This window comes from Butyrivibrio sp. YAB3001 (assembly GCF_900112195.1).
In the GTDB taxonomy this organism is placed as follows: domain Bacteria; phylum Bacillota; class Clostridia; order Lachnospirales; family Lachnospiraceae; genus Butyrivibrio.
In genome coordinates, this window is the sequence record NZ_FOKR01000006.1 from 115,344 (window position 1) to 173,014 (window position 57,671).

At 39.1% G+C, this 57,671-nt stretch carries 46 protein-coding genes (2 of these 46 cut by a window edge); 14 read left to right on the top strand and 32 right to left on the bottom strand.

Annotation, left to right across the window (positions count from 1 at the left end):
• The 5 genes from BM086_RS08510 to BM086_RS08530 all read left to right on the top strand — a co-directional run.
• Nucleotides 1-511, top strand: the 3' portion of a protein-coding gene (locus BM086_RS08510) for an SPFH domain-containing protein (protein WP_092325594.1). 677 nt of this gene lie to the left of the window's left edge; only the last 511 of its 1,188 coding nucleotides appear in the window; its start codon lies beyond the left edge, outside the window; it ends in the stop codon at nucleotides 509-511.
• Nucleotides 512-525: 14 nt separating this feature from the next.
• On the top strand, nucleotides 526-1,587 hold the full coding sequence (locus BM086_RS08515; protein WP_092325595.1) for a hypothetical protein: 1,062 nt from the start codon (nucleotides 526-528) through the stop codon (nucleotides 1,585-1,587).
• 64 nt (nucleotides 1,588-1,651) lie between these two features.
• A complete protein-coding gene (locus tag BM086_RS08520) occupies nucleotides 1,652-2,506 on the top strand; it encodes a TPM domain-containing protein (RefSeq protein WP_175560171.1) in 855 nt (284 codons plus the stop codon).
• A 27-nt stretch (nucleotides 2,507-2,533) separates the two neighbouring features.
• Nucleotides 2,534-4,300, top strand: a complete 1,767-nt coding sequence (locus BM086_RS08525; protein ID WP_092325597.1) for a GGDEF domain-containing protein — start codon at nucleotides 2,534-2,536, stop codon at nucleotides 4,298-4,300.
• On the top strand, nucleotides 4,293-5,984 hold the full coding sequence (locus BM086_RS08530) for a GGDEF domain-containing protein (RefSeq protein WP_092325598.1): 1,692 nt from the start codon (nucleotides 4,293-4,295) through the stop codon (nucleotides 5,982-5,984). Before BM086_RS08525 ends, BM086_RS08530 begins: the two co-directional genes overlap by 8 nt.
• A 281-nt stretch (nucleotides 5,985-6,265) precedes the next feature.
• Here the strand turns inward: BM086_RS08530 and BM086_RS08535 are convergent, their stop codons facing one another.
• The 4 genes from BM086_RS08535 to BM086_RS08550 form a co-directional block, all read right to left on the bottom strand.
• Nucleotides 6,266-7,381, bottom strand: coding sequence for an SLC13 family permease (locus BM086_RS08535; RefSeq protein WP_092325599.1), 1,116 nt, complete (start codon nucleotides 7,379-7,381; stop codon nucleotides 6,266-6,268).
• The gene (locus tag BM086_RS08540) at nucleotides 7,378-7,770 is read right to left on the bottom strand and encodes a hypothetical protein (RefSeq protein WP_092325600.1); all 393 of its coding nucleotides are present in this window, start codon (nucleotides 7,768-7,770) and stop codon (nucleotides 7,378-7,380) included. Before BM086_RS08540 ends, BM086_RS08535 begins: the two co-directional genes overlap by 4 nt.
• Nucleotides 7,771-7,831: 61 nt before the next feature.
• Nucleotides 7,832-9,646: a glycoside hydrolase family 27 protein gene (locus tag BM086_RS08545; protein ID WP_092325601.1), complete on the bottom strand. Its 1,815-nt coding sequence runs from the start codon at nucleotides 9,644-9,646 to the stop codon at nucleotides 7,832-7,834.
• Nucleotides 9,647-10,084: 438 nt separating this feature from the next.
• A complete protein-coding gene (locus BM086_RS08550) occupies nucleotides 10,085-12,766 on the bottom strand; it encodes a Tex-like N-terminal domain-containing protein (protein WP_092325602.1) in 2,682 nt (893 codons plus the stop codon).
• A gap of 257 nt (nucleotides 12,767-13,023) precedes the next feature.
• On the opposite strand from BM086_RS08550, the gene BM086_RS08555 reads away from it, so the two are divergent.
• The 4 genes from BM086_RS08555 to BM086_RS08570 are packed head-to-tail and all read left to right on the top strand — an operon-like array spanning nucleotide 13,024 to nucleotide 16,716.
• Nucleotides 13,024-13,434, top strand: a complete 411-nt coding sequence (locus tag BM086_RS08555; protein WP_092325603.1) for a hypothetical protein — start codon at nucleotides 13,024-13,026, stop codon at nucleotides 13,432-13,434.
• 35 nt (nucleotides 13,435-13,469) lie between these two features.
• Nucleotides 13,470-13,982, top strand: coding sequence for a hypothetical protein (locus tag BM086_RS08560; protein WP_092325604.1), 513 nt, complete (start codon nucleotides 13,470-13,472; stop codon nucleotides 13,980-13,982).
• A 34-nt stretch (nucleotides 13,983-14,016) separates the two neighbouring features.
• Nucleotides 14,017-14,745 (top strand): DUF975 family protein, encoded by a 729-nt coding sequence (locus tag BM086_RS08565; protein ID WP_092325605.1) that lies wholly within the window; start codon nucleotides 14,017-14,019, stop codon nucleotides 14,743-14,745.
• 42 nt (nucleotides 14,746-14,787) lie between these two features.
• Nucleotides 14,788-16,716 (top strand): glycoside hydrolase family 2 protein, encoded by a 1,929-nt coding sequence (locus BM086_RS08570; protein WP_092325606.1) that lies wholly within the window; start codon nucleotides 14,788-14,790, stop codon nucleotides 16,714-16,716.
• A 292-nt stretch (nucleotides 16,717-17,008) separates the two neighbouring features.
• Here the strand turns inward: BM086_RS08570 and BM086_RS08575 are convergent, their stop codons facing one another.
• Nucleotides 17,009-18,379 (bottom strand): MATE family efflux transporter, encoded by a 1,371-nt coding sequence (locus BM086_RS08575; protein ID WP_092325607.1) that lies wholly within the window; start codon nucleotides 18,377-18,379, stop codon nucleotides 17,009-17,011.
• A 225-nt stretch (nucleotides 18,380-18,604) separates the two neighbouring features.
• Between BM086_RS08575 and arcC the strand changes: the two genes are divergently transcribed.
• Complete coding sequence (gene arcC / locus BM086_RS08580; protein ID WP_092325608.1) at nucleotides 18,605-19,543, top strand: carbamate kinase; 939 nt, start codon at nucleotides 18,605-18,607, stop codon at nucleotides 19,541-19,543.
• A gap of 58 nt (nucleotides 19,544-19,601) precedes the next feature.
• Here arcC and clpX read toward each other — a convergent pair whose 3' ends face one another.
• The 12 genes from clpX to BM086_RS08640 form a co-directional block, all read right to left on the bottom strand.
• Complete coding sequence (gene clpX / locus BM086_RS08585) at nucleotides 19,602-21,221, bottom strand: ATP-dependent Clp protease ATP-binding subunit ClpX (RefSeq protein ID WP_175560172.1); 1,620 nt, start codon at nucleotides 21,219-21,221, stop codon at nucleotides 19,602-19,604.
• Between the two features lie 145 nt (nucleotides 21,222-21,366).
• Nucleotides 21,367-22,986 carry a S1C family serine protease gene (locus tag BM086_RS08590; RefSeq protein WP_092325609.1) on the bottom strand — a complete coding sequence of 540 codons (1,620 nt, stop codon included), beginning with the start codon at nucleotides 22,984-22,986 and terminating at the stop codon, nucleotides 21,367-21,369.
• Nucleotides 22,987-23,158: 172 nt separating this feature from the next.
• On the bottom strand, nucleotides 23,159-23,428 hold the full coding sequence (locus BM086_RS08595) for a hypothetical protein (RefSeq protein WP_092325610.1): 270 nt from the start codon (nucleotides 23,426-23,428) through the stop codon (nucleotides 23,159-23,161).
• 185 nt (nucleotides 23,429-23,613) lie between these two features.
• Nucleotides 23,614-24,630, bottom strand: coding sequence for a UDP-glucose 4-epimerase GalE (gene galE, locus BM086_RS08600; protein ID WP_092325611.1), 1,017 nt, complete (start codon nucleotides 24,628-24,630; stop codon nucleotides 23,614-23,616).
• A gap of 342 nt (nucleotides 24,631-24,972) precedes the next feature.
• Entirely contained in the window at nucleotides 24,973-26,202 is a 1,230-nt protein-coding gene (locus BM086_RS08605) for a UTP--glucose-1-phosphate uridylyltransferase (protein WP_092325612.1), read from the bottom strand.
• 142 nt (nucleotides 26,203-26,344) lie between these two features.
• The gene (locus BM086_RS08610) at nucleotides 26,345-28,066 is read right to left on the bottom strand and encodes a GH25 family lysozyme (RefSeq protein WP_092325613.1); all 1,722 of its coding nucleotides are present in this window, start codon (nucleotides 28,064-28,066) and stop codon (nucleotides 26,345-26,347) included.
• A 288-nt stretch (nucleotides 28,067-28,354) separates the two neighbouring features.
• Nucleotides 28,355-28,816: a TetR family transcriptional regulator gene (locus BM086_RS08615; RefSeq protein ID WP_092325614.1), complete on the bottom strand. Its 462-nt coding sequence runs from the start codon at nucleotides 28,814-28,816 to the stop codon at nucleotides 28,355-28,357.
• Nucleotides 28,817-28,975: 159 nt separating this feature from the next.
• Nucleotides 28,976-29,653, bottom strand: a complete 678-nt coding sequence (locus tag BM086_RS08620) for a TVP38/TMEM64 family protein (protein WP_175560173.1) — start codon at nucleotides 29,651-29,653, stop codon at nucleotides 28,976-28,978.
• A gap of 67 nt (nucleotides 29,654-29,720) precedes the next feature.
• Nucleotides 29,721-29,927, bottom strand: coding sequence for an AAA family ATPase (locus BM086_RS21890; RefSeq protein WP_092325616.1), 207 nt, complete (start codon nucleotides 29,925-29,927; stop codon nucleotides 29,721-29,723).
• Between the two features lie 82 nt (nucleotides 29,928-30,009).
• A complete protein-coding gene (locus BM086_RS08630; RefSeq protein ID WP_092325617.1) occupies nucleotides 30,010-30,729 on the bottom strand; it encodes a hypothetical protein in 720 nt (239 codons plus the stop codon).
• Nucleotides 30,730-30,762: 33 nt separating this feature from the next.
• Nucleotides 30,763-31,725, bottom strand: coding sequence for a D-2-hydroxyacid dehydrogenase (locus BM086_RS08635; RefSeq protein ID WP_330391565.1), 963 nt, complete (start codon nucleotides 31,723-31,725; stop codon nucleotides 30,763-30,765).
• A 39-nt stretch (nucleotides 31,726-31,764) separates the two neighbouring features.
• On the bottom strand, nucleotides 31,765-33,507 hold the full coding sequence (locus tag BM086_RS08640; protein WP_092325619.1) for a hypothetical protein: 1,743 nt from the start codon (nucleotides 33,505-33,507) through the stop codon (nucleotides 31,765-31,767).
• Between the two features lie 162 nt (nucleotides 33,508-33,669).
• Between BM086_RS08640 and BM086_RS08645 the strand changes: the two genes are divergently transcribed.
• Nucleotides 33,670-34,485, top strand: a complete 816-nt coding sequence (locus BM086_RS08645) for a Uma2 family endonuclease (protein WP_242952155.1) — start codon at nucleotides 33,670-33,672, stop codon at nucleotides 34,483-34,485.
• A gap of 78 nt (nucleotides 34,486-34,563) precedes the next feature.
• On the opposite strand, the gene BM086_RS08650 is transcribed toward BM086_RS08645, so the two are convergent.
• From BM086_RS08650 to BM086_RS08675, 6 genes are all read right to left on the bottom strand, one after another.
• Entirely contained in the window at nucleotides 34,564-36,042 is a 1,479-nt protein-coding gene (locus BM086_RS08650) for an L-fucose/L-arabinose isomerase family protein (RefSeq protein ID WP_092325620.1), read from the bottom strand.
• 295 nt (nucleotides 36,043-36,337) lie between these two features.
• On the bottom strand, nucleotides 36,338-38,458 hold the full coding sequence (locus tag BM086_RS08655) for a glycoside hydrolase family 3 C-terminal domain-containing protein (protein WP_092325621.1): 2,121 nt from the start codon (nucleotides 38,456-38,458) through the stop codon (nucleotides 36,338-36,340).
• Between the two features lie 437 nt (nucleotides 38,459-38,895).
• Nucleotides 38,896-40,629 (bottom strand): extracellular solute-binding protein, encoded by a 1,734-nt coding sequence (locus BM086_RS08660; protein ID WP_092325622.1) that lies wholly within the window; start codon nucleotides 40,627-40,629, stop codon nucleotides 38,896-38,898.
• A gap of 56 nt (nucleotides 40,630-40,685) precedes the next feature.
• A complete protein-coding gene (locus BM086_RS08665) occupies nucleotides 40,686-41,558 on the bottom strand; it encodes a carbohydrate ABC transporter permease (RefSeq protein ID WP_092325623.1) in 873 nt (290 codons plus the stop codon).
• 12 nt (nucleotides 41,559-41,570) lie between these two features.
• Nucleotides 41,571-42,518, bottom strand: coding sequence for an ABC transporter permease (locus tag BM086_RS08670; protein ID WP_092325624.1), 948 nt, complete (start codon nucleotides 42,516-42,518; stop codon nucleotides 41,571-41,573).
• A 114-nt stretch (nucleotides 42,519-42,632) separates the two neighbouring features.
• Nucleotides 42,633-45,497, bottom strand: coding sequence for a glycosyl hydrolase 115 family protein (locus tag BM086_RS08675; RefSeq protein ID WP_207650975.1), 2,865 nt, complete (start codon nucleotides 45,495-45,497; stop codon nucleotides 42,633-42,635).
• Nucleotides 45,498-45,733: 236 nt separating this feature from the next.
• Here BM086_RS08675 and BM086_RS08680 point away from each other — a divergent pair, with 236 nt between their 5' ends.
• Nucleotides 45,734-46,597, top strand: a complete 864-nt coding sequence (locus BM086_RS08680; RefSeq protein ID WP_092325626.1) for an AraC family transcriptional regulator — start codon at nucleotides 45,734-45,736, stop codon at nucleotides 46,595-46,597.
• Nucleotides 46,598-46,599: 2 nt separating this feature from the next.
• Here BM086_RS08680 and BM086_RS08685 read toward each other — a convergent pair whose 3' ends face one another.
• Entirely contained in the window at nucleotides 46,600-48,567 is a 1,968-nt protein-coding gene (locus BM086_RS08685; RefSeq protein WP_092325627.1) for an alpha-glucuronidase, read from the bottom strand.
• A 360-nt stretch (nucleotides 48,568-48,927) separates the two neighbouring features.
• On the opposite strand from BM086_RS08685, the gene BM086_RS08690 reads away from it, so the two are divergent.
• Complete coding sequence (locus BM086_RS08690) at nucleotides 48,928-49,815, top strand: AraC family transcriptional regulator (protein WP_092325628.1); 888 nt, start codon at nucleotides 48,928-48,930, stop codon at nucleotides 49,813-49,815.
• Nucleotides 49,816-50,079: 264 nt separating this feature from the next.
• Entirely contained in the window at nucleotides 50,080-51,027 is a 948-nt protein-coding gene (locus BM086_RS08695) for an ABC transporter ATP-binding protein (protein ID WP_092325629.1), read from the top strand.
• Nucleotides 51,028-51,229: 202 nt separating this feature from the next.
• On the opposite strand, the gene BM086_RS08700 is transcribed toward BM086_RS08695, so the two are convergent.
• The 8 genes from BM086_RS08700 to cooS all read right to left on the bottom strand — a co-directional run.
• Nucleotides 51,230-52,528 carry a GHKL domain-containing protein gene (locus BM086_RS08700; RefSeq protein WP_092325630.1) on the bottom strand — a complete coding sequence of 433 codons (1,299 nt, stop codon included), beginning with the start codon at nucleotides 52,526-52,528 and terminating at the stop codon, nucleotides 51,230-51,232.
• A 3-nt stretch (nucleotides 52,529-52,531) separates the two neighbouring features.
• Complete coding sequence (locus tag BM086_RS08705) at nucleotides 52,532-53,248, bottom strand: LytR/AlgR family response regulator transcription factor (RefSeq protein WP_175560174.1); 717 nt, start codon at nucleotides 53,246-53,248, stop codon at nucleotides 52,532-52,534.
• 170 nt (nucleotides 53,249-53,418) lie between these two features.
• Complete coding sequence (locus tag BM086_RS08710) at nucleotides 53,419-54,279, bottom strand: ABC transporter permease (protein WP_092325632.1); 861 nt, start codon at nucleotides 54,277-54,279, stop codon at nucleotides 53,419-53,421.
• Nucleotides 54,276-55,190: an ABC transporter ATP-binding protein gene (locus BM086_RS08715; protein WP_092325633.1), complete on the bottom strand. Its 915-nt coding sequence runs from the start codon at nucleotides 55,188-55,190 to the stop codon at nucleotides 54,276-54,278. The genes BM086_RS08710 and BM086_RS08715 overlap by 4 nt, the downstream gene beginning before the upstream one ends.
• Entirely contained in the window at nucleotides 55,168-55,353 is a 186-nt protein-coding gene (locus tag BM086_RS08720; protein WP_092325634.1) for a hypothetical protein, read from the bottom strand. Before BM086_RS08720 ends, BM086_RS08715 begins: the two co-directional genes overlap by 23 nt.
• Nucleotides 55,354-55,365: 12 nt before the next feature.
• Nucleotides 55,366-56,034 carry a hypothetical protein gene (locus BM086_RS08725; RefSeq protein ID WP_092325635.1) on the bottom strand — a complete coding sequence of 223 codons (669 nt, stop codon included), beginning with the start codon at nucleotides 56,032-56,034 and terminating at the stop codon, nucleotides 55,366-55,368.
• A 123-nt stretch (nucleotides 56,035-56,157) separates the two neighbouring features.
• Nucleotides 56,158-57,111 carry an alpha/beta hydrolase gene (locus BM086_RS08730; RefSeq protein ID WP_092325636.1) on the bottom strand — a complete coding sequence of 318 codons (954 nt, stop codon included), beginning with the start codon at nucleotides 57,109-57,111 and terminating at the stop codon, nucleotides 56,158-56,160.
• Between the two features lie 205 nt (nucleotides 57,112-57,316).
• On the bottom strand, nucleotides 57,317-57,671 hold the 3' portion of the coding sequence (gene cooS / locus BM086_RS08735; protein ID WP_092325637.1) for an anaerobic carbon-monoxide dehydrogenase catalytic subunit. It continues 1,760 nt past the right edge of the window; the window shows 355 of its 2,115 coding nt (coding positions 1,761-2,115); the start codon falls outside the window, past its right edge; it ends in the stop codon at nucleotides 57,317-57,319.

Below are 57,671 nucleotides of genomic sequence, written 5' to 3' on the forward strand. Positions count from 1 at the left end.
TGAGATTGCTGATGCACTCAACGAAGTTTTATCAAAGAAATGGAATGATTTCTACGGAATCAAGATATCAAGCTTTGGCGTAAGCTCAGTTACAGCATCTGAAGAAGATGAAAAGACAATCAAAGAGCTTCAGAGAGCCGGAGCTTTGAGAAATCCTAATATGGCAGCTGCAACTATCGCAAGCGCTCAGGCTCAGGCTATGCAGGACGCTGCCAAGAATACAGCAACAGGTCCTATGATGGCATTTGCAGGAATGAATATGGCACAGCAGGCCGGTGGAATGAACGCTTCAAATCTCTTCCAGATGGGTGCTCAGCAGCAGGCTCAGGCTACTCCTATGCAGGCTCCTACTGCAGCAGGCTGGACATGCTCATGTGGCACTGCCAACAACGGTAATTTCTGCACTAACTGTGGTCAGCCAAGACCTGCAGCAAACTGGACATGCTCATGCGGAGCTGTTAACAGCGGAAACTTCTGCACTAACTGCGGCTCACCAAGACAAAATGCATAATCTAAGAGGAATTTATGGCTTTACATGAATATGAATGCCCCGCCTGCGGCGGGGCAATGGAATTTAATCCCAAAACGCAAAAGATCAAATGTCCTTATTGTGACTCTGAATTTGACGTCAAGGATTATGTTGCCAATCATAACTCAAACAGTACCGGAACGCCTGCCGGAGAAACTTCATCACAGACCACCACAGAAGATAATCAGCCGCTTTATGTTTACAAGTGCGGCTCCTGCGCAGGAGAAATCCTCGCCACAGAATCTCTTGGTTCGATGAAATGTCCTTTCTGCAGCAACAATGTTGTTGTCAGTGAGAAATTCACCGGTGAGTTCAAGCCTGATTTCATAATTCCCTTTAAACACACTAAGGACGATGCCGAGAAAACCTACAGGAATTTTGTAAAATCCAAAAAACTTGTTCCCAAAGTCTTTCTTGACGAAAACCATATTGATGAGATTAAAGGGGTCTATGTTCCATTTTGGCTTTTTAATGCTACCGAAAGCTTTTCCGGAACTTACGAAGGAACCAAGGTAAGAACCTGGTCAGACAGCAAATACATCTACACTGAGACCAAGTATTATGATGTTCAAAGAGTCGGTACAGAAGATTTTGAAAATGTGCCTGTCGATGGCTCTAAGGAAATGCCGGATGATCTTATGGAATCCCTTGAACCCTTCGACAAGAGCGCAATGGTTCCTTTTAACATGGGATACCTTGCAGGTTTTTTGGCAAATAAATATAACGTTGATGCATCAAATTCAAGACAACGGGCAATTGACCGAATGAAAGCATCTGTAGTCGATGATTTTAAGGATACGATAAAGGGCTACTCCTCACTTAGAAAGATCAGTGAAAATGTCGCAACCCGCTCATCAGCCTACAAATATGCGCTGTATCCGGTCTATGTGCTCAACACAACCTGGAAAGAGAAAAACTATCTTTTTGCCATGAATGGTCAGACAGGTAAATTTGTTGGCAACCTTCCTTGCAGCAAATCCCGGGCAATGGCATATTATTTCCCGATTGCGGGCGTAATATCACTGATCTCGTTTTTGGTATATTTCTTTTTCCTTTGATTAGAATGAATCAATAAATACAATATTACAGGTTAATTAAACATCCATGAATATATTTTTACAGATGAAAAGACAAATATCTGTAGTTTTGCTAAGTATCTGTCTTCTTACCATATTTACTCCGTCACTGGTATCGAACGCTTCTTCCGATGTCTTGTGGGACAGCTATGACATCCCTTCCACGAGGCAAAAAGAAAGATTAGTTGATAATGCCGATCTTTTAACATCATCTGAAGAAGCTGATATCCTCGCTGCTTTAAATAAGGCAAGTGAAGAAAACAGAATGAATATAGCAATTCTTACAGTTGATGAACACACTGGTTCAATTCAGGCTTATGCTGACGATTATTTTGACTATAACGGCTTTCAGGCTGATTTCGACGGCGCCGGTATTCTGTTTATGCTCAGCATGGCAGACAGAGAATATGCAATAAGTACCTGCGGAGACGGAATTGCTGCTTTTACTGATTATGGTCAGGAATATCTTGTGGATCAGATGATGCCTTACCTAAAAGAGGGCGATTACTATGGAGCGTTTGAGGAATATATAGAGGCATGTAACTATCTCTTATCCTGTTATGACGCTGAAGAAGGGACCGCTTATGATATCGGCAACGTGCCCGCCACTCCTCGCAACCTCTTCAAAGGCCTTATTATCTGTGTTGTGATTGGTCTGATTGCAGGTTTGATTCCTATTTTTATCATGGTATCGGATCTTCAGACAGTTCATCCAAATGCAAATGCTTCCGGATATCAGACACATTCCGGTCTGCATATGACAACACACAGAGATACATATTTAAGAACAAACACATCCCGCACCAGAAAGCCTGAAAATGACAGCAGAAGCGGTGGTGGAAGTTCTGTACACATTTCAAGTTCCGGTAGCAGCCATGGAGGAAGCAGCGGACATTTCTAAAAATGTATTACCCAGGGAGGTCTGTAGGTGAATATAAAACACAAGCTCAGAACTCTTTTTCTGTCCCTTGGATCAATATTTTTTATCGGTATTATAATCGCTTTCCTCGGGTCAGATTTATACAAATCTCCATTGCATTATAATTTAGTCCAGCTGGATGACGGCTGGACTATTACTCATGTAGGTTATACCTATACTCCCGCCAGTCTCCCTGAAACAAACATTGGCATAGCAAATAAGGGCGATGTGATAACTCTGTCCCGGACCTTAGATGATTATGACCTTGATCCTGCAACCATTCATTTCAGAAGTATTCTTTCAACCGTAGATATCTATCTTGACGATTCACTCATCTACACTTTCGGTCATGATTATGTGGAAAAAGGATCAATGCTGCCTAAATTTCAACATTTCGTAAATCTTCCATTAGATTATCCAGGAAAAGAAATCCGAATCGTAATAACTGCCACAGAGAATAATGCATTTTCAGGGTTATCTCCTGTAATTGTCGGAAATAAAGAAGATATATCCAGGTCCAAAGCTCAAAATGGACGCCTTTCAATAGTTATAGGTGTTTTCCTTGATATGTTTGGATTTATGCTGCTTGTTCTCTCTCCTTTTCTTTTATTCGCATCTGCCCATGATTCCAGTATTGTTTACAGTGGTCTTATTTCCATTCTCATGGGTACATATATACTTTGTTTCAATGATCTGTTCTTTTTGTTCTCTGATATTCCTTCCTTCTATACTTTCCTTGAGTATTTCTGCCTGTATATGATTCCGGGCGGTATTCTTCTGTTCCTTGCTGCCGCCAAACAGGTATTAGGCAAAAAAGTAACAATAGCAATAGGAGTAATAAACTTCATTTTTGCTTTTGCTACTGCTATCCTTCATGTCACAAACGTAGTACATATCTGTCACTTTGTTACTGCGCTTCACATTATTTCAATTACTGAAGGAATATATGTGGTAGTATCTCTGATTGTTTCTACACTCCACAGACGCAAACATCCGGACGACTTTTATACCAAGAGTATGTCCACAAATGTCCTATTAGTCGGACTTTTACTTTTACTTGTTTTTTCTATCATAGATATTGTTAAATTTAATGTGCTCAAATTTTTTGAGGCAGGCGAAGTTAACACCAATATAAATTTTATGACTATTGGCGCATTTCTTTTTATCATCTGCCTTGTGCTTAACTATTTCTTCCACTGTATCGAGTATATAAGTGCCACTAACACAAAGCACCAGCTTGAAGGTCTTGCATATAACGATTCACTTACAGGTCTATACAACCGTTCTAAATGCGAACTCACTTTAGCTGAACTCACCGGAAATTATACAATAATAAGTATCGACCTTGACTATTTAAAATATACCAATGATAATTATGGCCACTCCGAGGGTGATAAGCTTATCCACGGCTTTGGAATGATACTGAAAAACAGCTTTACTGACGCTTCTCTGATAGGCCGAATGGGCGGAGATGAATTCATCGTTATACTGCCATACATCGATAACGGTCGCACAGAAAAAGACCTGGTAACAATGAGTGACCTTATGACTTACAGAAATACTCTTGAGTCCAGGATCAAGTATTCAGCATCTTACGGCTATGCTTCTTCTGACGACGAATTGTTAAAAGATATCTCATCTGCGCAGAATGTATATCTATTGGCAGATAGCAGAATGTATAAGATGAAAAAGAAACATCATGATCATACTCTCGGTAAGCTGTACAATGATCTGATGAACGGCTCCTCACAGGAAGGAGGAAACACTAATGAATAAAAGGTTTATTCTTCCTGCTCTTACTGCACTTGCAATCTTAGCTGCCATAGTAGTATTTTGTCTTTTGCTGGTCTCACACACTCAAACTGATCCAATGATCACTCTTGATTCAGATTGGAGAACAACCATAAATGGCACACCCTATGAACTGATTGCTCTAAAAAAGCTATACCACACATATACTTCATCACTTGCTCGTGGTGACCATATTGTTTTATCCACCACACTTCCTGATATTGGTGACATTCCAAATCCCACCATTCTTTTCAGAACAAGGTATACCACCCTTGAAGTATATATTGACCAGGAACTTATTTTTGAATATGGTAAGGATTTCTATAATGCCAACAAGTTCTTAGGAAAGATGTACCATGAGATTGCTCTACCATCCAGGTACGCCGGACGGACACTTACTTTTGTTATGGATGTCGGAGAAAACCGCGCCTTTTCAGGGCTTGAGCCCCCCATACTCGGTTCTCAGGCTGATATTTCAGGTACTTTTCTTCATCACAGCATCCTTATCCTGACCACAGGAATAACCACATTTGTCTTTGGCTTTACTTTCCTATGCATCGCCTTGATATTTGTATCCTCTGTTCCTGAAGTGATAAGCCTTTTATTTGGCGCCCTGTCCTGCATGAACCTGGGCGTATGGCTGCTCACATACTACAATTTCTTTTCATTTCTGGTATATACAGACTATGAAACACAGATTGAGTATTTCACTTTGTATCTCATAGTCCCATATTGCTATGTAATACTTTATTATCTTGAAGATCTACAAAATGATAAACTTTTTAAAGCCATAATGTATGTAAGCTGGGGCGTACCGCTAGCGCAATATGCACTACACTATCTTTTCAATATCCATATGTACGTAACCCTTCCACTGTATGAAATTTCTGCGGTATTTGGCTTTGGAATCCTATTATTCTTTGCCTATAGAACCAGTAAGAAAAAAAATGTCAGAACATCATCCATTGTACAGCTTACAGGTCTTTTGGTATTTTCTGTAAGCGTTATGACACACCTTGTTCTGAACCTCTTAGGTCCGATAATGTATTCATATAACACGATCTTCGGCCGAATTGTTATAGCTATAGGAAGCATATATTATGTTCTTTGCCACCTTTCAACTTATCTGATATTCATTACAGAGAGCTATGCCAAGAAGCAGGAAAACATATCTCTCTCGCACCTTGCATACGCAGATGGCCTTACTAATCTAGCCAACAGAGCCAAAGCTGACAGCCTGATGGAAGAATTAAATAACGCCAGTGATGATTACTGTATTTTAAGCATTGACTTAAATGGGCTGAAAACAGTTAATGATAAATTTGGTCATCCCACAGGGGACCGCTACATTAAAGATTTTGCCAAGGTACTTACAAATACTTTTAGTGATGAGTGTTTTTGTGCCAGAATCGGCGGAGATGAATTTCTTGTAGTAATGCGCGATGCCGCAACAAAGGACATCAACGCATTGATAGACAGAATGAACAGCGCATTAAACGTAATGAATGCTCTTTATACCGAGTACCACAGAAGTGTTTCAACCGGCTTTGCCTTCCGCCATGAATGTAAAGACGGCAATTCTCATAAAGTTTACCTTCTTGCAGATCAGCGCATGTATGAGAGAAAACGCCTTATGCATGAAGAACTTGGTATAAAGGCACGATTCTGAAATTAGTATACATTCTTGAATCAGAGATTCAAGAATGCCGCAAATAGGCCATTAAAAGTCGACTTCGTCGAAGGGCCTATTTGCCTCTCGTATCATGTTCTCACGAAATCCGCAGCTAGTGCGGATTTCTGTAATTTCATCTAAGAAGTCATATATTCTTAAATAAAATACAGAAACACACATTTACTGCAGTTTTAGTGCAAACATAATTCAGCAAGCAAACAAGCACTTCGATATAAATCGACATCAACTGGCTTTTTGCGGATATCATGAATTGATCATTACAGGAAATAATGCATCACCACAAAGCATGCAAGGAAAATGATATTTGCAACAGTAAAATATGCTATATATTTTCCCTGATTGTCTTTGTAAGCAGATGAATAAAACTTAAAGGATATAAGACTTGCCATTGATGCGATCAAAGTTCCAAGTCCTCCTGCATTCACACCAATAAGAAGTTCTTTATAATCTGTAGAAAAACCTGAAAGCATAAGCGTAGCCGGAACATTGCTGATAAACTGGCTTGCTATTACTGCGACAGTAAATTCTTTTCCTGCAGTGATATTCTTAAGAAACTCACTAACTGCATCAATTCTTGCCATATTTCCTGTAAAAATAAAGAAACCTATAAAGGTAAGTATAAGTAGATAATCTGCGCGAAGAAGTATCTTAAAGTCCATTCCTCCTACTACAACAAGAACAATAATGGCCATAACACACCATGGAAGAACTCTTAACACTGACAATAACGCAATAACAAACAGCACTGCATAGATTCCAATCTGAATCTTGCTGCCGAAATTCTTTACGACCATGTGATCAGATTCAAGGCCGACTTTCTCATTTTTTCCCGGAATAAGGACAAGGCTTACAAGAAGAAGCAGTGCAGCAGCTATTGTGTATGGAAGCATGCACCCTACAAACTCTCCAAGTTTCATTCCTGTTGTTCCATAAAGGTAAAGATTCTGTGGATTTCCTATAGGTGTGGACATACTTCCAAGATTAGCTGCTATTGTCTGAAGCGCAACCACCGGAATCATCATATCTTCACGCTTACAGCTCTTTAATACAAGCATTCCAAAAGGAACAAATGTAATAAGCGCCACATCATTTGTGATCAGCATGCTTCCAAAAAAGCACATAAAAATAAGAGCAGCCGCAAGTTGCCATGACTTATCAACCTTCTGCATCAGTATCTGCCCGATTTTCTCAAAAACAGAGTTTTCTTTAAGTCCCTGAATAATAACCATAAGTCCCCAAAGAATTCCAAGTGATCTAAAGTCTATATAATCCAAATAGCTCTTGTCCGGTCTCACAAAAAATGCTGAAATAAGCGCCAACGTCCATGCGCTGTATAATACCGGGTCCTGTTTGAACTTCTTCAAATAATTCACTGTAAAAAATCCTCCAACTTATGCAGTATCTCATCTGCCTGCTCTTTTGTTACGATTTCATTTAATCCAAATATATCTTTTGTCAGCGGAGATATTATACCACGTACATAAACCTGCGCAATAGCATTGGAACACACTCTGCATTCATAAATATCCCTAAGTGCTGTTGCAGCTCCCCAATCCATGTCAGAAAGCTTCAGAACATTTTTCAAAAACTCGTGAATCATCCTTGCCGCAACCTTCTTTGTAAGCTTCTGATTCAGCTTTTCATCCGGATATCTGTCAAGAAAGAATTCAAGATAATAACCCAGTTGTTCAGCTGAAATGTCTTTTCCGGTACATAGGATATAATTTTCAATTAGTTTGTCAAAAAAATCTTTTTCTGTCATATTAAATAACCACAATTTAAAAGGGAACACTGTTTGATTCAGCATCCCCTATAATTTACATTTACTTCATGCAAACCTCAATAGTCACATTATCGCAAGCCTTAAGGCCATCAACTTCAAACACGCCTGTCGTATTTTCATAAGTTTCACCTGTCCAAAGGTTTTTAACCAGATAGCTTTCACTGCCCTTTATTCTGTCGCCAAAATACTTTTTGAGGTCAGAAACGTTAATTGAATACTTCTCAGTTTTATCCTGCTCACTTACATTTATAAAACTCAGAGCAAATCTGTTATCAGAAAGAGGTTTGCAAAGGATATCAACTCTGTTAATATCTCTTATGTATTCCTTGTCAGGCTCATTTTTAGCAAGACTTGAATATACTCTTTTAGCCTGAATTCCAAGTGCGTCCTGATTAAGAGAAATGATATCCTTATTTGAAATTATATTGTAAATATCATCACCCTTTTCAACACGTCTAAGGTCAAGACCAAGCATAAGAGGAGAATTCATCATAGACCACATTGTCATATGCGTTCTGCACTGAACCATATTAAGTCCATTCATTCCTATCATCATCATGTCAGGATCATTCCAACCCTTATCAAGACCTGCAAACTCATCCATGATAACAGCCTTGCTGTACTGCGTTGCAACGCTTGTAGTATAATCACCTGTCCACGTTCCGACTCCAGGATCTCCGTCACTTCCAACTCTGAATGTAATATCATTTAGTACTCTCCAGGAATCACATACCTTATATGCCCAGTTCTGAGGATGTGTCTTTCCCCACTCACAGGCAGAATAAATAATATCATTGTCAGGAGCCTGACTATTAAGCTCTTTCAGTAATCTCGCATAAGAATTTAGCGTATTTTCCTGGCGTCTGTGATTCATAAGTCTTAAGCTGTTTAATCCCTTTTTCAGCTTAACTTGAAGTTCACAACTCCAGATAAAACTCTTTTCTTCGTCAGTTTCTTTTACAAAATCATCGTAGAAAACCTCTTCATCAACAGCAACCTGAAGCCAGCTTCCCACATTCTCTCTCTTGCCTGTCGCATATTCCACCTGAAGTGAAACTTCTTTATCTGAATCGCTTTCAATCTCAAAAACAATCTCGCTGCTTCTAAGAGTTCTTGGTGTAGCATCAGGACCTGTCCCATCAAAGGTTCCTATTCCTGATACGTAGTCTTCCTCAACAAAAGCTCTGCTTCCGGCCAGCTTTACATTCTTTACGTAAAAAGAACTTTCCCCTGTTTCAGCTTTATCATATGCTATTCCACAGGATAGTTTCTCACCATCCTCCGGATTCTTTATTATCTTATACTCTTTGCCGTCAATCTTGACTGCTCTGATATTTGGAGCAAATGTATATCTTGCATTCTCAGGATTTGAAAAAGTTGCATTATCCCACAGATAATAACAGTTATCCACTTTAAGAAAATCTACGCCCCATCCAAGATAACTTGCCGCATCCTCAGCCTCATGTCCGCACGTTCCAACCTCTGCACCTGCGCAAAGATTTGTGCCAATATCATTGTACATTCCAAATTTCAGATTCTTTTCATGGATATAATCTCCAAGCGCCTTAAATCCACTGGGAAACTTAACCTCATCATTAGACAGTTTCCCAGTGGCTCTGCTGTCCTTATAGCATCCATCATCAAGAACTATATATTTGTATCCAAGCTTATCAAGTCCCAGCTCAACAAACTTATCTGCCATTACTTTAGTCAACGCCTCTGTATTTCCACTTCCAAAAGCATTCCAGCTGTTCCATCCCATTGCCGGCAAATGATTCTTCTTTTTCCCATAAAGAACTTCCCCATTATCAAAAGAATCAAATCTTCCTTCACTGCTCAACTTATCTGGTGTCATTATCCTCTGCCTCCCATTATTTATTACACTTGTGTATTATCCTTGATTCATATGTAACCAACTATTTGGCAAAATACCACATTCGCAAGCAATACTATTATCAAAACGACTCTTTCACTTACTGATAACACAAATTGCTCCTATACAAGTAACTCATGCAAGCCTAAAACTCTTCATTGATAATATAATATGCAAATCCATTAATCCTACTATAAACTGCCATTTCTTACTCAATTAGAGTTACCGCGTAGTTTCTTTACTCATGCTTAATTAACCAATCCTCACACTGCAACAAACTATTATGTAGACTTCTACATATATTCACACTCACTTCTCAACATACAGTTTTTCGCTTTGTAAGACAGCCCGGCGTCCTACAAGCAAAAAATCCCCCATTAACACAACGCAAAAGCGGCAGGTCTCCCTGCCGCCATATCTTTATTCGTTTGCGTTACCCTTAAATATAACAATTCCCTTTTTCTTAAGCTTCTTAACCGGCTCAGCCTTCTTCTCTTCTGCCGGAGCTTTCTTCACGGCAGCATCACTCTTTGGTGCTTCTGCCTTCTTAGGTGTTTCAGTTTTCTTTGGCGCTGCAGGTTTCTTAGCCACACCTGCTGCCTCTGCAACCTGCGCTACAACTGATGCTCTCTTTGGTGCAGCCTTCTTCTCTTCCTTCTCAGCCTTTGGAGTTGGACGAGTTGCTGCTTTAGCTGCTGCCTCTGCTGCAATCTTAGCAGGATCACCAAGCTTCATTGTAAGTGCTATTCTCTTTTTATCAAGTTCTACATCAAGAACCTGAACATCAACAATATCGCCAACACTTACTGCCTCAAGCGGATGCTTGATGAACTTATCTGTGATATGAGAAATATGTACAAGTCCATCCTGATGCACACCTATATCAACAAAGCATCCAAAGTCGATAACATTTCGAACTGTTCCCTTAAGGATCATTCCCGGCTTTAAATCCTTCATATCAAGGACATCGCTTCTAAGAATAGGCGCCGGCATATTCTCACGAGGATCTCTTGATGGCTTCTCAAGCTCGCTGAGAATATCTGTAAGTGTAATCTCACCAATTCCAAGTTCTTCGGAAAGTTTCTTCTTTTCAGCCTCTGTTACTTTTCTTGACAAGCTGCCTGATACAACGGACGTTTCTGCCTTTTTGTCTGCTTCAGGAGCTGTTTTCTTGGAACTGTCAGCTTTACCATCATCAACAACTGCCAGGTTACTTCCTGCAAGCGCTGCTGCCAAAGCGGCTCCCATAGCTGTGCCTGTATTTCTGATAACAACCTGCTTCTGTTTCTTCTGTGGACGAGGCTTTTCTTCCTTTTTAGCAACAGGCTTTTCCAAAACTGCCTTAGCTGCATTCTTCTGAGCAGCACGTACATCGTCAAAAGTAATCCCCAGCTTATCCATAAGCTTAAGTGTTGCTTCATAGGATTCAGGATGAACGCTTGTTGCATCAAGAGGATTTTCTCCGTCAGCAATTCTAAGGAAACCTGCGCACTGTTCGTATGCTTTCGGTCCAAGCTTTGGAACATTCAAAAGCTCTGCTCTACTCTTAAATCTTCCGTTTTCCTCTCTATAATCCACGATATTCTTGGCAATTGTCTTGCTGATACCTGAAATATACTGAAGAAGAGGAGCTGATGCTGTGTTAAGATCAACACCTACTTTATTAACACAGTCTTCTACAACACCCTCAAGTGTCTCGCCAAGCTTTTTCTGGTTCATGTCATGCTGATACTGGCCTACACCGATTGACTTAGGATCTATCTTAACCAGCTCAGCAAGCGGATCCTGTAATCTTCTTGCAATTGATGCAGCGCTTCTTTGTCCTACGTCAAACTGTGGGAATTCTTCTGTAGCAAGCTTACTTGCTGAATAAACTGATGCTCCCGCCTCGTTTACGATAACGTACTGCACCGGTCTCTCAAGTTCTTTTATCAGCTCAACAATTACCTGCTCAGACTCTCTTGATGCTGTACCGTTACCTACTGAAATAAGGTCAACATTGTATTTATCTATAAGTTTTTTAAGTTCAACTTTAGCTTCTTCTACTTTATTCTGTGGTGCTGTAGGGTAGATTACCTTGGTATCAAGCACCTTTCCTGTAGCATCCACAATGGCAAGCTTACATCCTGTTCTGAAAGCAGGATCCCATCCAAGTACAGTTTTTCCTGCGATAGGAGGCGCCATAAGAAGCTGTGTCAGATTCTTGCCAAATACTGTGATTGCGCCATCTTCAGCTTTTTCTGTAAGTTCATTTCTTATATCACGCTCAATCGCGGGTGCAATAAGTCTCTCATACGCATCCTGATTGATCTCCTGAATAACAGGTGTTGTGATAGGGTTGTCATTTTTCAGCATCTTCTTATTAAGATACTGCAAAATCTGCTCCTCAGGAGCTTCAATCTTAACCACAAGGAATTTCTCAGCTTCACCTCTGTTAAGAGCAAGAATTCTATGTCCAAGAACTTTCTTTACAGGTTCCTCGTAGCCATAATACATTTCATAAACACTCTGAGCTTTCTCATCCTTAGCCTTACTGGTAAGAATTCCCTGCTCCATTGTGGTCTCTCTTATATATGCTCTAAAGTCTGCATTGTCAGATACATCTTCAGCGATGATATCCATAGCTCCCTGAAGCGCCTGTGCTGCATCCTCAACTTCTTTTTCCGGATCAACAAAAGCTGCTGCTTCTTCCGCAAGTGGCTTTGTGGTCTCCTGCGCCAAAAGAATCTGTGCAAGTCCTTCAAGTCCCTTTTCTCTTGCAATGCTGGCTCTTGTCTTTCTCTTAGGTCTGTATGGAAGATAAAGATCCTCGATAGCTACCATGGTCTCTGCTGCAATAATCTTAGCTCGAAGCTCATCTGTCATCTTACCCTGTTCTTCAATAGAATCCAGAACCTGCTGTCTTCTCTCTTCAAGGCTTCTTAAATACTTAAGTCGTTCATCAAGGTTTCTTAGCTGCTCATCATTAAGTGAACCGGTAACTTCTTTTCTGTATCGTGAAATAAATGGAATGGTATTGCCTTCATCAATAAGCTTAACTGCCGCTTCTACCTGCCACTTTTCAACACCGAGTTCTTCTTTGATCTTTAATACTATGTCCATATCTTCCTCACCATAAAACTAAAATACTTAGAAATCCAATGGATAATCAAAAAGAAAATCCACCATATATCTACTGCCATTAATGAAAAAATAATCCTAATTTTCAATTAACTTTTCATAAACAGCACACACTTATACATTATACCAAGCCTTTCACAAAGTTTTCAAGACTTTAGGAAAAGCCGTCAACATTGTAAAAATGGCTCATTTATTGTAAAATCTATAGTAAGAATCTGTATTTGTGAGGAATAGTATTGATGGGTGAAAACGGGGACAATCAATATTTTTATAATAACTACAACTACAACAAAGCTCATAACGAGCTTGACAAACACGTTCATTTAGCCACCATAGCCCTTGTACTGGCTCTTATTTCATTGCCTTTGTGTTTCTTTATGTACACAGGCATTATACTTGGTGGCGTAGCTATTGTTTTTGCAATTTTATCAAAGGGAAACGCGGATAGATTACTGCCTCAGGCGAAGAAGGCTCTGATATATGGTTCACTTGGAATAGTTCTTGGTTACGCTGTTGTTGTCACAAACATTCACGGTGTGATCACCAATCCCGAGTATCGTCAGAGATTAAATAAGATTTCAGAGCAGTACTACGGCGAAAGCTTTGATGACATGTTAAAAGAGATAGGTGCAAGTTTTGGCGAATTATAACTCCTTCTCTTTTACGTGTAGAAGGGAGTATGCCTATGAGTCTCATTGGTGCGATAGGAAGCGCATACAGCGCTTACAATACATATCCTAATTTTGATATACCCGGAGTAACCGCTCCAAGTGAAGCCAAACCTATACTTAATCCTAACGAATCCACTCAGAAAGTTCAGGGAAAGCGTTCATCACCTGCTGAGTGTGAGACCTGCAGGAACAGGAAATATCAGGATGGTTCCGATGAAATGGTTTCGTTTAAAAGTGCTCAGCACATCAGTCCTGAGTCTGCTGCTGCGCGTGTACGCGGACATGAACAGGAACATGTAAGCAATGCCTACAAGGACGCAGCCATGAACAATGGAAAGGTACTTCAGGCATCAGTTTCGATCAAAACAGCCATTTGTCCTGAATGTGGTCGTTCTTATATATGTGGCGGTGAAACTGCTACTATGATCAAATATAGCGAAGAAGGAAAAGACAATCCATATCAGAAAGAGCGCAAAGCCCTTGATAGACAGGCAGTTTTAGGGGCCAATATGGATGAGGATTTTTAAGAAATATTAGTATTGTTGGGGAGTATTTTTTTATATGTCTAATTCAGTTTCAGCAGCTCAGTTAAAAGCTACAGCCAGAGAAAGGTCTCTGGATAAGTATGGCACTTTGATACTTGCAAATATCATGATCTTTGTGATTCAGGTTTTTATTTCCGGGATTACTACAGTTGCCACTTCAGGCAGTCTTATAATTCTTATCATAAATCAGCTCATCACTTTAATAGTTAATATACTTTTGGGTGTGCTTGTTTCAGGTAAAGCTTACCTCTATCTTAATCTGGTTTATTCGCAGACTATATCTGCTTCTGATATTTTCTTTGGTTTAAAACAGCATCCGGAAAAAGCCGTGATAATTCAGTCAGTATTTGTTCTTGTTGATTTTTTAGTCAGCCTTCCGGCTTCTCTTTTACTGTTTTTCCTTCATCAGAATACATCGCTTAATCTTATCCTAGGATTGACAGTTGCTCTGATCATTGGACTTATTATTGATCTATACATAATACTCACTTATTCACAAGCGTTTTTCCTGCTACATGATTTTCCAGACCGCTCTGCCAGGAACCTTTTAGCCACCAGCAGAAATCTCATGAAAGGAAATCGCATCAGACTTCTTTGTCTGTACCTGAGTTTTATTCCCATGTACCTCTTAGGCATCGTAACGCTTTTCATTCCACTATTGTGGATAAGCGTATACAGATACGCCACTGTAACATCTTTTTATCAGGATCTCATATCAAAAGCAGGAAATAATGCATCTAACTGACAATTATTTAATAAAAAATCATTGTATTAAGGAAGGATGATTATGGACTTAATTGATGCAATACGTGCAATCGATAAGCCACACGAAGATGATATTTTAAACAGACTATATACCGTTTGGGGCGAACACCTTGATAAAAACAAGGTGTTAAAAGAGTACCCAAGACCACAATTTCAGAGAGACAGCTATTATAACTTAAACGGCGAATGGGAGTACTGCATCGTTTCATCTGAAGGAAACGATCTCATTCCCGATAAAATGGATGGGACCATTCTTGTCCCTTTTTCACCCGAATCAATTCTCTCAGGTGTTGAAAGACGACTTGAGCCCTACCAGTATCTTTGGTATAAAAAATCCCTTCCAAGTTTGACAAGACAGTCTTCTGATTCGAGATTTCTACTGCATTTCGGCGCAGTTGACCAATTTGCAGAGATTTACATAAACTCCGAGTATATTTGTTCACATAGTGGCGGGTATCTTCCATTTACTATTGATATTACAGACCACCTTGTTTATTATGCTCGCAGTTCAACTACCGCTCACAACACTCTTCATGTTAGAGTAAAAGACACTACGGATTCATCCTTCCACAGCAGAGGCAAGCAAACGCTTAAGCGCGGTGGAATGTATTATACTGCTCAAAGCGGCATATGGCAGACCGTCTGGATTGAAGAAGTTCCGGCAACTTACATCAGAGAAATCAAGATTACTCCTGAATCAGACCTCAAAACTGTTTCAATTGAAGTCTCAACCAATCAGCCTACTAAGGTTACTGTAAAAATACCGGGGCACGAAATGGTAAAATGCCCTTCGTCATTTACGCCCAAAGCTGCATTTTCAGGAGATGGTCAATTTTCTTCTGACACATATCCATCCAATGAAACAAGTACCCAAAACGATCCTTGTTTCTACCAATTTAAGTTTTCAATAGATGCGCCACATCTTTGGAGCCCGGAGAATCCATATCTTTATCCGTTACAGATAGATACAGATGATGATCATGTTCGCTCATATTTTGCAATGCGTTATTATTCTATTGAAAAAGATTCTTCAGGAATAAGCCGCTTTTGCTTAAATCATAAACCATATTTTCTTATGGGAGTTCTTGATCAGGGCTACTGGCCTGACGGATTATATACTGCTCCATCCGATGATGCGCTTATTTTTGATATAACTGAAATGAAAAGACTTCATTTTAATATGCTTAGAAAACATATTAAAGTGGAAGCAGCACGTTGGTACTATCACTGCGACAGACTCGGAATGATAGTATGGCAGGATATGGTCAGCGGCGGTTCCTCTTATGCGAAACCAGTCGTTTCATATCTCCCAACTCTTTTCCCAAATGTATTTGGCAGAATGCCTGATGGGCCTGCAACCTACAAAACCTTCTCAAGAGGCTCTGCTGAAGGCCGCAAAGAGTGGATACAGGAAATGAAGAATACCATACGTTATTTATATAATGTACCAAGTATTGCTTCCTGGGTTCTATTTAACGAAGGCTGGGGACAGTTCAATGCTGCAAGTGCCACGATTGTCGCAAGAGAACTTGATGACACAAGACCAATTGATCAGGCGAGCGGATGGTTTGATGAGGGCAGTGGAGATTATCGAAGTGTCCACAATTACTTTAGACCTCTTTCGGTTGAGATAGATAAAAATGACAGAGCCTTTGTCATTTCAGAATATGGCGGCTTTACACTTCATATGGATGGTCACAGCAGTGTCGACAGAGTTTATGGTTATAAAAAATATGATACCCTTGACGAGCTTGGAAGAGCTTACTATAACCTAATAAACGGCTCCATTAAGCCTCTTATTTCCAAAGGACTTGCAGGTGCCGTCTATACTCAGCTTAGCGATGTAGAGGAAGAAGTCAATGGACTTATAACCTACGACAGGCGTATAACCAAGATAAATCCTGACCTCGACCCAAACATGCTGCAAAATATGCACAATGAATTGTCATAACATATAGCTATAATTAATCAAATCTGCGCATCAGTCACATCCATAGCGGAGAGTTTTCTATTTCATAGGATACCGAATTTCCTCAGAAATACGGTATCCGTACTGGACTAGGCTTCACCTTTAGGTGAAGGCGTATCTGCCAAAGGCAGATTTCCGAACGATTTTTCCTTGTTATCGTTCGGAAAGTCATAGGAATGCGAATCAATTTACAATGAAATAAAATATACTCCGGCTAGTATACATCACTATTTTTCATTTAAATAGTGATATTTACTTGCCGGAGTATTATCAATTAATACACCTCAACCTGCCCGTTAAATATCTTTTGCAGGCGATTTCTGACTATAATAAATGCCGGAATAAGAAATGCATCCGCAAGTATCCACGCCATTGGACTTGCAAGACAGATTGCAGTAAATCCAAGCTTGGGAACAAGGAGTGTTGCAACAAGTGATCTGCCTATCATTTCCATAACTCCCGCCAAAACTGCAAACATTGAATAACCCATTCCCTGAATTAGGAACCTCACAATGTTTACAAGTGCCAGCGGAATGTAGAACAAGCTGTTATAAATAAGGAAAAGATGTGCATTATCCAAACATGTTACTTCATTTGCACTCAGGAAGATCATAGCAAAATTTCTTCCAAAGAAGCTGAGGATAATAAATGCAAGCACTGAATAGATACTTCCAATTTTAATCGCAGCTCTAAGTCCCTGTGTAAGGTGATCAAGATTTTTAGCTCCAACATTCTGCCCACCGTATGTAGCCATTGTAGAACCAAGGGCATCAAACGGAATACAGAAGAACATTGCCACTTTGCTCGCTGTTGTTACAGCAGTTACTGCATCCTCACCAAGACCGTTTATCGCTGTCTGTAAAATAACGCTACCAATGGCAGTTATTGAATACTGAAGTCCCATCGGAACTCCCATATTCAAAAGGATGAAGAAATGTGATCTGTCAATCTCCCAATCCTGCTTAGAAAGTTTTAAGAGCTCTATCTTTTTCCTTATAAAAAGAAGGCACTGTATTCCTGTTACAAGCTGTGAGATAACAGTTGCAAAGGCTGCTCCAAAAATACCCCAGTGGAAAACCAGAATAAAAATAAGGTCAAGAATAATATTTAAAATAGAACCAACTATCAAAAACTGAACCGGGTGTTTACTATCACCAAGTGCTCTTATCGTAGCTGACAGAAGGTTATACATGTAAGTAACCGGAATTCCCAGGAAAATTACTATTATATATTTATACGCATATTCTATGAGAGAATCCGGTGTCTTCATGGCAACAAGTATCGGTCTGCAAAATGCGCTTACTATTATCGTCATGACAATAGCAAATATAGAGCACAAAATAATAGCGTGAGTATAGAACCTCCTCATGCTCTTATAATCTTTTGCTCCAAATCTCTGTGCTATAGGAATTGCAAATCCATTACAAACTCCCATGCAAAAGCCCATTATCAGAAAGTTGACAGCTCCTGTAGAACCCATACCGGAATATGCTTCTTTTCCCAAGGTCCAGGAAACAATCGCTGTATCGATAATATTGTACAGCTGCTGAAACAACATTCCCCACAAAAGCGAAACCGCAAATCCCATGATGAGTCCCATAGGATTTCCAACTGTAAGGTCCTTTATACTTCCATTCTTCTGCATATTAAATCACCTATCAAAATAGTCCTAACCAATAAGCAACCTTCACATTAATAATGAATGATTTGCAACCAATAATCAACGAAGTTTAATACTACATCAAACTCATGGATATTGTAAAGTAGATATTATTTTTGTAAAATAACTTTAACTATTTATTTACAAATTATATTAGAAAATGTTACAGATTCATCTTTTTCTGATCATTTTCCAAGGAATGGGGACGAAATGAATAATACTAAGGCAGTTGTATCTCTTGGCCATGACGCTCTTGGTGTAAACACAAATGAGCAGATGAATGCCACCAAAGTCACAGCGAAAGCCCTTGCCGATCTTGTCGAAGCAGGTTTTCAGCTTACAATAACTCACAGTAACGGGCCTCAGGTCAGCATGATTCACAAGGCCATGACTGAACTTCATAGAATTTATATTGACTATACCGCTGCTCCAATGTGTGTGTGCAGTGCCATGAGTCAGGGATATGTAGGCTATGACATACAGAATTCCCTTAAGGCTGAGCTTACCGGACGAGGAATTTCTACTCCTGTCAGCACTATTCTTACTCAGGTTACAGTTGACCCCTATGATGAAGCTTTCTATGCTCCAACTAAAGCCATCGGTCGTTTCATGGCAAAAGAGGATGCTGAAACAGAGATCAAAAAAGGCAACTTCGTAAAAGAAGTCCCCGGAAAAGGCTTTATGAGAATCATTGCTGCTCCCAAGCCAATTGATATCGTTGAACTCGATGCGATCAAAGCCCTTGTAGATGCCGGACAGATTGTTATCGCATGCGGCGGTGGCGGAATCCCCGTAATTCAGCAGGGGCACGTATTAAAGGGTGCTTCAGCTGTTATCGAAAAAGATGCAATTGCCGGAAAACTTGCTGCAGAGCTTAATTCTGATCAACTTATCATATTAACCTCTGTACCATATGTTTATACCAATTTTGAAAAAGATGATCAGGCTCCGATTTTAAATATGACAGTAGATGAAGCCAACAAATACATAGAAGCCGGAGAATTCGGAGAAGTAAATATGCTTCCTAAGATTGAAGCTGCTATAGAATTCCTTCAGGCTAATAATGAAGGCTCTGTACTCATCACTTCATTAGATTCCGTAAGCGATGCTCTAAAGGGCAAGGCAGGAACAAGAATTGTATTCAAATAAAATATCTATAAAAGAAAAGGTGCGAACATTTTGTCCGCACCTTTTTTAGTACATATGATCAGCTAGTAGCTGTCTCCGTGTTAAACTGTGGAAGCTTAGGCTGTACTGCCTCGCCCCTTATCTCAATGAGTGGAGAAGCCTTTCCTTCAATATAGTCTCTTGTTATAGTAACTCTTCCTATATTCTCATCCTTAGGTATCTCATACATAATATCAAGCATAAACTCTTCTATAATTGCACGAAGAGCTCTTGCTCCTGTCTCTTTTTCCAGCGCCTTATCTGCAATTGCTTCAAGCGCACTGTCATCAAACTGAAGGTCTACTTCATCAAGCGCAAGCAGCTTTTGATACTGTTTTAAAATAGCATTCTTAGGTTCCTTCAAGATCTTGACAAGCATATCCTTCGTAAGCGCCTGCAAAGAACAGATAATAGGAAGTCTTCCCAAAAATTCAGGAATCATTCCAAACTTCTTTAAGTCTTCAACAGTTACATTTGTAAGGAGATTTGGATCATCCTCGTATTTGTCTTTAAGGTCAGCATCAAATCCAATCGAAGTCTGTTTATTAAGTCTCTGAGTGATTATCTCCTCAAGATCAGGGAAGGCTCCACCACAGATAAAAAGAATATTTCTTGTATTAACTGTAGCAAGGGGAACCATCGCATTCTTACTTCCGGCGCCAACAGGTACTTCAACATTTGAGCCTTCAAGGAGCTTTAACATTCCCTGCTGAACAGATTCTCCGCTTACATCTCTGGATGTGGTATTCTTTTTCTTTGCAATCTTATCAATTTCGTCTATGAAAATAATACCGTGCTCTGTCTTCTCAACATCGTTTCCTGCTGCCGCAAGGAGCTTACTTACAACGCTTTCAATATCATCACCAATATATCCTGCCTCAGTAAGTGAAGTTGCATCTGCAATTGCAAGCGGCACATCCAATAGCTTAGCAAGTGTCTTAACTAGATAAGTCTTACCGCTTCCTGTAGGTCCAAGCAAAAGAATATTGGATTTCTCAATCTCTATTTCATCCATAGTATCTGTTGCAACTCTCTTATAGTGGTTGTAAACAGCTACTGACATAACCTTTTTGGCCTGATTCTGTCCAATTACATACTCATCAAGCTTAGCCTTAATCTTGTGAGGAGCAGGAATATTTTTGATATCAAATGCCGGTTTTACGCCATTTTCCTGCTTCTTTTTAATCTTCTGTTTATTAGGAATTCCTCCGCCCATATTAAAATTATTATTGGACATGTCTCCCATATTAAAAAAGCCTATATTAGGAAAGCCGGAATTCTTATTAAGTTCATTCATCAGACCAGGGTTATTTAACATATTCTGATAGTCAAACTGACTCACTGCATCCATAGTCTTATGCATACAATCATTACAGATGCAGATATTGTTTGGAAGATGGAACATCTTTCCGGCCTTACTCTCAGGTCTGCGGCAAACAAAGCAAACATCTTCATATTCATTTTTCTTTTCATCAGAATTATTTGAAGAGTTCTCTGTGCCATTCTTATCATTATCAGATGTATTCACCACTTCACTTTTACTTTCATCGCCATCATGCGCGCTTTTTTCCATTGATGATACATCCACATCTTCAATATTTACATTTTCATCATCAGTAACTTCTCGAAAATCAAAATTATCATTTCTGTTATCTGTCATTAATTCCTACTCCTTAAAATTACAAAAAACAAGATACTTACACAATTTTACGTCAAATACGCCTCACTTACAAGAAACGTTTGTATATATAGAAAAAGCTATGGATGACATTTTAAGCCACCCATAGCTATAATCTCAAAAAAGCTTAATGACCGCCCTGGCTTGAAGAATTACCATTATCTCTGTCTTCAGGCTTTCCTGGCGCCTGTTTTCCATCATACTGGCCAACATTTCCTTCATCTGAAGCTTCTGCCTCACTTCCATTATTTGAAGCTGCGCCTCCAAGTGTTACATCCATGACTATTTCCTCATACTCAGAACCATTTTGTCTAAGTACTGTAACCTGGACTGTTGTGCCAATAGCATAATACTGAAGTTTAGTCTGAAGGTCTTCCATTGATGTGATCTCAGCATCCTCAAAACCTACAATAACATCTCCCTTTGCAATACCTGCATTATCAGCGCCGCCACCATTTGCTACTTCCGCAACATATACGCCCTGTGGAAGTCCATATACCTGAGATACTTCTGATGTAACAGTAACACCGGAAATACCAATATATCCTCTATTTTCCTCAGAAACTCTAATCATTGTTTCCTCGTTCATGAGTTCTTCGATGATAGGTTTTGCATCTGAGATTGGAATAGCATATCCCATTCCTTCAACTGTTGTACCACCAAGCTTGTTGGAATTGATTCCAACTACTTCACCCTGAAGATTAAGAAGCGCGCCACCTGAGTTGCCCGGGTTAATAGCTGCATCTGTCTGGATAAATGTTCTCTCTGATCCATCCTCTAACTCGATTGTACGATTCAACGCTGAAATAACACCTGTTGTTACTGACTGTCCATATCCAAGTGCATTACCTATAGCTATTGCAGGTTCGCCAAGAACAAGACCATCGCTGTCCCCAAGAGTTGCAACTTTAATAGTATCTAATGTATCTGATGAAAGGTCATCCTTTAATACTGCTATAACAGCAAGGTCGATATCTGAGTTAGAACCCTTGACGAAGGCTTCTACAGTTGTCTCATCATTAAAGATTACTTCAAGTGAATCTGCGCCTTCAATAACATGATGATTAGTTGCGATCAAAAGCTCTGTATCATTCTCTCCGACGATAACTCCACTTCCTGATGCTGTAGCTTCCTGTGTCTGCTTAAATCCAAAATAGTTTACTGACTGTGTATAGTTATTATGGATAATAACCATCGCAGGCATAACTTCCTGAACTACTGCTGTTACATCAGTTACAACTGCTTTGGTCTCTGCAGTCACTGTTGTTGTCTTTACCTGCTTTTCAGTTTCTGCTTCTGCAACTTCATTATCAGCTTCTTTCTCATCATTTTCTTCTACCGCAAGTTGCTGACTATCTTCTTTATCAAAAATATGATTGGATATCGCATAGTAAGAAGCTCCCACACCGCCTACTATCAATGCGACTATCACAAGTGCTGCAACAACAATCCCTGCTGTATGTTTCTTTTTAACAGGTCCCTGTGCAGAATCAACATTGTCTGCCATACCATACTGATATGTTCCATAGGTCTGACCGCCTTGTGGATTATTGTATGAATAATTATTACCGCCATTTCCATAATTATATCCACTCTGCTGCTGACCATTTCCGTATGAATACGGGTTACCATATGAATAGTTGTTATTCCCCGACTGTCCATTTCCATAAGAGTTGTTATTACTCTGTGAATTCAAATAAGAATTATAATTAACACCACCCTGCTCCCGCTTATCATCTTCGTACATGTTAAATACCTTCTTCCTTTCTGAATATGGCTTAAGTATAAAGCGATTCTGTGACAGAATTGTGTTTTAATTCTTATAAAAAAATAATATATTAATTTATAATAGTTTATAAAAATTTTATAATTTCATAAGGCTATTTTTAGTTTGGTTTTAAATACACGTTTAAACTGCTTCACCAGTCTTCTTCGATTATTTGAATCTCCATGTAATCAAACGAAATCTGATCAATAAATGCATCTTTGGTGAACCTGCATTTAGAGTGCCTCTGGAAATCTTTTACAATATTATCAAGCCATATCGGCTTTGACAGATCAAACTCATAACAGGCTTTTTCAATTGCATTCATAACCTTATGCGTTCTTGTATCATTTGTATCATCACAAACAACCATGTCTTTAATAAGATGGTTATTGTCGATCAGTTTTACCCACAACCTGAACATCTATTACTCCTATAAAAGCCCACTTTCTGAGAAAAGAAAAGTGGGCTTTTTTTAATGAATTCTTTTTTAACAATCTAATACAACAACAATGCAACTAACAAATTGATAGCAATGATCCATTCTATTTCAAGATGCTGTACTAGATCGAATCGCACTCATGACATTTGCGTGCATTCCATAAAATATCAATCCTCGTAACCGTTAGGGTTCTGGCTCTGCCATCTCCAGGAATCTGCGCACATCTCTTTGATTCCATTCTGTGCCTTCCAGCCAAGCTCTTTTTCTGCCTTGTCAGCATTTGAGTAGCAGGTAGCAATATCGCCAGGTCTTCTCTCTCTGATCACATAAGGAATCTTAACCCCGGTTGCTTCTTCAAAGTTCTTAACAATATCAAGAACGCTGTATCCAACACCTGTTCCAAGGTTGTAGATATTAAGTCCGCTACCTTTCTCAAGCTTCTTGAGAGCCTTAACATGTCCCACAGCAAGGTCAACTACGTGAATATAATCTCTCACGCCTGTGCCGTCATGGGTATCATAGTCATTACCAAAGACATTAAGCTCAGGAAGCTTACCAACAGCAACCTGTGTAATATAAGGCATAAGATTGTTAGGAATGCCGTTAGGATTCTCACCAATAGTTCCGCTCTTGTGTGCTCCGATCGGATTAAAGTATCTCAGAAGAACTACATTCCATTCAGGATCAGCTTTCTGAATATCTGTAAGAACCTGCTCTAGCATTGACTTAGTCCATCCATAAGGGTTTGTGCATGTTCCCTTAGGGCATTCCTCAGTGATTGGAATAAATGCAGGATTTCCATAAACTGTCGCTGATGATGAGAAAATAATGTTCTTGCAATTATGTTTTCTCATTACATCAACAAGAGTTAATGTTCCTGCGATATTGTTTTCATAATATTCCCATGGCTTCTGAACAGATTCTCCTACAGCCTTAAGTCCTGCGAAATGTATTACGCTGTCAATTTGCTCAGTTGAAAAAATCTTCTCTAGTCCTTCTCTGTCTCTTATATCAGTCTCATAGAATGGAACCTTTTTGCCTGTGAGCGCTTCTACTCTGCCAATTACTTTCTTACTGGCATTTGCAAGATTATCCATAACAACTACGTCATAACCCGCATTCTGCAGCTCAACTACTGTATGTGATCCAATATATCCTGCTCCACCTGTTACAAGAATAGCCATAATCAACCTCTTTTCTGTTAACGTTATCATTAACTAGCATACAATTTGTTCTGTTAGAAATACATTTTAAACGCAAATTCATCATTTAACAACACTAAATTGTTATGACAAGCTGTCAATATGTTAAATAAGAATGTTTATACCAAGAACAAAGAGTTGCATTGCAACTCTTTGCGCGCTGATGCGCGCAAGCGTTAGCTTGCATATACATTTGCGCATCAGTCGCATCCATAGCGGAGCGTTTTTTTTCATAGGAATGTGAAGCAATTTACTATGAAATAAAAAACACGGCATAGCCCATTCAACACAAGCTATGCCGTTATTTTTATTCAATAAGAAATATCAAAGCTCAATGCCATTTAACTTGCAAAGCTCTCTTGCTGATTCAACAGAATCAATTCCCTCTTTATTCTTGATAGGCGCAAACTCATGCTCTCTTACAACTTCATAAGGAAGACATGTGTCAAGCTCATGGATCATATCAAGAACAAGCTGTTCAAACTTGCAGCCATTTGGAGCTTCCGGCTTGATAAGGTTTGCGTTCTCATCGATGTAAGGAATCTTCTTCTCAACTACGTGGAGAGGAAGTGTGTTCTTTGCAATCTCATTAAGAGCCTTTTCATTGAAAAGATAATTAAGGATAACACCAAAATTATATGCAGGATCGCCATTTGCATCCTTGGCATCCATCATTTCCTGTGAAAGCTCATAATACTCAACAATAGAAGGTCTGCCATCCTCAAGACACATAACTCCAACCTTCTCATCAGGAGCATTTTTTCTGACAACCTTAGCTCCGCAGGAAACCTTAGCATTGACTGTTGCGCCAACAAAGCAAGGATCTGCAATTCTCTGAAGGACATTGTCAACAGCAAAAATATCAATCCACTCAATGCCTTCTTTTAACAGAACATCACGAAGTCCTGCCTTGAGCATTGAAGAATACCATCCTGCATTACCGTTTGGAGAAGTTGAGATTCTGCCCTTGCCCTCCATATAAACCTTTCCGTTATAGTCAGAAGCAGGAGCCATATCCTGTTTGAAGAATGTGATCTTATCCTCTGGATAACCAAAGAAATTATGCTCCTTAAGGAAGCTTATTGTAGCATCATTATTCTTTTCACTTGTCATGATAAAGAGATGGATGTACGCGCCATCTGCCTGCTTTACAGTATCAATAAGATTCTCGATGATTCTCTGGAAGATATAAACCTTCTTTGTAAGACCAATATCATACATTCCCTTAGGGTTATCAGAACCAAGTCTTGTTCCCATTCCACCGGCTAAAAGAACTGCTGCAACCTTTCCAGCCTTGATTGTCTCAACACCAATCTTAGTAAATTCCTCTTTTCTCTTCTCAATCTCATCAACCTGCATAGCTGCCAGAGGTTCGAATTTGCCACGTCCTTCACTCTTGCCAAGATTCTTACAATTCTCAAGAACTGCAAAATCCGTCTCATCAATCTGAGTAAGAAGTTCCTGCTTTTCAGCATCCGTAAGTTCATCATAATATTTCAGAACGTGTTCCTGTCCGAACTGTTCAAGTTTTTTCTTTGCTTCTTCTAAAGTCATTTCCACACCTCATTTACAAATGTTTAATTATTCCTTCAATATCATACTACAAAACTGCGTATGAAAATATAAATCTTTTCAAAATAAGTCTGTATAAAGTTTTCCAGCTTCATACAGACTTTATCATTTTTGTATTTCTTATTTACTGCACTGCTGCATTTGCCTGAGCAGGCGCTGCTTCTGTAACTGCCGGTGCTGCCTCAGCAGGAGTCTGTGCCGCCGGTAAAGGTGTACCAGGCGCCCATCCTGCAGGTGTTGTCAGAAGTCCATTTTTATCAAATGTGCATTCCACATTATCAAGAACAGCTGTTGTCTTAGCAAGCATTTTACCATTGTTGGCATCAAAGTATCTCCAGCCATCAGGAAGCTGAACCCAACCTACAACCATATGTCCATCTGTAGGATCAAGATAATAAACGCCTTCCTTGAGACTTGCTAAACCTGATACCATATTTCCATCCGCGCCAAAATAAAATGCCTTACCATCTATCGCATTCCAACCTGTTACCATTCTGCCATCAGCTGCAAAATAGTACTTTGATCCGGCTTCGCCTGTCCAACCTGTGAACATAACGCCATCAGCGCCAAATAAATAAACAGAATTTTCAATTGTCTGAAGTCCTACATATGCCTTGTGGTCTGCGCCAAAGAAGTACTTCTGTCCCTTTTCGTCTGCATACCATCCTGAAACCGCTGTTCCGTCAGGCGCAAACATATATTTTCCAATCTCAAATGCAAGCATTCCTGTCTGCATTACACCATTTTCATTGAAGAAATAGAGGTTATCGCCAACCTGAGTAAGTCCTATATGCATCAGATACTGATCATCAAAATAATGAACTCCGTCATTAAGAGGGATAAGCCCCTTCTGGCAGACACCATCCTCATTTGCATAACAAACGGCGCCACCAACATCTATAAGTCCGGTCCTTCTTACACCATTTCCATCAAAATAGTATCTTGCTCCATCGATGTCTGCAAATCCAACCTTAGCAAGTCCGCCCTGCGCAGGGTCAAGATAGTAGATACCAGTTTCATCCTGGAACCATCCGGCATTAATCACACCGTTTGCATCTGCATGATATCTTCCATTAGATAAGTTGAGCCATCCATACATCTTTTTATAATTATGATAGTAATAAATATTGCCGCCATAACTATTAAAGCCCTCTGGAATAAGTCTGCTGAAATAATCTGTGTAAAGATGATTGACGTCAACTCTTGAAGGTACTCCGGCAACTGAACCATGGCTGGTTGACTGCCACATCGCGTAATCTCCTGCATATTCACAGGAGGAACTGTACTGCGCCACCCACTTAGCCGCAGATACAACAGGCATTCTACCTGTAAACCAGTTCTTGCTGGCATAAACCATTGGCTCATATCCGTTAGCTGAGATTATGCTGCAGAATGTATCTGCAATCGCCTGAAGCTGCGCCGCATTTAGTCCTTTCTGGCTTGAATCCTCAATATCTATTGCAATAGGAAAAGAAACTGTATATGGTCCAATCCATGCCAAAACCTGATTTGCCTCTGCCGCTGCCTGTTCAGGAGTAGTCGCATAGGAATAAATGTAAACTCCTGCTCTCACACCTGCTGCATTTGCTCCAACAATATTATTTACAAACTGCTCGTCGATACCCTTTTTAGTAGTACCAACTCTTATCATTGCAAACTGCACACCGGAATTTTTAACCTGCTGCCAATTGATAGCTCCCTGATACTTAGAAACGTCAATACCCATAGCAATTTCGGGTCCTCTCGCTTCTACATTAACACTCGCAATCGGCGATAAAGATAGGAACGCTATTGCCGCAGCAAGCGCACCTAAAGAACATAATGCTCCCTTGAACTTTTTAAACATACCCTCTCCCTCAAAAAATAATTTCAACTAAATCAGTAACCAAAGCGCAATTCCATCATTATTTTTTACATGAAAAATACATTGCATCTCTATTGTTACAGTTTCCAAGAAAAAATGGTTATCAGAACGATAATCCAATGAATGGTTACATTTTTTGTAACAATTGAATTATACAAAAAAATAGTGGTTCTGACAAGCAAAACCGCGCAATAGACGGCGTAAATTTACTGTAGGATTTGAAAGGGTAGATTGCCCCTGTGATCAGTTCAGATGTTCAAACCTTGCTCATTATAATTCACTGGTAAACTGAACTGTTCCAAGTATATACAAACGAATGCACATTTCGGTCATTTTATCGATTTTGTGTTCACCCTCCGCTTTCTGCATCATGTCCATCAGGCACCTATAATTTGCCTCCTGCATATATGTGCTAAAAGCTTCAAGTCCACTGGTATGAAGAAAAAGATTTGCGAGATACTTCTTTCTCTCCTCTAAAAACATAGCAACAGATTTCAGCGTATTCGTCCACGCCTCCCTGGTCCCGTCTACTCCACACAGAATATTGTCCACTTCCCTTGTGTAATCCCAGGCAATAAGATCATACTTATCGCTAAACAGCCTGTAAAACGTGGCCGGCGAATATCCACAGTTATCCGTAATATCTTTTACCGTGATCTTATCTATGTTCTTATTCTCAGCTACTTCCCTAAATGATTCGGCTAAAATTTCTTTCGAAGTTTTTCTTTTCATTCATGTCCCCTCGTTGTATGTTATACCGCAATTTGTTCCAGTAGGGCTTAGGATTTATTTGTCTCAATTTGCTCTAGTAGGCTTAGGATTTATCTGTCTCAATTTGCTCAAGTAGGGCTTGGACTTACTTGCCTCTATTTTTTCTAGTAGGTCTATGATTTACTTGCCTCTTTTTCGCTTCAGGACTATGGCAACGCCAAGGTAGACAACTGCGGCAATTGCAACGCCGACTAGCAGCACTCCATATTGGTTAGAAACAAGTTTTTCGCCTCCGAATGTATAGATAAAAATATGTGGAAAGCGAGCAATAAATGTTATCAAAATCCATTTGATAAGGTTCTCGCCCGAATAAAATCCCAGCCATGCGTATGTATCTTTTGGAAGCGGAAGCAGCATAAAAAGAACATGGATCAGCGTCGGATTTCCCATGTCTATGATTTCTTCAACTTTCTTGAGCTTATCTTCCGGGAAAAGAGAAGTCAGAAAGTTTCTGCCAAATTTTTTTCCAATTAAAAAGGCGATGGTATTTCCTATAGTCGCGAACGCATCGCACAAAAGAGCTCCCTTCACACCTCCAAGCACATAGCCCGCCGCCAGATAAAAAGGCAGCCCAGGAATGCATGTCGAAAGTGTCTGCACCGCGACAAACGCGCCGAAGACCAATAAAGCTACAATCCCCTTCTCGTTAAGGTAGTCCTGGAATTTCTCAGCATCTCCAAGGAACGCAATCATCGGCCTGCCAATTACATAGTAGACCAGGACTAGGAAAAGGGTGATTGCTGCAATTGTGATTATAAGTCTTAATGTTTTTTTCTTCATATCTATATTATATGACAAAAAACTCCCCGGAAGGAGATTTTGGAGATCCGCGCAATAATTCAACAATAATTCAATCATAATTCATTTATATTAATGTCTGAACCATAGATAACGCAAGAGTTTTCCCAAATCGTCCGGGTCTGTTAAAAAGAGTCACCTTCCCGCCTTGTCTGATAACATCACGAATAAGCAATGTTTTATCAACATAGTACAGATTATTATCTCTAAAATCTTTATATTTTTCATACCCAATTCCGATTTTTTCATAAAAGAAAGCCCTCCATTCATCTATGTTAAACGAATAGAGAGCTTTTTACAATTTATCAAAAGACTAAAAAAACCTTATGAATGCAAACAATCAGACACTATAATACTCAATACCTGATTATCCCATAAGCCGCTGTGCCGGCATGGGCATAAAATGTAACAGTATTTGGATCAACATCAATATCCGGAAGGACTTCATAGTTTCCACCTTCTCTGACACACACAATCGCGAAAGTAGCATTTTCATCCCTAAAGCTATGCGGAATCTCGATTGTTGTTCCTACCTGTAGACCATCATTTTCATAATCATAAACCTTATTGGAAAAGAGTCTGCTGACTGTCATCTGGAAGGCTCCGCCATATGATGCCCCCATTGAATCAGCGACGATATGCATTGTATCTACTGCAAGCGGCGCTGTATTGATATCAATATCCCAGGTTTTCACAAAGAAATACTCAAGCACAATAAAGTTTGCCTGTCTCTGGAGATCTGCAAGTGGCGTGATAACTGCAAGTCCCGGAACGTTATGTGCATAATAATAACCTTCAAGAGTCGACGTTAATGTCTGCCCAAGATATGTAACTTTGTTGTTCGGTTCAACCTGTTCCTGAACCTCTTCCTCAGTTTCAACAGTCGCATCAGCTTCTTCAGTAATAACCTCGGCATTTTCCGTACTTTCATAAGAAGCGGAGGACTCTTCATTTACAAGTTCTGTTTCATCCGTAGATTCTGCCGCATAAACTGTTATTGTCTGTGAATTAGCACCAATAGTAATCGTTGCAGCTGAAATCACACATAATAAAGCACTTATTATTCTCTTTTTCAACTTTGCCTCCTACGAGCAAAACACTCACATCACTCAGTTCACAATATTCCTTGGCTGTCCATTTTGCCAAGCTTCAACATTTTTCTTTACTTCTTCAAGGCATCTTCGGCGCGCTTCTGTACTTGCCCAGGCAAGATGAGGTGTAACGATCAGTTTTCCACTATCCTGTATTTTAAGAAGTGGGGAATCCTTTGCCATAGGTTCAGGATTAAGTACATCGAGACCGGCAGCCTGTATTTTTCCTTTGATAAGCGCATCAGCCAGATCCTGCTCGCTGACAACCGCGCCACGTGCTACATTAATTAGTATAGCAGTCTCTTTCATCTTGTCAAAAGCTTCTTTATCAAAAAGGTTTCTTGTTTTATCACTTAACGGGCAATGAATAGATATAATATCAGAACGCATAAGCAGTTCATCAAAAGAAACTCTCTCATAATCTGTACATGTGCTGTTTCCGGAAGCAGAGTAAAAAATAACTTTTGCGCCAAAAGCTGTTGCAATCTGCGCAACTTTTCTTCCTATATTTCCCATTCCCACTATTCCATAGGTCATTCCATCAAGCTCATGGAAAGGAATATCAAGGCAGCAAAAATGAGACTGATTTGCATAACTACCATTTTTAACAAATTCATCATAATGGCGAAGATTTTCCATCACATAAAATAATAGCGCAAATGTATGCTGCGCCACTGAAGCAGTAGAATAATTGACAACATTTGCAACCTTTACTCCATGTCTGTTGCATGCCGGAATATTTGCATTATCAAATCCTGTTGCAAACTCACATATAAGTTCAAGGTCAGGCGCATCATCAAGAATCTTATCTGTAATTGCGCTCTTATTTATCATAAGAACCTTCGCGCCCTTAAGCCTCTCGGCTGCATTTTCTTCAGTTATTTTATCGTCATAATATGTCACTTCCCCAAGTGAATCATACAAACTATAATCCATATCTGATCCAACACTATCTTTATCGGCAACTACAATCTTCATCATTACTTCTCCATTCCATTTAAATTTATTGCTATCTCAAAACTATTCTCTATAATATTTCCACGCGGTGAATCCGTCAAATTCCACATTTTTCACTTGTATTCCCGGACCATATTTTTCATTCAAATATGCATAAAGATATCCCATATGCTCTCCTCCACCATAATAATACATGTCTTCACGGTCAGAAAGATTTTGAAATACATTTGATATTCCATTTTGATAAGCATAATACATACCTATAGGCGAAGGGATTATCCATCCTCCCACAGGAATTATATGTGAATAAAAGCCCTCATATTTTCTATCAATATCAAAGATATTTCTGGCTCCACATAATGTTCCAAACATATCATCAATGCTCATAACAAAAAGGCAATCTGATTCATCCATCTTTGTGAAAATGCTATATCGTTCTTCATCATTATTCTGAAAAGAAGTACATGTAAAATACAGATATGTCTTTTGCCAGAAAAACAAAAGAACTATCACTACAGGAATAGAAATCCAACATATAACGCGCGAATACATATTGTTACTTTCACCCCGGCTCTTAATCATATTCTTAAGAAGCGGAATCAAAACAACGGAAGTAATAAAAATAATTCCCGAAAACCATATGCCATACTCTACGCGCCAGACAGTACGCCTGATACACAATAAATAATATATTTCCCCCAGAGTAATATCTCCAAAAAGCAATGTATATAAAGTCCTTCGAATATCTTTTCTGATAATACTTAAAATTAAAGAAAAAATCGTCAAAACAAAAAACACTAGCGGAAGAACACTTACTTTTACTGATTCCTCAATCTTTTTAATTGTCTGGGAAAGCAGTTCCTTACTTACCCTAAACCTATTCATTTTCTGACCAGAGCCTATTTCTGTCATAAGTTTTAGCTTATCTAGAGTGAAATTATCAGTATCATTCCACATCCACTCTTCCATCAGGCGAAAATCCCACTCCGTAAATCCATTCACCAGATACTCATCCTTATTCCAGTCAAAATAATAGTTTCCATAGTCCCGTTTTTGAACCATTATCTTATCCCACTGATAATAATAGTTCCAATCCGGATTCATATCGAATGCAAAATAATCTGCAATTATGCAAAGGATACATCCAATTATCGGAATCAAAAGATATAATACCCACTTTTCTTTTTTATCTACCACGATATCAAATAGCAAGATAGCAATAAATGGAATCACCAAAATCATGCATTCTTTTCTTACAAGAAATCCTATAACAATATAAAAAGAAGCCAGCATAAGCAAAAATGTGTTTCTTCTATTATGTAAAATCCAAAACCAAAGCGCACAACCAGTTAAAATATATATTGTCGCACACTTAGTATATTGCAAGTTGATATAGTAGTCTTTTGCCAAAAATAGATTTATCAAGATTGCAAAGCATGCTGTTTCAAAGAACTCAACAGCCGCCTGGCCTGTACCTCCCCCGATTTTTTTAGCGCCAAAAGCTAGCACAATTCCCTCATTAAAGACCATAGTAATAATGATTGTTGAAAATAGATTTAGGATTAAAAATGTCCACAAATAGCAATTAATATGAGGCAGTAAAAAATACAAACCTTTTATCAAATATCCAAAAAAGATCCCGCTATGCACGATGTACTGTGATGCTTCACCATAAGCGCCTGCTGCAATCATATTCTGAATGGCATCATCATTAGTTTCATAAGATGGATTCCCAAACGCAACTGATAACGCAAATACAATTACTGATATCAATATGACTTCAACACATTTATAGAACTTCCTCATTCCCCTTACTCCCCTCGTTTACAGCAATAATCCTTTTTATCTTACCATAGTAAATAAGAATTAGACCGTAAAATTCATCATTACCTTAATAAGATTGACTAATGGATATATTTTGGATATTATATGGGTAGAAAATGATATTTTATGTCATAGGAGGTATCCATGAATAGACAAAATCCTGAAATAATGTCGATTGATGAAATGAACGAAATCAAGAAGACCCGTGGGTATAGCTATGAAATGATTGCCAGAAAGTCTAACCTTCCGATTGGAACAGTACAAAAGGTTCTTGGTGGCATTACCAAGAATCCAAGGCACACAACTCTATGTGCTCTGCAAAAGGCATTTATACTGGATGCCAACAGTTATTCTATTGGCAATATTGTTCAGGAAGAAGCAGTTAAATATGGAAATTTCCCGACCAAAAAGCCTGGTGACTACACTGTGGATGATTATGAAGAAATTCCTGAAGACCAACGCTACGAACTCATCGATGGCTGTCTTATTAAAATGGATTCTCCAACTTCCACTCATCAGCTTATTGCAGGGCAGCTTCATAGCAAGCTCCTTACATATATATCAGCGAATAAAGGAAAGTGTATTCCTTTTGTCGCACCCACCGATGTTCAGTTAGATAAAGACGATAAAACAATGGTTGTCCCGGATGTTTTCGTTGTATGTGACAGAGATAAAATTACACCCAAAAGAATATTCGGTGCTCCTGATCTAATAATTGAAATTCTATCCGACTCCACCAAAAGCAAAGATATGAAAACAAAGCTTGCAAAGTATATGAATGCAGGTGTCAGAGAATACTGGATGATAGACCTGGACAAACAAAAAGTTATAGTACACGATTTTGCAAATGAAGATATTTCTATCTACGCCTTCGATGATTCAATTCCAGTAATGATATTTGACGGAAAATGTACCATTGATTTCTCAGAAATCAAAAATTATATTGCATTTCTACTCTAAAATAATAATTCTTAATAAATACCGTAAAAAGGGGAACTGCCAAGGCAGTTCCCCTTACAATTATGATTCTTAATCTTATTAAGCAAATGGATTTTCTGTAGGATATGGAAGAGATGCTGGCTGGTTGTAGCCGATAACTTCTGCTCCTGCATACTTAAATACTTCGTAAAGAGCCTTTCCGAAGTGTCCGAACGCAACTGCACCATGGTGAGGGAAGTTGTGCTGGATAAGGATATGTCTGTAGAATCTTCCCATTTCAGGAATAGCGAATACACCGATTCCACCGAATGACTGTGTAGCAACAGGAAGAACTTCACCCTGTGCAACATATGCCTTAAGATGGTTGTCTGATGTGCTCTGTAATCTGTAGAATGTGATATCTCCAGGAACGATATCTCCTTCAAGTGTTCCCTGCGTAACTTCTTCAGGAAGGTTTCTAGCCATGATTCTCTGGAACTTCATCTCGCAGCTTGAAAGCTTGCTTGTGCATGTGTTTCCGCAGTGGAAGCCCATGAATGTATCTGTGTGCTTGTAATCGAACTTGCCCTTGATTGACTGCTCATACATATCAGCAGGTACAGAGTTGTTGATATCAAGAAGTGTAACAGCGTCATTAGAAATACATGTTCCGATGAACTCACTGATTGCACCATAAATATCTACTTCGCAAGATACAGGAATTCCGCGTCCTGTAAGTCTTGAGTTTACATAGCAAGGAACGAAACCAAACTGTGTCTGGAATGCAGGCCAGCACTTACCAGCGATTGCAACATACTTCTTGCCACCTCTGTGTCCTTCGATCCAGTCAAGAAGTGTAAGCTCGTACTGAGCAAGCTTCTCAAGGATTTCAGGCTTCTTGTTACCAGCGCCAAGATCTTTTTCCATATCAGCCTTAACTTCTGCAATTCTAGGATCTCCAGCGTGCTTGTTGAATGATTCGAAAAGATCAAGCTCTGAGTTCTCTTCGATTTCAGCGCCAAGGTTGTAGATCTGCTGAATAGGTGCATTACAAGCAAGGAAGTTCATAGGACGAGGACCAAAAGAGATAACCTTAAGGTTTGCAAGTCCATCAAGTGCTCTTGCGATCGGAACGAACTCGTTGATCATCTTAGCGCACTCTTCTGCTGTTCCAACAGGATACTCAGGAATATAAGCCTTTACTCCACGAAGGTGAAGGTTGTAGCTTGCGTTAAGCATACCGCAGTATGCATCGCCTCTTCCATCGATAAGGTCACCCTGTGACTCTTCTGCTGCTGCACAGAACATAACAGGTCCATCAAACTTCTGAGCAAGAAGTGTCTCTGAAATTTCAGGTCCAAAGTTTCCAAGATATACGCAAAGAGCGTTACATCCAGCCTTCTTAACATCCTCAAGAGCCTCAAGTGTCTGTGTCTCGCTCTCGATGATGCAAACTGGGCACTCGTAAACGTCCTTATCATTGTAGTTCTTCTTATAAGCCTCTACTAAAGCTTTTCTTCTGTTTACAGCAAGTGATGCTGGGAAGCAGTCACGGCTTACTGCAACAAGACCAATTTTAACTTCTGGAATGTTAATCATAAAAAATCCCCTTTCTGCGCATATCACGCATTTAAAACTTTCTTTAAATATCCCAAGAGTATCAAATACTCTTATCGATCATTTCATTCAGCATAGCTTTTGCCTTTTTCTTTGCTGAACTGTCTGTGTTCAAAACAATACAACTTACAACTTGTATCATTTTCTCGACGTCTATTATTATCTGTCATACTTATTCAAAATACAAGCTATCAAAGTGTCAAAAATTCAAGTGAAAAATTATACAAATTGCTTTTAAGTTGTATTGTCTAAAATACATTTTTGATACAACTTATTTTTATAACTGAACACCTATTGCAACACACTTATGTCCTGTAAGTTCAGCTGAACGTGCATCCGGCTGCTGTGTTCCGACAAACACTTTGAAATTCTTTCCAAATACGTCTCTTACACCATCTTCATTTACAGATGTAAACGCCTTGGCATCTAACACAATCTTAACCTCTGTCTTACCACCTGCGGGAACATGTACTCTCTTAAATCCGCAAAGACTTGGATTAACAGAAGCAAATGAAGAATCCATATCCTTAATGTAAACCTGAACAACTTCATCAGTATCGAACTTGCCATCATTAACTACATTCACTGTAACTTCCGCGCCTGCAAGCTCAGCATTTTCATGCTTAAGAGTAAAGTTGCAATCCTCTTCTACGTGGCAGTCACCATATGTAAGACCATATCCAAACGGATAAAGTGGTGTTCCTGTAAAGAACTTATATGTTCTGTTCTTCATTGAATAATCCTTAAAGTCAGGAAGATCATCAGCTGACTTATAGAAAGTTACAGGAAGTTTTCCTGAAGGTGACAGATCTCCGAAAAGAATATCTGCAACATCAGCTCCACCTCTTGCTCCCGGATACCATGCCTGGATTACAGCATTTGCATCGTCCTGTGCCTTTGAAAGGTCAATTGCACTACCAGCCATATTGATAACTATAGTTGGCTTTCCTGACTCAAGCGCAGCATAAAGAACCTGTCTCTGAGGAAGTGGAAGATTAAGATTTATCTTATCTCCAGATGCAAACTGGTTTCCTGCATCTCCCTCTTCACCCTCAAGATTCTCATCAAGACCAACTACTACAACTACAACATCTGAATAGTCTGCAACAGTCTTAACCTCTGACAATCTGTCAGGAAGGTTAGGATCAGCAAGGTTACTGATGTTATTCTTGAAGATATCGCATCCCTCTGAATAAAGGACTCTGACATCATCTCCGACTTTATCCTGGATTCCTTCAAGAACTGTAATGTATCTTGAAGATGTTCCGTGATAGTTACCAATAAGTGAAAGTCTTGAGTTAGCATTAGGTCCAACCACACCGATAGTCTTGATCTTGCTCTTATCAAGAGGAAGAAGTCCATCATTTTTCAAAAGAACTATAGACTCTCTTGCAGCTCTTTTTGCAACATCAAGATGTTCTTTGCATTCAACAACATCAAAAGGTATATTGTCATATTCTGTCTTATCAAACATTCCAAGAAGATATCTTGTTGTGAACAGTCTCTCACAAGATGTTGTGATAAGTTCCTCGTCAAGGATACCTGCTCTGTATGCGTTCATGATTACCTGATATGTACATCCGCAGTTAAGATCGCATCCCATCTCAAGAGCAAGCTTAGCAGACTCCTCAGGGCTTGATGTAACCTTGTGATTTTCATGGAAATCCTTGATTGCCCAGCAATCTGAAACAAAATGTCCCTCAAATCCCCACTTACCTCTAAGTGTATCAACCATAAGAGGCTTATTTGCACAGCAAGGCTCTCCGTTTGTTCTGTTGTAAGCACCCATTATAGCTTCAACACCAGCCTCTTTTACACATGCTTCAAATGCAGGAAGATATGTCTCTTCCAGATCCTTCTTAGAAGCTTTTGCATCAAAGAAATGTCTTTCACCCTCAGGACCAGAATGAACAGCAAAGTGCTTTGCACAAGCTGCTACCTTCATATATTCGCCATCTCCCTGCATTCCCTTTACAAAAGGAACTGCAAGTCTGCTTGTAAGGAAAGGATCTTCACCATAAGTCTCATGTCCTCTTCCCCATCTTGGATCTCTGAAAATATTTACGTTAGGAGCCCAGAATGTAAGTCCCTTGTAAATATCTCTGTCCTCACGCTTTGACTGCTCGTTGTATTTAGCTCGAGCTTCAATAGCAACTATTTCTCCGATTGCCCCCATCAGCTCTTCATCAAAAGCTGCTGCAAGGCCAATTGCCTGTGGAAACATTGTAGCTGTGCCCGCTCTTGCGACACCATGAAGTGCCTCATTCCACCAGTTGTACGCAGGAATGCCCAATCTGTCGATAGCCGGCGCATCATATCTAAGCTGAGACGCCTTCTCCTCAACTGTCATTTTGCTGACCAGTTCCTTGGCACGCTTTCTTGCTTCTTCTCTGTTCATATTTATCCCCTTTTATATTTCTTACTCATAGCAATAATTGATAAGCCCTTATTTATCCGCTACTTCTCGCTTATTGCCATATTCTCATTCTCAAGCATTTTATATTTTCACATACATAAGGGGGCTTTTTCCTACCAAATTTTGCCTTCAACATCTTAATATTTGCGACCTAAAAACCAAGCGATGCTAATGCACACTTTAGCTTAAGAAAGTGAAAGTATGATGTCAGGCGCATGTAACAGTCTGAAAATGTACAGTTCTCGGACGAAGAGATGATTTGTAAAACAAAAAAATCGAAAGAAGGTCGACTGCTATGAACAGCGCTGAAAGGAGACCTTCTTTCGATTTTAAGTTTTAACAAATCACGACGCAGACGAAAGCAATCATTTTCAGACTGTTATTTGTGTCTGACATCATACGTACCCATTTCAGAAATATTAAGGAAGCATATCAGCATCGCCGAAGTATTCTGCCCACTTCTCTGCACGCTCATCCATGATAGCCTGGCCACCTGCTGAGAGGTAATCTGAAATGTAGCTATCCCATGTAGAATCAAAATCAGCTACTGCAGCAACAACTGCGTTGTCGTAAACCTGATCTCTCTTTGAAGAAAGAGTATCACCAACACCTGCTTCTGCTGCGATCTCACCAACGTTTACGTTCTTTGGCTCAAGACCATCTGCGCGAGAGATTACATCAGCTGCGCTTACAAGCTCAGGATCAGCTTCTGCATAACCATATGCAAGTGAAAGAGCTGCAAGTTTCTCATCGCCAAAATATGTTCCGTTACATGTGATTGTGTAGTCAATGTTCTTACCTGAGTTCTGGATTGCATCACCTGTTGCTGCAATGATCTGGATTGCTCCGCTATCAAGAACTTCGTGTGTAACACCTTCATCACCTGCCTGGAGGTACTTGATTGTCTCAGGCTTTGAAATGAAATCAAGGTAAAGAAGTGATGCAAGAGGCTCAGTGTTTGTTGTAGGGAAGAAGAGCTTTCTGTCGCCTGCTGAGCTGTAAAGCCACTTAGCATACTTTCCATCTGAGTTCTGGAAGCAGTCAACTGCTACAAACTTAGCATCTTCGCCAACGTTTCTCTTAAGGTTTGCATTGATGCTGTCTTCACCGTTTCTGAATACATAATCCCAGTTGTGCTGGATTGCGCCAACGTAACCTGCCTTGATCATATCATCTTCTGTAGTATCTCCGCTTCCATAAAGAGCGAAATCTTTCCACATAAGACCATCGTTGTACCACTTGTTAAGAAGTCTTACAGCTTCCTTTGTTGAAGTCTGTGTAACCATTCTGTCATCAAATCCGTTGATGTAGTACTCTTTGTCAGAAATCTTAGGATCCATGAATGATGTGATGATGTTTGATGCTCTCCAACCGATATCATAGCTTGTTGAGAAAGGAACCATCTTAGAAGCATCTTTTCCAAGAAGAGTCTCTGCATTATCTCTGAATGCCACAAGCATATCTTCAAATTCCTGAGTTGTTGTAGGAGCCTTAAGTCCAAGCTTATCAAGCCAGTCCTGACGAACAAAGGTTACGATTCTCTGCTGCTCAGCACGTTTTCCTTCAAGTGCCCATACAGAACCTGTCTTAGGATCTTTGTCCCAAAGCATGTTTGTATCGCCAAGCCATCCCCAAAGATTTGGAAGATCAGCCTTGTAAGTCTCGATGGCTTCGCTAAGATCGATAACACCGCCCATCTGAGCGTATGTAAGAACTGTAGGATAGCTGTAAGTTACGCAGATATCTGGTGCTTCGCCTGCTGCAAGAAGGTTGTTGATATCATCAACCTCTGTCCATCTTGGAACCTTCTTGAAAGTAACTTCTACATTGTGCTCTTCAAGCATTCCCTTCTTGATGTACTCTGTGTACATGTTGTTTTCAGGATCTGAACCGCCGTCATTTCCTCTGTCGTAGATTTCTACTGTAATCTTTCTTGTGTCAGCAAACTTACCATCTGTAAGTTCTGATGCTGTCTGAGGCTCAGCCTCGCTTGTCTCAGTAGTAGCTGCTGCTGTGTCGCTACTTGTCTCCTGCTTAGGAGTAGCATCATTTGTTGTTGTCTGGGTGTCAACGCCCTCGTTTGATGATCCGCAGGCAACTACTGAAAGTGCCATTGCTGATGCAAGAAACATAGACAATACTTTTTTCTTCATAACTATACCTCCGTTTTATTATGTGTAATCCCTTTGTGGGTTGTTACCTATACTATTTACTCCTTAACTGCTCCAAGAGTAACTCCGTGAATGAAGTACTTTTGAAGGAATGGGTAGATGCACAGAATCGGCACTGTTGAAAACATTACAATTGCAGCCTTCAGTGATTCTGATAAGCCCGGCGCCGAAAATCCTTCCTGAGTAGCCACTTCTACCTGGTTAATATTATTGATGATGTTGTACAAAAGAAGCTGCAACGGATAAAACTTAGTATCTCTCATGTACATAAGTGCATCCGAGTAGCTGTTCCATCTTCCAACTGCATAGAAAAGAGCCAGTGTAGCCATAACAGGCTTTGAAAGTGGAAGATAGATCATAACCAGAATCTCAAAAAATGTTGCTCCGTCAATCTCTGCAGATTCTCTCAAACTGTCAGGTATTCCGTAAAAGAAACTTCTCATGATGATCATGTTGTAAACACTCATAACACCCGGAAGAATCAAAACAAGCGGATTACTAAGAAGATGAAGCTTTTGCATAAGCAGGTAGTTTGGTATTGTACCCGCATTAAAAAACATTGTAATTGTAATAAAGATATTGATCAGCTTTCTTCCCTTGAGGTTCTCAAATATAAGAGGGAACGCGCAAAGGGTTGTCATTGTCAATGAAAGAATCGTGCATACAACTGTAAGAAATACAGTCCACACAAATGCCCTTATGTACTTTGGATCCTTAAGCACTGTTGAGTATGCATTAAAATTCAATCCTTTTGGAATAATGTACACTTCGTTTCTTACCAGGAAATCCGTTCCACTAAGTGACTTGGCAAGAAGATTTAACATTGGGATAATGCACATTGCACTTACTAAGAGACAAAAGATAACAAACACAATATCCCAGACTTTATCAGCTCTTGATTTTACTTTCATTTCTATTCCCCCTTACCAGATTCCTCTCTCACCAAGTTTACGTGAGATGAAGTTAGCCATCAGCAGGAAGAATACTCCAACCACTGACTGGAACAGTCCCACTGCAGTAGTAAGTGAGAACTGCAAGCCCTTGATACCTACTCTATATACGAATGTTGCGATAACATCAGCAACTCTCATTACCAGGTTGTTCTGGAATGCAAATGGTCTGTCAAATCCACCACCAAGGATATTTCCAAGGCTCATTATCAAAAGAACTACGATCGTAGGCTTAATTCCCGGCAGTGTGATATGCCACATTTTGCGGAATCTTCCAGCTCCGTCAACAGCTGCCGCCTCATAAAGCTCAGGGTTAATTCCTGCAATAGCAGCAAGATAAACAATTGATCCCCATCCAAAGTTCTGCCATATACCAAAGCTTATATAACTTCCAATCCAGTGACTTTCATCATTAAGGAAAGGAATTGCTTCTCCGCCAAGATCCTTGATGACCATGTTAATAAGTCCGGCATTAGGAGCAAGAAGCTGAAGTGCCAAGCTGTAAATAATTACCCATGAAAGGAAGTGAGGCATATACGCAATTGTCTGCACAACCTTTTTGTATCTCTTAAAGCAAAGTTCATTAAGTATCAGCGCAAAAATAATCGGTGCCGGGAAACCAAAGATCAGATCAAGAAGATTAAGTGTCAATGTATTTCTAAGCGCATACTTAAAATCATTGTTCTTAAATGCCTTGATAAAAAACTCAAATCCATGGTTATCTGCCAGTGGCAATTCCCAAATGCTCTTTACAAGACTGTACTTTTTAAATGCTATCTGTACATAGATCATCGGAGCATATTTAAATACTGCCAGATAAGTCAGTGGCAGAAGCAGCATGGCGTATAGCTGCCAGTATCTTTTCATGTAAACGCCAAATGACTTTGATTTGCCCCCTTTAGGAGCAGGTGTTTTCCCCATTTTTTCATCTCCTCTTTTGTTACTCTAAAACTTTTCTGTATTTCTTTGCCATCACAAGCCACATCAAAAATTACTTATGATAGTTTATCCACAAAGATACATCTCATTCATTTCTCAATAATAGAAACTCTCTTTCGGTCCCAGGTAAGATTCTGGTATTTCCGTATCATTTCTTCTTATAATTATTCTTTCAAGAACAATTGCCGGGCTCATCCCATAAAACTTAAGAACATTCACACCCTTGACGCAATGGATGGTTTCTTCTACTTTTTTTACGTTATCCTTACATTCCTCTTCCCACTGAGCACTTAAGAAAAAAGGTATTTCAGGCTGTTTTACTGTATTGACCACTTGTATATCTTCATTATTAATTGAATATCCGATATAATGCTTTCTCTCAAAAACTGTCGGCGTCGTAGGCGCCAGTTCAAAGCATACTCTGTAATCGTCATCAGCTTCAGCAATGAACCGGTATTCTGTAAATGGCCTTTCTTTTTCATCTACAAAATCTGCCGTCGCAGGAAACACTCTTATGGCGCTTCCACTTCTTCCATATGGTAAAAGAACTTTAAACTGCCCTTTAGGAGTATCTTTCTTGCCACTGAAATGCTCAGCCTCCATACAGATATATCCATCGTTTTCTGCAAACAAATACTCATTATCCACAGATTTTTTTACATTTTCAGTTTTTTGCGGTGAAGCCTCAACAGAGACTGTCACCTTGCTATATCCGATACATTCTACAGTAAATGTTCCTGTTATCTTTTCCTTCAAAAGAGCCTTATCTGCAACAAGTTTTATTCGCTCTGTTACCTTTACTTCGCCTTCAGTCTTGCTAAAAGACATCCATCTGCAATCAGTTGTGATCTTATACTCAAATGGTTTATCACTTCCATTTATAAGATCAAACTCGATGGAATCCACATCAGGTCTTAACATATCCTTCCAGGTCTGTTTCTTATCACACCACTCAAGGCCTGTCATGTAATTCTCATCATCTTTTCTTGAAACAAGCATTCTTGGACTGTTTGCGCCATAGACAAGATGCCTTAAAGGATATTTATTATCCTCGTCGTTCCAATTCACAAATCCAATATGCTCCGAACGACCAAACCCTTTGTAATAGCCATTATCAACTGTCTCATACTCATCAATAAGCGCTGCATCCTCTTTTACACAGGAATCTATCAAAGCCGCAAGCTCATTTGCTTCAATCCTGTTCTGCTTTGCGAATAGTTCATTTCTGCCTGCAAGGATCCACATCTTCATCAGATTCGCAGTTCCGCATGCCGGATAATATAAAAGAGATATAAACGCCGATAAATCTTTTTCTTCTATTTTCTTTTTCAAGCAGGCGGCATCCCTCAATATTTCTTCAGATGTATCTAAAACCTGCTGTGCTTCTCCGAAATGAAGCGGATGATATACATGAGCATTCATTATCTCATGACGTCTTTTTTCCAAAAGTCCTGTATAATCCCACATCATCCTGACAACTTTATTTCGCAGAGATTGTGTCATCATCGCGCCAAACTGTCTGTCAACCCACTGTTTGGTATATTCAAGTGTGATTCCGCAATCATCACCACCCCACTTATCAATGTCATAAGCAAGATCAAGAAAGAACGAAAGCCCAAATTCCTGAGTTCCAATATCACCAACGTTCGTAACCCAAATCTCTCGGACGCCAAACTCATACGCCTGTGTCATCTGCTCCCATACTCTTGGAAGATATGTGCCTCCAATCCATTGATAGGAGTACGGCCCTCCGTGCATATCCATGTGATAATACATCCCAAAACCGCCCTTATGGCTTCTAATCTCTTCGCCTGGAAGTGTCCTGGTGTATCCACAATTATTGTCACTAAGCATGAGAGTCACGCCCTCAAGCTCAGGATCATCCATAAGTCCCTTTGTCTTTTCATCTCCGTAAAAGAACTCTTCCACTTCGGTAAAAAGAACTATCTGTCTCGGAACTTTATCCATATCTTCATCGATTATTTCTTTTATAAGTCCATTCTGAGTTTTAAGTACATCCCTAAGAAGATCTATATTCTCCTTAAGAGTAGAATCTTCCCCTAAAATCCTCGAATCTCTTTCACCTCTCATTCCGAGAGTTATCACATTTTCAAACTGTTTATTTCTTACAAGGCCGTCCCGCCAAAATCTGGTTACGCCTTCTTTGTTAGCTCTAAAGTCCCAGGCATCACCATAGATTGAATCTTTACCTCTTAGCAGACCGTATTCCTCTCCTGCTCTCATGCACGGCTCATGGTGAGAAGTGCTCATCACAACTCCGTATTCATCTGCGAGTCTTGCGCTTTCAAGTCCTGGACCATCCATGCTGAAGTTGGATCTCCACATAGCAGGCCAGAGGTAATTTCCTTTTAGCCTAAGCAGCAATTCAAAAATCCGCTCATAGCACCTGGCATTTATTCCGCCAAAGTGCTCCGTTGCCCAATTTCCAAAAGCGGGCCACTCATCGTTTATAAAAAATCCTCTATATTTTACTGAAGGTTCTTTGCTTACAAAATTGACTTCATCTGTCAAAGTTACATTTTTTCTTTTTCTGGGAAAAACATGATTCCAGTTAACAAGGGGAGATACCCCAAGAAGTTCTGAAAGGTGGAACAACCCGTAGATTGTTCCCCTCTTATCGCTTCCGGCAATAACCAGGGCATGGTCTACTCCATCCATCGGATCATCAATCACCTGAAAGCTATAACTCTCCCACTTACCTCGAATATCAGATAGCTTCACTAATCCTCGCTCATCCAAGTCCTCAAGAAAATCGCTCTTGTCCACCGTCCCAAACACAACCAGATTTTTGCATTTGCTTCCTTTGGAATACTCCCCTGCTCGAAATCCGGTTACCAAAAAAATATCTTCTCTAACAAGCTCCGCTATCTTATTTACTCCGGGAAAGGCTTTGGCTTCATAGGTAAACATTATCCTGTTGTCAAAGCAAACTTTTGCCACTTGAACCCCCAATGTAATCATTCATGTCAGACTTCCCCAAGTCTTCCCTGACATGAATGATTACCAATACATTTTTCCTAACCCCATATAAATCATATAATCTAGGATTTATATAGAAATACACAAAAAGATAGATAATTTTTGCATTTTCCGATATAATATTGCACAAAGGTATATGAGTTTGTGAAATTTTATTTATAGACATTGCACAGTGAGGGGATTGCGATTAAATAAGTATGAGAAAAGCGCTGGATTGTCCGTATAGTCTTATCGACAGGGATATAATATGTGAGCACAAAACTGCGAGGGTTACGCCTTCGGATATCAAAACAGTTCATAACCATGACGGATATGAGATTGTATTCTTTTTGAGGGGAGACGTTAATATTATGATTGAGCCTGATATGGTCAAGATGAAGCGGGGTGACATGTTTTTTATAAGTCCGCTGGTTTTTCATGGGCTTGATCTGGAAGATATAAACGGATACGAACGTGTCGTTATCAATATTCAATACGAAACGTTAAAAGAACTTGGTGATGAAGAAACCGACTTTTCTACTCTTTTTAGAAGCGATGTTTCTCCAAATATGAATCATCTTAGAATCCCGGAGGAAGGGCTTTCCGAATTTGTTCAAATTGCCGAAAAACTCCAGGAATGCATAGAAAGCACAGAATTTGGACATGCCGTTTTGTCCAAAGCTCTTTTAGTGGAATTTCTACTTCTTTCCTGTAAATATTCCGCGCTTGTAACTCAGCAAAAGAAAAACAGCCTTATGCCTCAGGTTGTCTCTACCATATTTGATTACATCGACTCTCACATTTCAGAAGACATTACAATTAACACAATGGCTTCAGACCTGCATTACAGCAGTGACCATCTAAGCCGTGTATTTAGCGAAGCCACCGGCGATTCGCTCAAGCATTACATTAATGCCAAAAAAATAGTTCTGGCGCAAAAACTATTACTCCAGAACTATTCTCCTTATGATGTATGTTTTATGGCAGGTTACAATAATTATTCAAGTTTTTCCCGACGCTTCTCCAAACAGATTGGGATGTCTCCCAAGCAGTATCAGCTCGCAAACGTCCTGCCAAAGTAAAATCAATAAATCGGCCTGTGCTGCTGGTCTTCAATTCCACTCTTTCTATAGAAGTAAGAGTTCACCTGATCGCACCACTCACGGGCATTTGCAACCTGCATCTCAAATCTGTGAGATACACAGTTGTATGTATTCTGCGGAACTTTTCCTTCAAAACTCTTCCATGAAGCTGCAAGTTCTTTTGCCTCATCATAGCCCTCAAAATGGCTGTCATAAATATACTGGATAAGTGTCTGTCCGCTCTTAAGTTTCCAATCATAATTAATATGATGGAAGAAAAGAAGGAGATTCTCAGGGCAAGTCTTGGGATCATTGTACATCACTGCATTCTTCTCATAATACTGCTGCGCATATCCGGTTCCCTTATCTGTTCTGTCAACTCCAAGTCCAAGGTGATCTGCTCTGTGATATGTCCCCCATCTTGAATACTCATATCCGTCAACGCTTGGTCCATAGTGGTCAGCAGGAGTAACCATCCAGCCAATTCCAAGAGGACTTGTATACTTTTCATAGATTTCTCTTGATCTAAGAAGCATATCTACAAGCTTGTCCTCAAGTTCTTTTTCCAGGTTAAAGGTAAGTCTTACCCATTCCCTTGCAATCTCCTCAGATGAAAGTTCTGTATCAAAGGCAAGTCTTCCAAATCCATAAAGATTTGCTGCTGCAAGGTCATTTCCTGTCCAGTTAAAGTCATTACCTGTGTTGATAACTGCTGCCATACCGGCAAGCTTATTGCCAAAAGCTCTTCCGCTCACAACATCAGCAACAGTGTCATTCTCAACCTGGCAATAGGTCTTGAATCCAAGGATTTCCTTGAACATAGGCATTAGATAGCAAAGATCGATCTGATGTCCTGTGTATTCCTGTGCAATCTGAACCTCAAGCATCTGATTAGTCCTGGTAAGTCCTCCAAGAAGAGGTGAAATCGGCTCTCTTATCTGGAAGTCCATAGGACCGTTCTTGATCTGGAGGATTACATTATCATGATACTGTCCGTCAAGATCTTTGAAATAATCATAACCGGCTCTTGCTCTGTCAGTCTTGGTATCGCGCCAGTCCTGAGTGCAGTTGTAAACAAAGCATCTCCAGATGATAATTCCGCCATAAGGAGCTATAACATCTCCAAGCATATTTGCGCCATCTGCCTGAGTTCTGCCATAGGTAAATGGTCCAGGTCTTCCCTCAGAGTCTGCCTTTACAAGGAATCCGCCAAGGTTTGGAAGTCTGTCGTAAACTTCTTTTATCTTGCCCTCCCACCAGGTTATTACTGCCTTATCAAGCGGGTCACACACTGCAAGTCCGCCAAGTTCAATAGGCGAAGCAAAGTTAAGTGAAAGGTAAAGCTTAATTCCATAGTCAGCAAAAATATCAGAAAGCTCAGATAATTTGTCAAAGTATCTATCTGTGATAAGGTCTGTCGCTGCGCCTCTCACATTTACATTATTGATAACTACGCCGTTTATTCCAACACTTGCCATAAATCTTGCATAGTCAACTGTTCTTTCATTGATTATTATCTCTTCACCGGTGAAAAAGAATGATCTGCCCGAATAGCCACGCTCAATGCTGCCATCCATGTTATCCCAGTGGTTCATCATTCGAAGAGGGTTTGAAGGAGCTTTTTTAACATTAAGCTCTGCTAAATTCTCACCCATTATCACACTTCTGATGATATGAAATGCACCGTAAAGGGCACCGTTTTCATCCGAAGCTTCTACCAAAAGACTTTCTTTCCCCTCAAAAGTGCCTTCGCTCTTTACAAGATATTCCTCTTTTGATAAAGATGCGTTTTTCTTAACGTCTACCTTTATATTCCTATCTGCAAGCGCTCTCTTAAGCTCTTTTCCCAAAGTCTTAATAACACGATTATCAGAATCAAAATCTGAAATTTCTACAACACACTTACTATTATCAATATTGTTATCAAGGATTTTGTTAAGCCACAATCCTGACCACTTTCTTTCCTCCATGATCAATTCCTTTCCGCATATTTTCTATTTTATGTTAGAATGGTTCTATCGTTACTGTGAGCAAAAAAGAATGTCGCAAGTGAGATTCTCACACCTAATGCGGTTGCATCTATGCAACATATTCCTAACTCATAATAATAACTGGGGAAGAGATTATTACCTTTTATAATAAAGTAAACGATACTAATCCTTAAAAAGCATATTATATTATAAAAAAATAGTCTAACCAATTTATGACATATTCTTATTATTTGATGTTGGTTTTGAACAATGTATATGAATCCCCCAAGTAAACAATCGGGTTAATTATGTACATGTCCGAGCATAACATCTTAACTTTCTCAAAGGAATTTTTACATTATGATTGATGATATTAACGCCAATTCAAGAGAACATATTTTTTATGATACATTAAAGGGAGTGCTGCTCTACCACAATGCCCTTGCAAATTATCCGCTGCACTGGCACAACGAGGTAGAACTTATACTTATCCTGTCCGGTTCACTTAAAGTAAAATTTCATAATGACGCTTCTTCAGTAATAGACTGTATTCCCGGTGACATAATCATGATTGCTCCGGGCACACTACATGAATACATTACAGAATCCGTGGGCGGAGAAAAACTTATACTTCTTTTTGATATTGCAGGCTACTCACAGGTTTCATCACTTGTACCGCTGCTTAAAACTCTGCCTCCTTATACTCACATTCGTCAGAGCGAATATCCTGTTGAGAGCGCAAGACTTCAGAATTACTTCTGGGAAATCGACAGGCTTTATGGTCAGCAGGATGAATTCCTTCAGATATCTGTTTACTCACTGGTTTCGCTTATTCTTGCCCAGATTGGAAGCATGCACCTTAATGTCATTCCGGCTGAAGCAGAGTCTGCCGACTCACAGCGCAAAAATATAGATAAACTTGTGGAAGTCACAAACTACATCGACTCCCACCGCTCAGACGACCTAACAGTTGAACAGTTAGCTGATCTTGCAGGTTTCTCCAAGTTTCATTTTGAAAGACTCTTCAAATCTTACATGGGTATTTCCTGCTATCAGTACATCACAAAGCGCCGCGTACTAATGGCTCAGGAACTTCTGGGAGATACAGATCTGTCTGTAATGGACATTGCCCTCCAGTCAGGTTTCTTTAGCCTTTCAACCTTCAACCGCGTGTTCAAGGACATCAACAAATGCTCACCGACAGAATACAGAAAGCTGTACAGAACCGGCGCGGATTCGAAGGTGTGATGGAATAGATATTCATATATAATGCTTTTCATTTACTAAATCAGTAGTGAACTATATACTCTCGTCAACAATCAAAAAGTCTTCTATGATAATTCAGTTTTTGTCATAGAAGACTTTTTAATCGTTTTGAAAATAACAAGGGACAGAATTGTAAAATTAATTTTCCAATTCTGTCCCTTGTTGACGTTCAAAATTTTCATGATAATAAGAACATCAGAACACGGAGCTGCTTTAAAGCATAAAGTAAAAAAAGGAGTATGAGCTATGACACCGGTATTAAATGTTGAAAACATTTGCAAGAAATATGTTACTAAGAATGGGGTTGTATGTGCTAATGATAATATCAGCTTTAGCCTCGGGCAAAATGAGATACTGGCAGTTCTTGGACCAAATGGAGCGGGGAAAAGCACGTTGATAAAGCAGATCATCGGTTATGTTTCTCCGGATAGTGGAAAAATAGAGATCAATGGTGTAGAAACCGGTAGTAAGTCAAAAATGCTATCTGAAATTAGCTATATGATGCAAAGCAGATTTGAACATTGGGATCATCTGACTGTTTATGATGCAATTTATTATTCTGCCAGACTAAAGAAAATGAGCAAGGCGGACACTAAGCGCGAGATTGAATATCTTGCTGCGGAATTGGATTTGAAAAAAGAAATGAGAAAGCTGTTAAAAAACCTGAGCGGTGGAAAAAAACAGGCAGCTGCTCTTGCATGTGCAGTAGTTGCCAATCCGAAAATCCTTATTCTGGATGAACCTACAACAGGATTGGATCCGGAAAAGAAAGTGCTGTTTTGGAATTTTTTAAGAAAGATCCAGAAAGAAAAGGAAACTTCGATTTTGCTCATTACCCACAATGTGGCAGAAGTTGAGGAAATAGTAGACAGGGTAATTATTGTTTCCAGAGGAAAGATAATTGAAAAAGGAACTCCTGAAAGTCTTCATAAGCAGGTTCAGGATGAGATCAGAATAGAAATAACATTAAAAGAAAAAGTTGATGAGAAGGTAGTTGAAAATGTATTAGAGGGCTATTCCTACAAGTTATTAGAAAAAAAGATAATTGTATATATCAGAGAAGAGAATCTGGTATCAGGAATTTCAAAGATCTTCGATGATAAAGAACTAAAAGATTATATTGATGATTTCAGAGTAGTAAGACCATCACTTGAAGATGTGTACATAAAACTGATGGGTGAAAAAATAGCTTAATAAGATGGATATTAAAAGGTGGGGAAAAATATGAAGAGTATCAGGAGTTTTCTAAAGGAAATATGGATCTATTTGTGTATTGGAGTTAAGCAGCAAAAATGACTATGTAAAATAAAGTGTGTAAGTTAAGTAACCACTAACTTACGCACTTTATTTTACATAGTCCGGTAAGGTGATATCATCATCACTTTACCGCTTTTAATTATATAGGCAATATTACATCCGCAATAAACATATTGTCCTTTTTTTCAATTTTAATTCTTCCATGCTCTTTTTCTACAGTTCGCTTTATATTCCCAAGACCAATTCCATGATTTCTAATATCATTCTTAGATGTTGGGGTGTTTATTCCCAAAAATGTCGCATTTTCGCGCATAGTATTTTTGATGCTAATGCTAAAAAATTCTTCACCAGCCTTAAAGTCAATAAATAATTTCAAATTATTTGTTCCACTTTCTTTAAGTCGTTGCAATTCTTCTATAGCATTTTTTACAAGATTTGAATATATCGTACAGATGCTAACCTCATCAGCTTTTACATCTACAGGTATACTCCCTCTTACTTTAACATCGACAAAATCATAAACTACAGGAAGATAATAATTTGAAATTGCATCTATGACCGAATTTCCCGTAACATAGCGTTTGGCCCGTAGTGTTCCAAATTCTTCTTTAAGATTTCCAAGATACTCTTTGAGATCGTCAATACTATTGTCATTCAAAAGAGCATTCATTACCATCAGATGATTCGTCATATCATGCCGGTACTTCCTGGTTTCATCTTCTCTTTCCAGTAAAGATTGATAATACTCCTTTTGAGTAGAATGCAATATACGTTCTTCCTTTATCAATTCCTTCATTCGGGTATTCATATCCAAAACAACCCATATCTGACTTCCAAGAAAAGCAACACCGAGGTACGATAGTAAACCTATGATGTAATAACTTCTTTTGTCTGACAACTCACTTGTAATGATAGTAGCATTTAAGCATTGAAAAAAACCGCAAATAATAAATGAACTCTGTGCAAATGCATTATAAAAGATCTCGCTTTTATCCTTAAAAAGCTTATTAATGAAATACTTAATCAAAAATATGACCAGTAAAGTAAAAAAAGTGCACAAATCAGTGACTATTGTTTGTATTTCAAACTCAGCATCTGTAAGCACACCTAGTCTATCAATAATATTTCCATTCACACTATCAATTGAACTTATACAAAAAATCAGAATAATTGTTTGCCATATCTTACTCCGAATTGGCACATCCATGATCCATACAAATCCAATTATCACACTCACATAAAGCACCATATAAACATCTAGATCTGACCCCTTATCCAGTTTATAGATAATTACCGGGATAAGAAGCAAAATAGCTTCTATAATCGCCCATGAGCGTTTTAGTCTTATCGATATTTCTTTTTTACTAATAAAATATCCTGTAAAATATTTACACAATTCCAAAAACAGGATAGCTTCCAATTCAATCAGCCGAATCATGCATCAGCCTCCTAACCTGTAATTAAGGTCATACTCTGTATACTGACACATAAAATCTGTCTGACGCCTCTTCGATATTGGTAGCGTTTCATTTTTAATAGTAACACTATCTTTTTTATACGAATCAACATACTTAAGATTAACAAGATATTGTCTATGTATTCTACAAAACAAACGCTTATCCAGCGTTTCTTCCAACGCATCAAGCGATGTATCTTTTCTGTAAACACCCTTTCCGGCAATTATTTCTACATAACCATTGAATGCTCGAATATATTTGATATCTTTTTCTTTAACCTTATAGCAAACTCTGTTTAAAAACATCTCTACTGTATGTTCTCCAACAGACATGTCCAGAGAAGCACATAAAGCATCTCGTATTTCATCTCTATCATATGGTTTTGTTATAAAGCGAAGTGCATGAATTCGAAAACCATCTTTAAACCGATCTATACGAGATGTAGCCAAAATAATCTTACATGAAGGATTCAGCTCTCTTACTCTTTCTCCTGCCTCAATTCCATCCAATTCAGGCATTTCTATATCCAAAAAAAGAATACTTAAATCTTTAACTTCCTCTAGCATTTTAAACGGAGATGTAAAAACTCTAATCTCCCAATGTATGCCATTTAATTCGCTTTTCAAAGAAGCAATCTGTTCCTGTAAAATAAGGGCGGACACTCGTTGATCATCACACACCCCTATAATAGTTTTTGACATGTAACTAAATTCCTCCAAATATAACCCAAATCCGTAATCAATATGTAACATTTTTTTACGTTTTTTTCAAGTTATTTGAAGATCAAAAATCTAAAAAGTAATAGCCCTTAATCTACAGTTTTTAATGCTGTTATGTATTTTTATTCAATTCCATATCCTTAACCTGTCATTTACTTTGTCTTTTTGAAAAATGTAATTCTAATAAGTGATAACAGATAAAACAAAACGGCTGAACCAATGATAAATGCCAAATGGATACCTGGTGTACATTTGGTATCACCGATTTTAATAATGATCCCCAATTCTTCACGAAATCCCTGAATAAACTCCGCCGGATAGTCTTTCATTCCTGTTTCAATAGCAGTTTCTGTCATAATCTGCCTAAGAAGTGCTGCAGAATGTGTACAAGGAAGAAATGACATTACCTTTTGAACTGTGTCAGGAAGATGGCCTATCGGAACATATGCCCCAACAAGGAAACCGATTGAAGCGCCAATCAAGATTGAACATCCTGAAAAAGCCTGGGATGATCTTAGAAATGTACAAACAAATCCAACAATAGAACTTGAAGATAAAACTGTCAGTAAGATAACTCCGATTACCTTAAGTGCCTGCTCAGTAGTAAGCAATTCTCCTTCATTTGCAACAATATATATCTCTGCAAGTGCAAATGTCACAAGTGTCATGATTACGCCAATTGCGATTGAGTTAAGCATATAAGCACCAATAATCTTAGATTTCTTAACTGGAGATGTATAGAAATCCCTATAGTTTTTGTTTGATTCATCATTTACCATTACACCATAGGCTCCCATACCTGTTGTCATAGTAGCTGCAGCAATCAGTCCTCCCATCACCCAGCTATTCATGATGAACGCTCCATTTATATCCATCTGAATTGAATCAGTCATTGTGTCACCAAGGAAAAGTGCATAGAGTACAATTATAAGCAGAGCCCCAAACAGAGAGAAAAACACTGCTGTCTTGTCTCGAAAATAAATACTCAGATTTCTTTTTAACATTCCTCTCATTCTCTTATCTCCTTACCTGTAACATTTAAAAACACATCATCCATAGTTCCGTGAAGTACCTCAAAGCTATCAAGGACATCATTAACTTTATTAAGTATCGGGATAGCATCCTTTGTATTTTTTAACTTGACGTAATACGCCTGACCGTTTTTCTCGTAATCTGCTGAAGAGTCTTCAAGAAGTTTTTCCATACCTTCATCATCATTTGCAGATATCTTTAATACTTCCGCACTATATTTCTCTTTTAACTCCAAAGGTGTTCCCTGAACCGCAATCTTTCCACCATCAATGATAACTACTTCATCAGCATCTTTAGACTCTTCCATATAGTGTGTAGTAAGGAAGATCGTCATATCTTTTTCCTTCTGGAGTTTTAAGACAGTTTCCCATACATTCTTTCTTGTCTGAGGATCAAGTCCTGTCGTTGGCTCATCCAAAAAAAGAATTTTGGGAGTATTAAGAAGCGCTCTTGCAATATCCGCTCTTCTTCTCTGTCCTCCGGAAAGCTTACCGTAAGGTCTGTCTATAAAATCAACAATATCTGCTGCCTGCGCAGCTTTCTCAATAGCTTCATTTATCTCTGCCTTATCTGAGTAATAAAACCCTGCTCTTACTCTTAAATTCTCTCTAACAGTAAGTATTGGATCCAGAAGACTGTCCTGAAATACAACCCCTATACTGTCACGAATTTTCTCCGGCTTTTTGTTCAGATCATAACCATTGATAGTTACTTCTCCTTCACTCGGAGATAACAAAGTACATAGCATATTAATGGTAGTTGATTTCCCTGCTCCGTTTGGTCCTAAGAACGCAAACAGTTGACCTTTTTTCACAGAGAAATCGATTCCTTTTACCGCCTGAAAATCTCCATATTTTTTCTTTAGTCCCTTAACCGATATGATATCGCTCATCCTCAAAGCTCCTTTCTTCTTTTAAATCCGCTCCCGCTGCCAAAATCACTGCCTGTGCGCCTTCTGGCTCAAACCTATTAACAAGCCTTTGTACATCTGATGCATTTGATTCGTCTTTACCGCCTTTGATATATTTGTAAATTGCATCTGTTATGCTTTCCAAAACGAGTCCTTATCAACTTACATAATTACTATCAAATAGGCATTGAAAATCTTTTGCTTCCAAGTACCTATTCTTTTGCCAATATTGCTTGATCTCATTGGTATCTTCTAATTTACCTATTATCTTTTGATTGATTTCAAAATTGGCTTTCTGCGCTTCCGATACCTTAAAGACGCCTTTATCACATTTTTCTTTTATTCTATCCGCTATTTGTCTGATTTGTTCTTCCAAATCCTTATTGGTATCTATCCCATCTCTTAAAACAATTTTTCCTATGACGCCACTTCCCCAGGATGATAGCAATTTCCCCAAATAGTTAGAAGTAATCAACAATTTCTTTTCGTTACATACAGTAACCAGAATTCCTAACTTTCCAACCATAGGCATCGTATAACACCAAATTGAAACTTTTTGAAAAAAGGCATTCAAATTTTCATCTATATCACTGCCCTTTTCTTCTGTAATAAACAGTATGATCGATGATTCTTTTAAAGTATCATCTAATTCGTCGTTTTTGCCATCGCACGCGGCTTCTATATCCTTTTGTGAAAAAACCTTATGCCCCCCAATTATTTGTTCATTTGTAAACTCATTTACAAATTCATCCAATACCTCAGCAAAAACACTCTGATACTTACTAGTTTCCCCCATGCATACAAACATTTTTTGGTTCTTATCCATTTTTACCTCACAAAAAAGAATATTACCATTTAACAGTACATTATGGTTTGAATAAAATTCATCAATAACTCCATTAATGACTTCTAAACTTTTTAAATGGATAGCATGATAAACACCAAAGAATTAAAGATTATCCAAAAACTGTTCTACGCCTTCCATGTAACCTTTTGCATCATCAATAACGCCTTCTACATGTGCGCTGTCTACATGCATGATTTCTTTTTTCTCACTTCCAACATTTTCATAAACCTGCTCAACATACTTGGGTGGGCAGACTTCATCTTTATCAGAAACAATGATCATGGTTGGAAGCTGATCTTTTGCAACCAGCTTTATAGTGTCACCGTCATCATACTTTATCTTTTTTACTAAGCCCATATATGCCTTACTTGTATCAATAAGATAGTTTGTAAACGCTGAATGAGCGCCTTCTTCTCCATCTCCAAACATAAGTCTTAGTAAGAGTTCCATTCCCGGAACAGGGCTATCACATATTACTGCATCTGCTGCCTGAACAGTTCCCGGTGTTACACTGGATGCATAAAGAGCTACTGTCTGGCCTCCCATTGACTGGCCATGAACATAAACTTTATCTTTGCCCAGGTCCTGCCTTGCATATTCAACCATAGCCTTAACATCACGCAATTCATGAATTCCAAAAGTGACCTTTTCATCAGGATTTGCTCCATGTCCTCTTTGATCATAGATGATCACATCATAACCATCATCAAGATACTGCTCCGCCAGAGGAACCATACAAACCCTGTCTCCTCCTGCGCCATGAACTAAAACAACACATTTATCGCTTCCATTTTCAAAATAAGTTCCGGGAGCCTCGTTTCCATCCTCAGCAGTAGCAACAAAGTCTTTTCCCTTATACTTTGAATAGAATGAATCAACATCATATTCCCAGGTTTCAAGCTGTTTCAAACTGGCAGCCACAGTATCTTTTTCCCTATTCTGATATAATATCTGATCCGTGACAAATGCGCCCATTGCAACAGAACCAATTATTGCGATTCCGGCTACAACACCTAATATAATCCCCGTAACCTTAAATAGCTTATTCTTTTTCATAATAATCAATACCTCTTTTCATAACATTAGCCTTTGCGCTTTATTCTCGATATTATCGCTAATATCAACGATACCGTATAACAAAAAGTATACTTAAAAAGAAGATACAATTCGCCCCAAAGTCCTTAAACGCTTCTTTAAATCCTTTAACGCAAAACTACCGCAAGACAGTTTTTCTGTCTTGCGGTAGTTTTTTACTTGATTATTATTCCCAGCCTAATGCCTTGCGCTTAGCTTTCATATCTTCCACGATGAGATTTCCAAGCGCTACCGGGTCTGTATTAACATTCATTGTTGAGCCAAGGAGTTCTTTAGTTCCATATTTCAAAAACTCAATAACATTTTTTGAGCCATAAATCTGAGCCTCTACGCAGTGATAGGAACTGATTCCGTTAAGTCTAAAGCCAAGGGCTGCATCTATGCCTTTTTCGTTGCCCCACTCGGGAGAAGCAAAGGCAAATGGAAGCTCATATAGATTTTTTCCAAGGACGCCTGCTACACCGGCAAATATTCCTGTTGAGCGGGTGTTATCAATACACTCACCAACATGCCATACCGGT

Coding starts and splice junctions, on each gene's coding strand:
- BM086_RS08730 (WP_092325636.1), bottom strand. CDS start 57,111: ATGAAAAAGAATAAGCTATTTAAGGTTACGGGGATTATATTAGGTGTT.
- BM086_RS08515 (WP_092325595.1), top strand. CDS start 526: ATGGCTTTACATGAATATGAATGCCCCGCCTGCGGCGGGGCAATGGAA.
- BM086_RS08670 (WP_092325624.1), bottom strand. CDS start 42,518: ATGGGGAAAACACCTGCTCCTAAAGGGGGCAAATCAAAGTCATTTGGC.
- BM086_RS08565 (WP_092325605.1), top strand. CDS start 14,017: ATGTCTAATTCAGTTTCAGCAGCTCAGTTAAAAGCTACAGCCAGAGAA.
- BM086_RS08635 (WP_330391565.1), bottom strand. CDS start 31,725: ATGATGAAGATTGTAGTTGCCGATAAAGATAGTGTTGGATCAGATATG.
- BM086_RS08540 (WP_092325600.1), bottom strand. CDS start 7,770: ATGACAGAAAAAGATTTTTTTGACAAACTAATTGAAAATTATATCCTA.
- arcC (WP_092325608.1), top strand. CDS start 18,605: ATGAATAATACTAAGGCAGTTGTATCTCTTGGCCATGACGCTCTTGGT.
- BM086_RS08605 (WP_092325612.1), bottom strand. CDS start 26,202: ATGACTTTAGAAGAAGCAAAGAAAAAACTTGAACAGTTCGGACAGGAA.
- BM086_RS08650 (WP_092325620.1), bottom strand. CDS start 36,042: ATGATTAACATTCCAGAAGTTAAAATTGGTCTTGTTGCAGTAAGCCGT.
- galE (WP_092325611.1), bottom strand. CDS start 24,630: ATGGCTATTCTTGTAACAGGTGGAGCAGGATATATTGGATCACATACA.
- BM086_RS08560 (WP_092325604.1), top strand. CDS start 13,470: ATGAGTCTCATTGGTGCGATAGGAAGCGCATACAGCGCTTACAATACA.
- BM086_RS08590 (WP_092325609.1), bottom strand. CDS start 22,986: ATGTACGAAGATGATAAGCGGGAGCAGGGTGGTGTTAATTATAATTCT.
- BM086_RS08710 (WP_092325632.1), bottom strand. CDS start 54,279: ATGAGAGGAATGTTAAAAAGAAATCTGAGTATTTATTTTCGAGACAAG.
- BM086_RS08700 (WP_092325630.1), bottom strand. CDS start 52,528: ATGATTCGGCTGATTGAATTGGAAGCTATCCTGTTTTTGGAATTGTGT.
- BM086_RS08615 (WP_092325614.1), bottom strand. CDS start 28,816: ATGAAAAGAAAAACTTCGAAAGAAATTTTAGCCGAATCATTTAGGGAA.
- BM086_RS08705 (WP_175560174.1), bottom strand. CDS start 53,248: ATGTCAAAAACTATTATAGGGGTGTGTGATGATCAACGAGTGTCCGCC.
- BM086_RS08570 (WP_092325606.1), top strand. CDS start 14,788: ATGGACTTAATTGATGCAATACGTGCAATCGATAAGCCACACGAAGAT.
- BM086_RS08520 (WP_175560171.1), top strand. CDS start 1,652: ATGAAAAGACAAATATCTGTAGTTTTGCTAAGTATCTGTCTTCTTACC.
- BM086_RS08715 (WP_092325633.1), bottom strand. CDS start 55,190: ATGAGCGATATCATATCGGTTAAGGGACTAAAGAAAAAATATGGAGAT.
- BM086_RS08665 (WP_092325623.1), bottom strand. CDS start 41,558: ATGAAAGTAAAATCAAGAGCTGATAAAGTCTGGGATATTGTGTTTGTT.
- BM086_RS08595 (WP_092325610.1), bottom strand. CDS start 23,428: ATGTTCAGGTTGTGGGTAAAACTGATCGACAATAACCATCTTATTAAA.
- BM086_RS08680 (WP_092325626.1), top strand. CDS start 45,734: ATGAGAAAAGCGCTGGATTGTCCGTATAGTCTTATCGACAGGGATATA.
- BM086_RS08655 (WP_092325621.1), bottom strand. CDS start 38,458: ATGAACAGAGAAGAAGCAAGAAAGCGTGCCAAGGAACTGGTCAGCAAA.
- clpX (WP_175560172.1), bottom strand. CDS start 21,221: ATGACAGATAACAGAAATGATAATTTTGATTTTCGAGAAGTTACTGAT.
- BM086_RS08685 (WP_092325627.1), bottom strand. CDS start 48,567: ATGGAGGAAAGAAAGTGGTCAGGATTGTGGCTTAACAAAATCCTTGAT.
- BM086_RS08545 (WP_092325601.1), bottom strand. CDS start 9,646: ATGACACCAGATAAGTTGAGCAGTGAAGGAAGATTTGATTCTTTTGAT.
- BM086_RS08695 (WP_092325629.1), top strand. CDS start 50,080: ATGACACCGGTATTAAATGTTGAAAACATTTGCAAGAAATATGTTACT.
- BM086_RS08640 (WP_092325619.1), bottom strand. CDS start 33,507: ATGAGGAAGTTCTATAAATGTGTTGAAGTCATATTGATATCAGTAATT.
- BM086_RS08555 (WP_092325603.1), top strand. CDS start 13,024: ATGGGTGAAAACGGGGACAATCAATATTTTTATAATAACTACAACTAC.
- BM086_RS08725 (WP_092325635.1), bottom strand. CDS start 56,034: ATGGATAAGAACCAAAAAATGTTTGTATGCATGGGGGAAACTAGTAAG.
- BM086_RS08660 (WP_092325622.1), bottom strand. CDS start 40,629: ATGAAGAAAAAAGTATTGTCTATGTTTCTTGCATCAGCAATGGCACTT.
- BM086_RS08645 (WP_242952155.1), top strand. CDS start 33,670: ATGAATAGACAAAATCCTGAAATAATGTCGATTGATGAAATGAACGAA.
- BM086_RS08550 (WP_092325602.1), bottom strand. CDS start 12,766: ATGGACATAGTATTAAAGATCAAAGAAGAACTCGGTGTTGAAAAGTGG.
- BM086_RS08690 (WP_092325628.1), top strand. CDS start 48,928: ATGATTGATGATATTAACGCCAATTCAAGAGAACATATTTTTTATGAT.
- BM086_RS08575 (WP_092325607.1), bottom strand. CDS start 18,379: ATGCAGAAGAATGGAAGTATAAAGGACCTTACAGTTGGAAATCCTATG.
- BM086_RS08530 (WP_092325598.1), top strand. CDS start 4,293: ATGAATAAAAGGTTTATTCTTCCTGCTCTTACTGCACTTGCAATCTTA.
- BM086_RS08610 (WP_092325613.1), bottom strand. CDS start 28,066: ATGTTTAAAAAGTTCAAGGGAGCATTATGTTCTTTAGGTGCGCTTGCT.